The organism is Gordonia sp. SL306, from assembly GCF_026625785.1.
Classification (GTDB): Bacteria; Actinomycetota; Actinomycetes; order Mycobacteriales; family Mycobacteriaceae; genus Gordonia.
Genome location: NZ_CP113063.1, coordinates 1,088,937 through 1,145,880 on the forward strand (window position 1 = coordinate 1,088,937; position 56,944 = coordinate 1,145,880).

Annotated in this window: 56 protein-coding genes (2 of these 56 only partly in view); 13 read left to right on the forward strand and 43 right to left on the reverse strand. The window is 66.2% G+C overall.

What is annotated here, in order from left to right:
- Nucleotides 1-239: the 5' end (the start) of a mycofactocin-coupled SDR family oxidoreductase gene (locus OVA31_RS04825; protein ID WP_267629965.1), read on the reverse strand. It extends 586 nt beyond the left edge of the window; only the first 239 of its 825 coding nucleotides appear in the window; it begins with the start codon at nt 237-239; its stop codon lies beyond the left edge, outside the window.
- 8 nt (nt 240-247) lie between these two features.
- Nucleotides 248-1,288: an LLM class flavin-dependent oxidoreductase gene (locus OVA31_RS04830; protein WP_267629966.1), complete on the reverse strand. Its 1,041-nt coding sequence runs from the start codon at nt 1,286-1,288 to the stop codon at nt 248-250.
- A 242-nt stretch (nt 1,289-1,530) separates the two neighbouring features.
- On the opposite strand from OVA31_RS04830, the gene OVA31_RS04835 reads away from it, so the two are divergent.
- On the forward strand, nt 1,531-3,144 hold the full coding sequence (locus OVA31_RS04835; protein ID WP_267629967.1) for a flavin-containing monooxygenase: 1,614 nt from the start codon (nt 1,531-1,533) through the stop codon (nt 3,142-3,144).
- A 104-nt stretch (nt 3,145-3,248) separates the two neighbouring features.
- Here OVA31_RS04835 and OVA31_RS04840 read toward each other — a convergent pair whose 3' ends face one another.
- The 13 genes from OVA31_RS04840 to OVA31_RS04900 form a co-directional block, all read right to left on the reverse strand.
- A complete protein-coding gene (locus OVA31_RS04840; protein WP_267629968.1) occupies nt 3,249-4,019 on the reverse strand; it encodes a FadR/GntR family transcriptional regulator in 771 nt (256 codons plus the stop codon).
- Between the two features lie 125 nt (nt 4,020-4,144).
- Nucleotides 4,145-4,897, reverse strand: a complete 753-nt coding sequence (locus OVA31_RS04845) for an enoyl-CoA hydratase/isomerase family protein (RefSeq protein ID WP_267629969.1) — start codon at nt 4,895-4,897, stop codon at nt 4,145-4,147.
- A complete protein-coding gene (locus tag OVA31_RS04850; RefSeq protein ID WP_267629970.1) occupies nt 4,894-6,462 on the reverse strand; it encodes an AMP-binding protein in 1,569 nt (522 codons plus the stop codon). Before OVA31_RS04850 ends, OVA31_RS04845 begins: the two co-directional genes overlap by 4 nt.
- Nucleotides 6,459-6,998, reverse strand: a complete 540-nt coding sequence (locus tag OVA31_RS04855) for a pyridoxamine 5'-phosphate oxidase family protein (RefSeq protein WP_267629971.1) — start codon at nt 6,996-6,998, stop codon at nt 6,459-6,461. The genes OVA31_RS04850 and OVA31_RS04855 overlap by 4 nt, the downstream gene beginning before the upstream one ends.
- The gene (locus tag OVA31_RS04860) at nt 6,988-7,713 is read right to left on the reverse strand and encodes an ABC transporter ATP-binding protein (protein ID WP_267629972.1); all 726 of its coding nucleotides are present in this window, start codon (nt 7,711-7,713) and stop codon (nt 6,988-6,990) included. The genes OVA31_RS04855 and OVA31_RS04860 overlap by 11 nt, the downstream gene beginning before the upstream one ends.
- Entirely contained in the window at nt 7,706-8,458 is a 753-nt protein-coding gene (locus OVA31_RS04865; protein ID WP_267629973.1) for an ABC transporter ATP-binding protein, read from the reverse strand. Before OVA31_RS04865 ends, OVA31_RS04860 begins: the two co-directional genes overlap by 8 nt.
- Entirely contained in the window at nt 8,455-9,354 is a 900-nt protein-coding gene (locus OVA31_RS04870) for a branched-chain amino acid ABC transporter permease (RefSeq protein WP_267629974.1), read from the reverse strand. Before OVA31_RS04870 ends, OVA31_RS04865 begins: the two co-directional genes overlap by 4 nt.
- Nucleotides 9,351-10,235, reverse strand: a complete 885-nt coding sequence (locus OVA31_RS04875) for a branched-chain amino acid ABC transporter permease (RefSeq protein WP_267629975.1) — start codon at nt 10,233-10,235, stop codon at nt 9,351-9,353. Before OVA31_RS04875 ends, OVA31_RS04870 begins: the two co-directional genes overlap by 4 nt.
- Nucleotides 10,236-10,299: 64 nt before the next feature.
- The gene (locus OVA31_RS04880) at nt 10,300-11,457 is read right to left on the reverse strand and encodes an ABC transporter substrate-binding protein (RefSeq protein WP_267629976.1); all 1,158 of its coding nucleotides are present in this window, start codon (nt 11,455-11,457) and stop codon (nt 10,300-10,302) included.
- A 211-nt stretch (nt 11,458-11,668) separates the two neighbouring features.
- Entirely contained in the window at nt 11,669-12,826 is a 1,158-nt protein-coding gene (locus tag OVA31_RS04885) for an ABC transporter substrate-binding protein (RefSeq protein WP_267629977.1), read from the reverse strand.
- A 101-nt stretch (nt 12,827-12,927) separates the two neighbouring features.
- Nucleotides 12,928-13,764, reverse strand: a complete 837-nt coding sequence (locus OVA31_RS04890; RefSeq protein ID WP_267629978.1) for a mycofactocin-coupled SDR family oxidoreductase — start codon at nt 13,762-13,764, stop codon at nt 12,928-12,930.
- A 166-nt stretch (nt 13,765-13,930) separates the two neighbouring features.
- Nucleotides 13,931-14,353, reverse strand: a complete 423-nt coding sequence (locus OVA31_RS04895) for a nuclear transport factor 2 family protein (RefSeq protein WP_267629979.1) — start codon at nt 14,351-14,353, stop codon at nt 13,931-13,933.
- Nucleotides 14,354-14,387: 34 nt separating this feature from the next.
- Nucleotides 14,388-15,509 (reverse strand): NDMA-dependent alcohol dehydrogenase, encoded by a 1,122-nt coding sequence (locus OVA31_RS04900; RefSeq protein WP_267629980.1) that lies wholly within the window; start codon nt 15,507-15,509, stop codon nt 14,388-14,390.
- Between the two features lie 249 nt (nt 15,510-15,758).
- Between OVA31_RS04900 and OVA31_RS04905 the strand changes: the two genes are divergently transcribed.
- The gene (locus OVA31_RS04905) at nt 15,759-16,976 is read left to right on the forward strand and encodes an MFS transporter (RefSeq protein ID WP_267629981.1); all 1,218 of its coding nucleotides are present in this window, start codon (nt 15,759-15,761) and stop codon (nt 16,974-16,976) included.
- 23 nt (nt 16,977-16,999) lie between these two features.
- On the opposite strand, the gene OVA31_RS04910 is transcribed toward OVA31_RS04905, so the two are convergent.
- Nucleotides 17,000-17,896: an SMP-30/gluconolactonase/LRE family protein gene (locus OVA31_RS04910; RefSeq protein ID WP_267629982.1), complete on the reverse strand. Its 897-nt coding sequence runs from the start codon at nt 17,894-17,896 to the stop codon at nt 17,000-17,002.
- A 174-nt stretch (nt 17,897-18,070) separates the two neighbouring features.
- On the opposite strand from OVA31_RS04910, the gene OVA31_RS04915 reads away from it, so the two are divergent.
- The 3 genes from OVA31_RS04915 to OVA31_RS04925 all read left to right on the forward strand — a co-directional run bounded on the left by OVA31_RS04915 (nt 18,071) and on the right by OVA31_RS04925 (nt 20,255).
- Nucleotides 18,071-18,988 carry an alpha/beta hydrolase gene (locus OVA31_RS04915; RefSeq protein WP_267629983.1) on the forward strand — a complete coding sequence of 306 codons (918 nt, stop codon included), beginning with the start codon at nt 18,071-18,073 and terminating at the stop codon, nt 18,986-18,988.
- 10 nt (nt 18,989-18,998) lie between these two features.
- On the forward strand, nt 18,999-19,301 hold the full coding sequence (locus OVA31_RS04920) for an EthD family reductase (protein ID WP_267629984.1): 303 nt from the start codon (nt 18,999-19,001) through the stop codon (nt 19,299-19,301).
- A gap of 213 nt (nt 19,302-19,514) precedes the next feature.
- Nucleotides 19,515-20,255, forward strand: a complete 741-nt coding sequence (locus OVA31_RS04925) for a FadR/GntR family transcriptional regulator (protein WP_267629985.1) — start codon at nt 19,515-19,517, stop codon at nt 20,253-20,255.
- A gap of 91 nt (nt 20,256-20,346) precedes the next feature.
- Here the strand turns inward: OVA31_RS04925 and OVA31_RS04930 are convergent, their stop codons facing one another.
- The 8 genes from OVA31_RS04930 to OVA31_RS04965 form a co-directional block, all read right to left on the reverse strand.
- Entirely contained in the window at nt 20,347-21,174 is an 828-nt protein-coding gene (locus OVA31_RS04930; RefSeq protein ID WP_267629986.1) for an SDR family oxidoreductase, read from the reverse strand.
- A gap of 197 nt (nt 21,175-21,371) precedes the next feature.
- Nucleotides 21,372-22,562, reverse strand: coding sequence for an elongation factor Tu (gene tuf, locus OVA31_RS04935; RefSeq protein ID WP_267629987.1), 1,191 nt, complete (start codon nt 22,560-22,562; stop codon nt 21,372-21,374).
- Nucleotides 22,563-22,681: 119 nt separating this feature from the next.
- On the reverse strand, nt 22,682-24,787 hold the full coding sequence (gene fusA, locus OVA31_RS04940; protein ID WP_267629988.1) for an elongation factor G: 2,106 nt from the start codon (nt 24,785-24,787) through the stop codon (nt 22,682-22,684).
- Nucleotides 24,788-24,873: 86 nt separating this feature from the next.
- Nucleotides 24,874-25,344, reverse strand: coding sequence for a 30S ribosomal protein S7 (gene rpsG / locus OVA31_RS04945; protein WP_164308625.1), 471 nt, complete (start codon nt 25,342-25,344; stop codon nt 24,874-24,876).
- Nucleotides 25,345-25,350: 6 nt separating this feature from the next.
- Nucleotides 25,351-25,722: a 30S ribosomal protein S12 gene (gene rpsL, locus OVA31_RS04950; protein ID WP_007619326.1), complete on the reverse strand. Its 372-nt coding sequence runs from the start codon at nt 25,720-25,722 to the stop codon at nt 25,351-25,353.
- Nucleotides 25,723-26,105: 383 nt separating this feature from the next.
- Nucleotides 26,106-27,041, reverse strand: a complete 936-nt coding sequence (locus tag OVA31_RS04955) for a hypothetical protein (RefSeq protein ID WP_267629989.1) — start codon at nt 27,039-27,041, stop codon at nt 26,106-26,108.
- A 176-nt stretch (nt 27,042-27,217) separates the two neighbouring features.
- Complete coding sequence (locus tag OVA31_RS04960) at nt 27,218-27,445, reverse strand: glycine zipper domain-containing protein (RefSeq protein ID WP_267629990.1); 228 nt, start codon at nt 27,443-27,445, stop codon at nt 27,218-27,220.
- A 181-nt stretch (nt 27,446-27,626) separates the two neighbouring features.
- On the reverse strand, nt 27,627-28,523 hold the full coding sequence (locus OVA31_RS04965; protein ID WP_267629991.1) for an exodeoxyribonuclease III: 897 nt from the start codon (nt 28,521-28,523) through the stop codon (nt 27,627-27,629).
- 309 nt (nt 28,524-28,832) lie between these two features.
- Here OVA31_RS04965 and OVA31_RS04970 point away from each other — a divergent pair, with 309 nt between their 5' ends.
- Entirely contained in the window at nt 28,833-30,260 is a 1,428-nt protein-coding gene (locus OVA31_RS04970) for a helix-turn-helix domain-containing protein (RefSeq protein ID WP_267629992.1), read from the forward strand.
- 35 nt (nt 30,261-30,295) lie between these two features.
- Here OVA31_RS04970 and OVA31_RS04975 read toward each other — a convergent pair whose 3' ends face one another.
- Complete coding sequence (locus tag OVA31_RS04975; protein ID WP_267629993.1) at nt 30,296-31,432, reverse strand: HPP family protein; 1,137 nt, start codon at nt 31,430-31,432, stop codon at nt 30,296-30,298.
- A gap of 174 nt (nt 31,433-31,606) precedes the next feature.
- On the opposite strand from OVA31_RS04975, the gene OVA31_RS04980 reads away from it, so the two are divergent.
- Together OVA31_RS04980 and OVA31_RS04985 are read left to right on the forward strand one after the other, a co-directional pair.
- Complete coding sequence (locus tag OVA31_RS04980; RefSeq protein WP_267629994.1) at nt 31,607-33,103, forward strand: aldehyde dehydrogenase family protein; 1,497 nt, start codon at nt 31,607-31,609, stop codon at nt 33,101-33,103.
- Nucleotides 33,104-33,135: 32 nt separating this feature from the next.
- The gene (locus OVA31_RS04985) at nt 33,136-34,254 is read left to right on the forward strand and encodes an NDMA-dependent alcohol dehydrogenase (protein WP_267629995.1); all 1,119 of its coding nucleotides are present in this window, start codon (nt 33,136-33,138) and stop codon (nt 34,252-34,254) included.
- 80 nt (nt 34,255-34,334) lie between these two features.
- On the opposite strand, the gene OVA31_RS04990 is transcribed toward OVA31_RS04985, so the two are convergent.
- On the reverse strand, nt 34,335-35,387 hold the full coding sequence (locus OVA31_RS04990) for a YdcF family protein (protein WP_267629996.1): 1,053 nt from the start codon (nt 35,385-35,387) through the stop codon (nt 34,335-34,337).
- A gap of 138 nt (nt 35,388-35,525) precedes the next feature.
- Here OVA31_RS04990 and OVA31_RS04995 point away from each other — a divergent pair, with 138 nt between their 5' ends.
- On the forward strand, nt 35,526-35,963 hold the full coding sequence (locus OVA31_RS04995) for a hypothetical protein (RefSeq protein ID WP_267629997.1): 438 nt from the start codon (nt 35,526-35,528) through the stop codon (nt 35,961-35,963).
- Between the two features lie 34 nt (nt 35,964-35,997).
- Here OVA31_RS04995 and OVA31_RS05000 read toward each other — a convergent pair whose 3' ends face one another.
- The 10 genes from OVA31_RS05000 to OVA31_RS05045 all read right to left on the reverse strand — a co-directional run bounded on the left by OVA31_RS05000 (nt 35,998) and on the right by OVA31_RS05045 (nt 47,239).
- Complete coding sequence (locus OVA31_RS05000) at nt 35,998-36,627, reverse strand: TetR/AcrR family transcriptional regulator (protein ID WP_267629998.1); 630 nt, start codon at nt 36,625-36,627, stop codon at nt 35,998-36,000.
- A gap of 21 nt (nt 36,628-36,648) precedes the next feature.
- On the reverse strand, nt 36,649-37,446 hold the full coding sequence (locus OVA31_RS05005; RefSeq protein WP_267629999.1) for an enoyl-CoA hydratase family protein: 798 nt from the start codon (nt 37,444-37,446) through the stop codon (nt 36,649-36,651).
- Nucleotides 37,447-37,457: 11 nt separating this feature from the next.
- A complete protein-coding gene (locus OVA31_RS05010) occupies nt 37,458-38,645 on the reverse strand; it encodes an acyl-CoA dehydrogenase family protein (protein WP_267630000.1) in 1,188 nt (395 codons plus the stop codon).
- On the reverse strand, nt 38,642-40,693 hold the full coding sequence (locus OVA31_RS05015) for a biotin carboxylase N-terminal domain-containing protein (protein WP_267630001.1): 2,052 nt from the start codon (nt 40,691-40,693) through the stop codon (nt 38,642-38,644). The genes OVA31_RS05010 and OVA31_RS05015 overlap by 4 nt, the downstream gene beginning before the upstream one ends.
- A gap of 7 nt (nt 40,694-40,700) precedes the next feature.
- Nucleotides 40,701-42,299 carry an acyl-CoA carboxylase subunit beta gene (locus OVA31_RS05020; protein ID WP_267630002.1) on the reverse strand — a complete coding sequence of 533 codons (1,599 nt, stop codon included), beginning with the start codon at nt 42,297-42,299 and terminating at the stop codon, nt 40,701-40,703.
- Nucleotides 42,296-43,456, reverse strand: coding sequence for an acyl-CoA dehydrogenase family protein (locus OVA31_RS05025; RefSeq protein ID WP_267630003.1), 1,161 nt, complete (start codon nt 43,454-43,456; stop codon nt 42,296-42,298). Before OVA31_RS05025 ends, OVA31_RS05020 begins: the two co-directional genes overlap by 4 nt.
- A complete protein-coding gene (locus tag OVA31_RS05030; protein WP_267630004.1) occupies nt 43,453-45,183 on the reverse strand; it encodes an acyclic terpene utilization AtuA family protein in 1,731 nt (576 codons plus the stop codon). The genes OVA31_RS05025 and OVA31_RS05030 overlap by 4 nt, the downstream gene beginning before the upstream one ends.
- Before the next feature lie 3 nt (nt 45,184-45,186).
- Nucleotides 45,187-45,990 (reverse strand): TIGR03084 family metal-binding protein, encoded by an 804-nt coding sequence (locus tag OVA31_RS05035; protein ID WP_267630005.1) that lies wholly within the window; start codon nt 45,988-45,990, stop codon nt 45,187-45,189.
- 31 nt (nt 45,991-46,021) lie between these two features.
- Nucleotides 46,022-46,177, reverse strand: coding sequence for a hypothetical protein (locus tag OVA31_RS05040; protein WP_267630006.1), 156 nt, complete (start codon nt 46,175-46,177; stop codon nt 46,022-46,024).
- A 162-nt stretch (nt 46,178-46,339) separates the two neighbouring features.
- Nucleotides 46,340-47,239 carry a hotdog domain-containing protein gene (locus OVA31_RS05045; protein ID WP_324290187.1) on the reverse strand — a complete coding sequence of 300 codons (900 nt, stop codon included), beginning with the start codon at nt 47,237-47,239 and terminating at the stop codon, nt 46,340-46,342.
- A gap of 266 nt (nt 47,240-47,505) precedes the next feature.
- Between OVA31_RS05045 and OVA31_RS05050 the strand changes: the two genes are divergently transcribed.
- From OVA31_RS05050 to OVA31_RS05065, 4 genes are all read left to right on the forward strand, one after another.
- On the forward strand, nt 47,506-47,979 hold the full coding sequence (locus tag OVA31_RS05050; protein ID WP_267630008.1) for a hypothetical protein: 474 nt from the start codon (nt 47,506-47,508) through the stop codon (nt 47,977-47,979).
- Nucleotides 47,980-48,058: 79 nt separating this feature from the next.
- The gene (gene fadD1 / locus OVA31_RS05055) at nt 48,059-49,654 is read left to right on the forward strand and encodes a fatty-acid--CoA ligase FadD1 (protein ID WP_267630009.1); all 1,596 of its coding nucleotides are present in this window, start codon (nt 48,059-48,061) and stop codon (nt 49,652-49,654) included.
- Between the two features lie 6 nt (nt 49,655-49,660).
- Nucleotides 49,661-50,737, forward strand: coding sequence for an oxidoreductase family protein (locus tag OVA31_RS05060; protein ID WP_267630010.1), 1,077 nt, complete (start codon nt 49,661-49,663; stop codon nt 50,735-50,737).
- Complete coding sequence (locus OVA31_RS05065; protein WP_267630012.1) at nt 50,734-51,756, forward strand: NAD-dependent epimerase/dehydratase family protein; 1,023 nt, start codon at nt 50,734-50,736, stop codon at nt 51,754-51,756. Before OVA31_RS05060 ends, OVA31_RS05065 begins: the two co-directional genes overlap by 4 nt.
- A gap of 35 nt (nt 51,757-51,791) precedes the next feature.
- Here OVA31_RS05065 and OVA31_RS05070 read toward each other — a convergent pair whose 3' ends face one another.
- The 7 genes in view from OVA31_RS05070 to OVA31_RS05100 are tightly spaced (at most 11 nt apart) and all read right to left on the reverse strand, a layout consistent with a single transcriptional unit that may run on beyond the window.
- Complete coding sequence (locus tag OVA31_RS05070; RefSeq protein WP_267630014.1) at nt 51,792-52,694, reverse strand: SDR family NAD(P)-dependent oxidoreductase; 903 nt, start codon at nt 52,692-52,694, stop codon at nt 51,792-51,794.
- Nucleotides 52,694-53,962 (reverse strand): hypothetical protein, encoded by a 1,269-nt coding sequence (locus OVA31_RS05075; RefSeq protein WP_267630015.1) that lies wholly within the window; start codon nt 53,960-53,962, stop codon nt 52,694-52,696. The genes OVA31_RS05070 and OVA31_RS05075 overlap by 1 nt, the downstream gene beginning before the upstream one ends.
- A gap of 7 nt (nt 53,963-53,969) precedes the next feature.
- Nucleotides 53,970-54,515, reverse strand: a complete 546-nt coding sequence (locus OVA31_RS05080) for a nuclear transport factor 2 family protein (RefSeq protein WP_164308602.1) — start codon at nt 54,513-54,515, stop codon at nt 53,970-53,972.
- An 11-nt stretch (nt 54,516-54,526) separates the two neighbouring features.
- Nucleotides 54,527-54,724, reverse strand: a complete 198-nt coding sequence (locus OVA31_RS05085) for a ferredoxin (RefSeq protein WP_267630016.1) — start codon at nt 54,722-54,724, stop codon at nt 54,527-54,529.
- 6 nt (nt 54,725-54,730) lie between these two features.
- Nucleotides 54,731-56,074, reverse strand: coding sequence for a cytochrome P450 (locus tag OVA31_RS05090; protein WP_267630017.1), 1,344 nt, complete (start codon nt 56,072-56,074; stop codon nt 54,731-54,733).
- Nucleotides 56,071-56,871: an SDR family oxidoreductase gene (locus OVA31_RS05095; RefSeq protein ID WP_267630018.1), complete on the reverse strand. Its 801-nt coding sequence runs from the start codon at nt 56,869-56,871 to the stop codon at nt 56,071-56,073. Before OVA31_RS05095 ends, OVA31_RS05090 begins: the two co-directional genes overlap by 4 nt.
- On the reverse strand, nt 56,871-56,944 hold the final stretch of the coding sequence (locus OVA31_RS05100; protein ID WP_267630019.1) for a cytochrome P450. The gene runs 1,168 nt beyond the window's last position; only the last 74 of its 1,242 coding nucleotides appear in the window; its start codon lies beyond the right edge, outside the window — the gene reads right to left on this strand; its stop codon occupies nt 56,871-56,873. The genes OVA31_RS05095 and OVA31_RS05100 overlap by 1 nt, the downstream gene beginning before the upstream one ends.

Consider the following 56,944-nt stretch of genomic DNA (forward strand, 5'->3'; position numbering starts at 1 on the left):
ACCGCCGCGGAGTCGCGCACGTCGGCCTGTCGAACGTGGATCCTGCGTCCCTCCGCCTCGACGAGGCGCACCGTCTCGTCGAGATCGTCGGGCCGCGCCATGGGGTAGGGCGCACCGTCGACCGGCGCACACAGGTCGAGCGCGATGATGTCGGCACCTTCCCGAGCCAGCCGAATCGCATGATTGCGTCCCTGGCCTCGCGCCGCGCCCGTGATGAAGGCAACCTGATCCGACACCATGCCAGCCACTATCGCCCCGTCCCGGCATGTGCCTTGAAGTCCACGCTCTGCAGGTCTGCCAACGGCTCGACGACCTCGCGGCCGACCCGCTCCAGGTAGGCCGCGGTCGCCTCGGCGTCCATCCCGGGCCAGTGCGGGCGGACCAGGATCGGACCGACCGGCAGGCGTCCGGCGATGTCGCGGATCTGTTGGCGCACCTGCTCACCCGAGCCGAGCAGGACGTGATCCTTCACGTTCTCCAGGAACTCGCGCTCCACGCGGTCCTTGTCCAGCAGACCCATGCCCTGCCCCGCGTACGAGACGTACTTGACGCGGGCGACGCGGGCGAAGTCGTCGAGCGCCTGATCGAAGGTGTCGGCGACCTGCAGTTCCCGACGCAGCGGGAACTTGGTCAGCGGCAGGCCGAGCGCGCGGCGCTCGTCGACGTACAGGTCGATGAGGTCTTCGACCTGCTCGACGGTCTGCTGGGGAGTGATGGTCCACACGTCGCCGTGCCGAGCCGCCCGCCGAACGCCCTGCTCCTTCATCGCGCCGAGCCAGATCGGCGGACGCGGCTTCTGGATCGGGTGCAGATGCGTCGGCCGGTCTTCGACCTGCCAGAACTTTCCGTGAAACGTCACCCGGTCCTGCGTCCACAACTGCGTCATCAGCTCGATCTGCTCTTCGAGAAGGCTGTAGCGCTTCTTGTAGGGACGGTCGAAGACTTCGTACTCGTGGTCCAGATAGCCGGTGCCGATCCCGACGACGAGCTTGCCCTTCGTGATGACGTCAAGGGTCGCGAGGTCCTCCGCGAGTTGCACCGGGTGGCTCAGCGGACCGATCAGGACCGTGGTGCCGATCCGGACGTCGTCGTTCAATTCGGCGGCGAGACGAGCCAGCAGCGGGATCGGCTGGAACCAGCGGAAATCCTGATACAGGAAGTGCTGGCCGATCGTCAGATATTTGAACCCCGCCAGCTGCGCCGCCTCCACCTTGCGGAGCATCAGATCGAGATGCTCTTGCGGAGGTGTCGAGACCGGCTGGTCTCCCATCAGAATGCCGAAATCCACGTCGTTCCTTTCGCAGCACTACCAATGACCGGGCGGACACATACGGTGACTCGCCACATAAACGGCATCGACATATGACTGTCGTCTCATCATCCACCGTAGTCGACCATGATCATGAATATCAATATTTTGACACCCTCAACCACCCTGGCCCGCGCGGTTCAATCATGATAATAGTTATGGTGGTATAACTCACTCACCACATCGTCCCTGAAGCACGTCGCCGAAAAGGAAGTTCACCGATGGCCACGACCACCACCCCGACTGAGACCGTCGACGCCGTCGTGATCGGCGCAGGCTTCGCCGGCATCTACATGGTCCACAAGCTCAACGAACTCGGCCTCATGGTCCGCGGTTTCGAGGCGGGCGACGGCGTCGGCGGCACCTGGTTCTGGAACCGCTACCCTGGCGCCCGCTGCGACGTGATCAGTATGGAGTACGCCTACACGTTCTCCCCCGAGCTCATCGAGGAGTGGACCTGGACCGAGCGGTACCCCGCCCAGCCCGAGATCCTGCGCTACCTGAACTTCGCCGCCGATCGCCTCGGCGTGAAACCGCATTTCCAGTTCTCCACGCGGGTCGTCTCGGCCTGGTTCGACGACGACGCGAACCAATGGGAGATCATCCTCGACGATGGCTCGGTCACTCGCGCCAAGTACTTCATCACCGCGGTCGGCTGCCTGTCGACGTCGATGACCCCCGACTTCCCCGGTCTGTCCGACTACGCCGGCGAGGTGTACCACACCGCGGACTGGCCGGCCGACGGCGTCGACTTCGCCGGCAAGCGAGTTGGCGTCATCGGCACTGGCTCGTCGGGCGTGCAGGTGATCCCCCTCGTCGCGCAGCAGGCCGCACACCTCACTGTCTTCCAGCGGACCCCGGCCTTCAGCCTGGCCTGCGGTAATCGGCCACTCACCGAGCAGGAATTGCAGGACTTCAAGGACAACATCGACGACCACAAGATCCGCTCCCGGGCCAGCGGCACCGGCCAGTACACCGACACGCTCGAGTGCAATGCCCTCGACCACACCCCCGAGCGTCGCCACGCGGTCTACGAGGAACGGTGGGACCGGCACCGCGCGATCGACCTCATCGCGTGCTACCCAGACCTGTTCGCCAGCCGGGAGGCCAACGAGACGATCGCCGAGTTCTTCCGCGGCAAGATCCGCGCCACGGTCACCGACCCCGGCCTCGCCGAAAAGCTCTCGCCGCGCACCTACCCGCTCGGAGCCAAGCGAATCACGCTGGACACCAACTATTTCGAGACCTACAACCGCGACGACGTCGACCTCGTAAGTCTTCGCGAGCAGCCACTGCACACGTTCACCACCACCGGGATCCGGGCCGGCGACGCCGACTACGACCTCGACGCGGTTGTCCTGGCAACCGGATTCGACGCCATCACCGGTCCTCTGCTGAAGATCGACATCCGCGGCGTCGGCGGGCGCACCCTGCAGGACAAGTGGGCCGACGGCCCGACGACCTACCTCGGCGTGGCCGTCGACGAGTTCCCGAACATGTTCATGCTCACCGGACCGGGCAGCCCCAACGTCCTCACCAACGTCGTGTGCGCGATCGAGCAGCACGTCGAGTGGACCGGCGACTTCATCAGAGACCTGGAGAAGCGGGGTGCCGCCCGCGTCGCCCCCGTGGCCGCAGACGCACAGAAGTGGACCGCCGACGCCGTCGAGTTGGCAGACGGCACCCTCTACCCCGAGGGCGAGTCCTGGTACACCGGCGTCAACATCCCCGGCAAGCCGCGGGTCATCATGTCCTACGTCGGCGGACTCGACGTATACCGCCAGATCTGCGACGACGTCGCCGCCGACGACTACCGGGGATTCGCGGTCTCCTGAGGGGGACGCATTCGGCCTCCTGATTGACGACTGCACGCGGCGGACGTCGAGGGAACAATCCCGCCTGTCACGATCATCACGCAGACGACGAGCGCCGCGCGAAACTAGCCGAGCAGCTGCCCATTTCGCCACCCGATGTCCCAGGTGATGGGCCGGGCCAGCGCCTCGGGGAACTTTCGCGCCATGTACTTGGAATACTCGTCGATGTGGTCGGCCATCGAGGCCTCCGACGCGTCACCGTCGCGCAGCTTCAATGCGTCGACGATCCGGCGGTGCGCCTTGAGGACCGCTTGGCGACGACGCTCGTTGTAGTCGACGCCGACGACGGTGCCGTCAAAGATGTCGAGCATTGCGTCGACGAGGAATCCGAACAGTGAGTTCTGGGTGGCCCACGCGACGGAGTTGTGGAACACCTTGTTGGTCTCCAGGAAGATCCCCAGATCGTCGAGGTGCACCGCCATACGGTCGACCGAGCGTTCCAGCTCGCCGAGTTCGGCGTCGCTCATCCGCGACGCCGCCAACCGCGCCAGCAACGGTTCGATGCCGCCGCGGGTCTCGGCGACGTTGGCGAACGGCGCATTCTCGAACTGCAGGAGCAGCAGCATCGCGTTCGCGAGCGCCGACGAGTCGGGCTTCTCGATCGTCGGTCCGCCGCCCGGCCCCGGCTTGAGCGACAGCACGTTCTGCAACTCGAGGAATCGTAGGGCCTCCCGGAGGGTTCCGCGGCCGACGCTGTAAGTCTCCAGCATGGCGCGTTCGGCGGGCAGTCGATCGCCTGCAATAAGCCCTCGGCGATCGATGTCGGCCACGATCGAGCGCGCCACGATCAGCGCGGCCTTCTCCGGGCGCGCACCTCCTCGGTGGTGCGTCGTCATCAGCGTTGTCCTTTCCTGGCGATGACACACATTTCGCGTCATCGGACCCTCGGTGCCCGTTGCGGTCAGACCTGGGTAATTATGGTATTGATTCCATAGATGATAATAGATATGACACTGCAGAGTCAGCGACGCGATCGAAACGCGGCGACCGCGGCCCGATGTTCGTCGGTGCCGAACAGCAGCGCGGTCGCCTCCACGGACTCGGCGAATCCAGACCCTGTGTCGCGGTTGAGGAATGCCTTCGAGACGCGGACACCGAGCGGCGAGTGTGCGGCCATCTCTCGCGCCATCTCGAGAGCCTGCGCGACGAGTTCGTCGTCGGAAAAGGTCTCGATCACCAGACCGGCGCGCTCCATCACGTCCGGCCCAACGGTGCGGCCGGTGAGCGAGAGGTACCGAGTCCAGTGCCGCCCGATCACCTGCGGGGCCCGAATGACTCCGTAGCCGGGCATCAAGCCGACCGTCGCCTCCTTGAAGGAGAAGGTGGCCGATTCGCCGGCCACGACGACGTCGCAGGCGAGCGCCAGTTCGGTACCGCCGCCGAACGCGATGCCGTTCACCGCGCCGATCACCGGAACCACGCAGGTCTCCACGCTGTGGAACGCCTCGTAGACGCGCCGAAGGTGCGGGCGCACGCGGGAGACGTCGCCGTTCAACCCGGCGAACATGTCGATGTCGCCGCCCGCCGAAAACGCGCGGCCCTCGCCGGTCAGGACGACGGCGCGCACGTCGGACGAGTCGCCGAGCTCGGCGGTGAGTGCCGTGAGCTCGGCGAACCACTGTTGGTCCATCGCGTTGAGCTTGTGTGGGCGGCACATTGTGATCAGTGCGACGCCGTCGCCGACGTGGGAGATCCGGAACCGTTCGTAGCTCATCCGCGTACCTTCTCTCGATCCCACGTGTCGGCGGTGATGCCCTGCGCCCGCAACCGGTACTTCTCGACTCGTTGACTATGGGTCAACGGCAACGCGTCCACGATCCGCACGTACCGCGGCCGAGCGAACGACGTCAGCTGTCCGTCGATCCGCGCGACGAGGGCAGCGGGGTCCACGCGCACACCGGGCGCGGGCACCACGGCGATCACCACGTCCTCCTCGGACAACTCCGACGCAACGCCGTACGCCGCCACCTGAAGCACGTCCGCATCGTCGGCGACGACCCGCTCGATCTCCCACGACGAGATGTTCTCGCCCCGCCGCCGGATCGTGTCCTTGACCCGATCGACGAAGGTGAGAAAGCCGTCGGCGTCGATGATGCCGCGGTCACCGGTGTGGAACCACAAGTTCTGCCAGGCATCCACGGTGGCCTCGGGTCGCGCGTCGTAGCCGTCGAACATGAAGCCCGGCCTCTTCGGCCGCACGACGATCTCACCGACCTCACCCGGACCGGCGGGTTCGTCGTCGGCGTCGACGATCCGGACGTGATAGTTGACCGATTCGGTGCCCGCGGTCCCGATCCGACGCCGGGCCGGCGGCATGTCGCAGACGATCGATGTCTCGGTGCTGCCGTAGATCTCGGTCAGTTCGATGCCGAACCGCTCTTGCACATCGGCGAAGATCTCCGTCGGGCACGGCGCGCCGAACCCGGCGCGGACGGTGTGGTCGCGGTCGTCGGGGCGCGGCGGTTGTTTGAACAGGATGCTCATCATGGCGCCCTGGTAGTTGAACGCCGTGATCTTCTCGTCGCGGCAGATGTCCCAGAATCGAGTCGCCGAGAACGTGCGGTGCAGCACGACGTCGGCGCCCGCGTCGATCGCGGCCATCACCGAGCAGTACCGCGCGTTGGAATGGTAGAGCGGGAAGACGCTGTAGAGCCGGTCAGCGCTTGTGTAGGACATCAGCCCGACTGTGTGGCGGGCGAGGTTGACGTTCGCGCGATGGCTCAGCAGCACACCCTTCGGCGGACCGGTGGTGCCCGACGTGTAGAGGATGACCGCGGACGAACGCGGATCAACCGGCTTGAGCTCGATCGGTTCGGTCGCCATGAGCGTGGCGAAATCGTCGGGATCGCCGGCTGATCCGGCTGCGACGATCACCGTCTCGATGGAGTCGACGCGGCCGGCGATCTCGCGGATCAGGCAGGCGAACTCGGCGTCGCACACGACCACGCGCACAGCGGCGTGCTCGAGGCAGTACTCGAGGAGCGCCGGCCCGGTCCCCGGATTCAGCGGCACCTCGACCAGCCCGGCCCGCGCGATCGAGAACCACGCCTGCAGGGCTGAAACAGACGCCTTCATGACGACGCCGACACGATCGCCGCGCGTCAGTCCGAGCGCGGTGAATCCGGCCGCGCCGCGCGACGCGGCAGCGTCGAGGTCGGCGACGGTCGTCGCGACACCGTCCACGGTCAGGGTCGACGGGCGATCAGCGCAGAGCGCCAGCCAGTCACCGATGCTGGGCACCACTTCACTCGTCTGGATCGCGTGAGTCGTCTGGGTCATCGGTCGTCCTCGGGCGTGGCCGCCGGCCCGCCCCGCCCATCGCCGGCGAGACGCCGCGAATCATGGCTGGCCACCACGGCTGTCGGCGTCACCTCGATGAGCCGCCGCCCCGGACTCGACAGCAGCGCGACGAACTCGTCGGGATGCTCGGGCGCGAGCCGGGCCGCGAGGAGGTCGAGCTTGTCGGCGAGTCCGGCGATGTCCCGGTGCACGATGGCCGTCCCCTTGACCGCGAGCATCTGCCTGCCCTGCGCCGTCGTCCCCGTGCCCGACACGACGAGTGACACCCGCGGGTCGCGCTCGACGCCGCGCACCTGCACCCGGCCCGCCACGCTGGTGATCCAGAACGTACCGTCCTCGACGGCGAAGCTCAGCACCACTGCGGCCGGCCCGCCGTCGGCGTCGAGGAAGCAGAACGTGCACTCGGTCTGCGCGGCGAGCAGCTCGGCCTTGGCCGCCGCGGTCAGCCTGGCGCCCGCCAGCTTCTCGATGTCGGTGGCACCCGGCCGCTGATCGCCGCCGTCCTCAGTGGCCATCGACATCTCCCTCGAGTGCGGATTCGCCGAGGACCGCGTGCACAGCTGCCCGGTCGGCGTCGGCCGCGGCGCCGGTCCACACGGTCGTGCCGCGCGTGATGACCGATACCTGGTCGGCGATCTGCAATCCGGCGTCGGCATTCTGTTCGACGATGAGGACGGCGATGCCGCGGTCGGCGATCTCCCGAACCTTCGTCATCACCGAGTCGACCATGGTGGGCGCGAGTCCCATCGACGGCTCGTCCATCAGGATCACCTTGGGCTGCGACATCACCGCACGACCGAACGCGAGCATCTGCTGCTCGCCGCCACTGAGCAGACCGGCCTGCTTGTCCTTGCGGTCGGACAGGATCGGGAACTGCTCATAGACCTCGGAGATCGTCGCCTCGACCTCCGATCGGGAGGCGCGGTAGCCGCCGATCCGCAGGTTCTCCTCCACGGTCAGCGTCCCGAAGACACGACGCCCCTCGGGGACGAGCACCAGCCTGTTGCGCACCATCTTGTGGGCGCGGCTGCCCGCGAGGTCGACGCCCTCGACCAGGACTGCGCCGGACTTGGGCTTGTGATAGCCGGCGATGGCGCGCAGGCTCGTCGTCTTGCCCGCACCGTTGGCGCCGAGAACCAACGTCACCTTGCCGACGTCGGCGCGCAGGGTGACCCCCTGCACGGCGTTGACCGCGCCGTAGCTGACGTTCAGATCGTTGACCTCAAGCATCTCCTGCCTGCTTTCCGAGATAGGACTCGCGGACAGCCTTGTCGGCGACGACCGCCGCCGGTTTTCCCTGCGCGATGAGTTCGCCCTGGTTCATACCGAAGAGGTAGTCACAGACGTCGACCATCATCGCGACGTCGTGCTCGACGAGAAGTTGCGTGAGACCCTCCGACTGCAACGCGCGCATCAGGTCGCTGACCTCGTCGCGCTCTGCGGTGTTCATGCCCGCGGTCGGCTCGTCGAGCAGCAGCAGCCGTGGTTTGCCGACGATCGCTCGCGCGATCTCGACGCGACGCTGCATTCCGTAAGACAGTTCGCTTGGCCGCACTCGCTGTATCGCGGTGATGCCGACCCGCTCCATCACCTCGTCGACGGCCGAGTCGGGCAGTTCCCGACGCCGGCTCCGCGACACCGTGTCCAGACCGAGGCGCACATTGTCCCGCACGGTGCGATCGTCGATGAGGCGGACGGTCTGGAAGGTGCGCGCCACTCCGAGGTGCGCCACCCGGTGCGGCCGCACCTTCGTGAACTGGGTGCCGTCGAACTTCATCTCGCCGCGCGTCAACGGGTTGAGTCGGGTCACCGCGCCGAGCAGCGTCGATTTACCGGAACCGTTGGAGCCCATGATCCCGTAGATCAGCCCTTCGTCGAGACTGATCGTGACACCGTCGACTGCTTTGACGCCCCCGAAGTGCACGGCGATGTCGGTCAATTCGAGGAGCGGCTGGCGGGTATCGCTGCTGGTCATGACTCCGCCTTCGCGAGTTCGGGTCGGGTCGGTTCGATGCCGCCGCGGATGTCTCGCGTGCTCATGCGGTGCCACCCGTCGCGGATGACGCCGAGGACGCCGTTGGGCAGGTACAGCGCCGCGAGCACCACGATCACGCCGTAGATGAACTCTTCCCATTCGCTGACGAACGACACGACGGTCGGCAGCCACACGAACACGATCGAGCCGATCACGACACCGATCCACGAGCGGGTTCCGCCGACGACGATGACGGTCAGGGCCAGGACCACGAGGTGAAAGTTCACCTCGGCGGGGGTGATCGTGCTGCGCAGCAGCGTCGTGATGCCGCCTGCGAGACCGCCGACGAGTCCCGACGCGAGGAAGCTGAGCTGGCGATAGCGGGTGACGTCGATGCCCATCGCACTCGCCAGTTCCGGATCCTCCCGGACGGCGTCGATGCGACGTCCCAGGCCGCGCGACTCGGTGAGCTGCGTGAGGAGGATGACGATGAGGGTCACCACGAGGATCGACCCGAAGGTCAGGTCGCCGAGCGCCCCGAACAGGCCGGACGCGCCGCCGGTGAGCTCGCCGCCGTTGACCGCGACCACCGCGACGATCAGGGTGAACGCGATGGTCGCCATACCCAGATACAGCCCGTTCAGCTTCGCCACGATCAGGCCGAGGAGATAGACGATGACGCCGGGGAGCAGCATGCCGAGCAGAATCGCCGGGAACGTCGCCCAGCCGAGGTGGATCATCGCGGCGGCCGCGGTGTAACCGCCGATGCCGAACGCGCCGACGCCCGCGAAGGAGAACACGCCCATGCGCATCGGAATCTGAATGCTCAACGCCATCAGGATGGTCGTGAGCGTCTGCTGGAGCAGAACCGCGTTGGCGTTGTACCAGTCGGTCATGTTCGTCTCACTTCCTTGGTTCCGAAGATGCCCTGGGGCCGGAACAGGAGCACCAGGAAGATCAGTCCGAACGACACGGCGTCCACCCAGGTACCGAGTTCGAAGTGGATCATCAGCGTTTCCGCGATGGCCAGGATGTATGCGCCGAGCACGGCGCCACCCATCGAACCGAGCCCGCCGAGGACGACGATGGCGAACGCCTTGATCAGCAGCGGATCACCGGACTCGGGGGCGATCGCACCGAGCTGCAGGGTGAGGAGTGCACCGGCGAGACCTGCGAGACCGCCCGCGACGGCCATCGTGCCCAGGGCGAGCGCGGACCGGTTGACACCCATGCCCTCGCTGATCTCCTGGTCGACGCCGATGGCGCGCAGCGCCAAACCCTGCCGGGACTTCTTCAGCCAGGCGGTCAGACCGACGCCGATGCCGATCGCCGCGACGAGGATGATGATCGTGGTCGTGGTGAACCGCAGCCCGGCGATCTCGTAGACCGAGGCCTCGTATCCGGTGTTGAAGCCGAACGGGCTGGCACCGCTCTCGCGTTGCGCGATCGCGATGGGGATCGCCGAGACGCCGATTCCTGCGATGATGATCCGAAGTTCGAGCGCGCGGTGGTTGCCGCCGTCGTTGACGATCTTCTGGAACACCAGCAACTGGGTGAGCAGCGACAGCACCGCACCGACCGTGATGCAGATCAGCAAGATGATCGGGAGCCCGAGCTCGACCTCCTTGGTGGCGATGTTCGCGACGAGCACCGAGAAGACGAACGTCGCACCGTGCGCGAAGTTCAGGATCCCGATTGTTCCCCACGCCAGCGCCATGCCGAGCGCGAACAACAGATAAATCGAACCCAGCGTCGCCGCATTCAGAATCTCCTGCATGTCGGACTTCCTGTCTGTGACCGGGTGAGGTCGCGGCCTGCAGCCGACCTCCGTACGAGGTGCTTCATTCGAGGAGGTCCTCTTCCCCGTCCTGCCACCGGACGATCACGCCGGGTACGCGCATGTCGTTGCCGTCGAAGGTGATGTCGCCCATCGCGCCGGCGAAGCCCGTGCCGGCAACCTTCGTCAGTCCGTCACGAACGCCTTCCCGGGACGAGTCGTTGGAAGCCTTGATGCCGCGAGCGATCCACCAGATGGCGTCGAAGCCCTCGGCCGCGTACGGGTCCGGCGACTTGCCGTACTTCTGCGTGTAGGCCGCGGTGAAGGCATGCGATGCGGGTGCGTCCATCGCCGCCGAGAAGTCCACCGGGTAGACGAGACTGTTGGCAGCGGCGCCCGCGGGGGCGATCATCCCGGCACTCTGGTTGGTGGATCCGAGAACCTGACCGGTGTAGCCCGCCTGGCGCAGCTGCTTCATGAAGGTGACCGATTGGGGTGCGGTCAGCAGCATGACGACGGCCTGCGGCCTGGCCGCGGCGATCTGCTGGGACTGGCTGGTGAAGTCCTGGGTGGTCGACTGCACTTCAACGGTCTGGTCGATCGACAGACCGTACTTCTGCTGGTCGGGCTTGATGACGTCGCTGACCAGGCTCGCGTAGGTCGGGAGGGTGCCGTTGTAGATGAGCGAGAGCTGCTTGAATCCGTTGTCGGCCAGCCACTTGTCACCCTTGGTGTAATACGTTTCCATCGGTGCGGTCGCCCGGAACGTGTAGGCGCCGGTCACCACACCGGGCGAGCCGGACTGGGTGAAGACGGTCGGCACCTTGCTCTTGTTGACGATCGGTGCGACGGCGGCGGACTGTTGGCCGAGCGTCGGCCCGAGGATCGCCGAGACGTCGTTGTCGGCCATCGCCTTGGTCATGTCGCTGACCGCTCGTTCGATCTCGCCGGCCGGATCGGATTGCGGCATCGTGATGGTGACGCCTTCGCCGAGGAAACGCTGTCCGTTGATCTGTTCGACGGCCAGTCGAGCACCACGGCTAGCACTGATACCCGCGTAGCCGACCGGCCCACTCTGGTCGTTGACAGCTGCGATGGTGATCGTTTTCGCGATCCCTTGGCCGGATTGCTGTGCCGAGCCGCCACCTGAGCTGCAGGCGGCCATGGCGAGAACACCAGACATCGTCAATGCGGCAAAGGCGGCATTTCTTCGGGCTTTCACCGTGTTGATACCTCTCGTGATTGCGGGCGGGCATCCCCGCCGGCAGCGACTCGGATCAGTTGAAGTCACGATCTCCCGGCACCCTAATCTCTGATAATAGTAGATATGATCCGCCATATAGTGTCAAGGCTCACAGCCATGCGTCCCCACGACGAGGCGACCGCGGACTTCGACAAGGAAGACCGCGGTCACCCCGGTAGAACGGGATCCCCTAGTCGACGAGCGACTCCTTGCTGCCGTCCCACTTGACCATCGCACCGGTGACGCGCATGTCATTGCCGTCGAATGTCAGGTCACCCATGGCGCCGGCGAAGCCCTGCCCGGCAACCTGCGCGAGGCCCTTCTGAATACCGCTGCGTGACGAGTCGTTCGATGCCTTGATCCCACGCGCTACCCACCAGAGGGCGTCGAAGCCCTCGGCCGCGTACGCGTCGGGCGCCTTGCCGAACTTCGCGGTGAACGCCTTGGTGAATGCCTGCGAGGTTTCACCGTCCATCGCGGACGAGAAGTCGACCGGGTAGACGAGGCCCTTGGCAGCAGCGCCTGCGGCGGCCGCGTTGCCCGAGCCCTGCACCGAGGTGCCGACGATCTGCCCCTGGTAGCCCGCCTGACGCAATTGCTTCATGAAGGTGACCGCCTGCGAGGCGATCAGCATCATGGACACGGCCGACGGGTTCGCCTGCGCGATCTGCTGGGCCTGTCCGGTGAAGTCCTGCGTAGTCGACTGCACCTCGATCGACTGGCCGACCTTGACTCCGTTGGCCGCGGCGTCCTTCGGGAACACCGTCTTACCAAGGTTGGCGAACGTCGGGTACGTCGCGTTGTAGATGACCGAGACGTTCTTGAGTCCGTTGTCGCCCAGCCACTTCGCCGCGATGTCGTAGTAGCTCTCCATCGGCGCCGTGGCGCGGAAGGTGTAGTCGTTGACCACGACCCCCTCCGAGCCGGACTGGGTGAAGACCGTCGGCACCTTGCGCTGACCGACTGCCGGCGCGACGGCCGCGGCCTGCTGCGCCATCGTCGGGCCGAGGATCACCGAAACGTCGTTGTCGGCCATCGTCTTGGTCATCTCACTGACGGCACGGTCGATCTCGCCCGCGGTGTCGGTCTGCTGAAGTTTCAGCGTGACGCCGTCGCCGAGGAAGCCCTGCTCGTTGACCTGGTCGATGGCGAGCTGAGCGCCCTTGCTGGCGCCGACGCCTGCGTAGGCCACCGGACCGGTCTGGTCGTTGACCGCCGCGATGGTGATCTGCTTCGCGACGCCCTGGCCACTCTGCTGGGTGCCGCTACCACCCCCACACGCGCTCAGGGCGAGCACGGCGACGGCCGCCACCGCCGCCACCGCAGTCTTCGTGGTCCCGATTTTCATGATGCGAGAGTTCCTTTGCGTTGCCCCGGATCGAGGATCGTATTTCTGATAATAAATATGATTATGGCTAAGCCATCAATGGTCGCTGCGCGCCTTCCGCATCACCGGATGTTGGCACCCGCATCCACTGGGAACGTCACGCCGGTGACGTATCGCGCCTCGTCGCTGGACAAGAACAGCACGGCGTTGCTGATGTCGATCGACTCGACCCACGGAACCTGCAGCGCATTGAGGGACACGAAGCCGTCACGGGCGTCGTCGACCGTCGGCTCGGCGACGTCCGGCGCGAACATGCCGTAGGTCCCCGGGTTCTGGATCATCGTCGTGTCGACGTTCGTCGGGTGAATCGTGTTGACGCGAATGTTATACGGCGCCAACTCATTTGCCATCGTACGCATCAGGCCGACGATCCCGTGTTTGGTCGACACGTAGTGGGCGACGTGCTCGATGCCCTTGAGACCGCCGATCGACGACGTGAACACCATGGAACCGCCATTGCCTGCCTCGATCATTGAGGGAATGGCGACCTTGGCGGTGTGGAAGACGCCGGTGAGGTTGACGTCGATCATGTCGCGCCACTCCTGCGACGTCAGCTCCCACGACTTGGCGAACGACGCGATGCCCGCGTTCGCCACCACCGTGTCGACGTGGCCGAACTCGGCCAGTCCAGCGTCGAAGGCCGCCTGCAGCTGATCGAGGTCCCGGACGTCGGCGACGCTGGTCACCATCTTCCGCCCGGTCTTGCTCACGAGCGCCCTGGTCTCCTCGAGCTCCGCCACAGTCGCCAGCGGGTAGGTCGATACCGACGCGATGTCGGCGCAGATGTCGACGCCGATGATGTCGGCGCCCTCTTCGGCCAACCGAAGCGCATGACTGCGCCCCTGTCCGCGCGCCGCGCCGGTGATGAACGCGACCTTGCCTGCCATCCGTTGTGTCATAAGAAGTTCTCCGATCTCGATAGCAATGAGGTGTCATCAGTGATCTGGCGGGACAAGTCAGGCGATCCGACTGCCCGCCAGCTCGTGACCGATCAATATGCAAGCGTCAGACCGCGACCGAGTATGATCCCTTCGCTCACAGTCGATTTGGTGCGCCGGTACCGGGTCACACCTCGAACGCGTCCATCTGCGGCGTCAGCATCGGACTGATGACCCGCGCGGAAATCTTCCATCCGTCAGCGCCACGCTCGTAGGAGTCCCGGTTCAACGCGATCGCCTTGATCGCGCCGCCGTTGCGCATCTCGCATTCGGCGTACACATAGTTCGTCCCGTGTGCGTGATCGTCGTCGTCGAAGTCGATGAGATGGTTGGACAGGATGTGCGCACCACGTTCGACCGCCGCGGCATCCGCGACAAAGAAGGCGAGGATGGCGGCGTGGCCCTCGTATCGTTCGAGTCCGACGGCGGTGGCGTCCCACACCGCATCCGCGGTGAACGCCGATGCTGCTTCTTCCGGGTCGCCGAGATCGAGCCCGCGGGCGTAGAGATTCGTGGCCCGGATGATGTCGTTGATGTCGTCTGCTCGCATGTCTTTCCCTTTCCGAGAGTGAACGATCGGCCGCTCAGAGGTCGTACATGATGACGCCGCGGATGTTCTTTCCCTCGCGCATGTCGGTGACCGCCTGGTTGATCTGCTCCAACTCATAGGTCTTGGTCACCAGTTCGTCGAGCTTGAACTCACCGCGTCGGTACATGTCGGCGATCATCGGGATATCGCGACGCGCGTTGGTCGAGCCGTAAAGGGTGCCCTGCAGTCGTTTGCCGCTCATCGCGAAGGTGAACAGGTCGAACGGCACGTCGCGCTGCGTGACCGGGGCAGCGGAGGTGAGGACCAGCATGCCGCCGCGGCACACCATCTCCTGCGCGGGGTTGAGCAGGTGGCCGTAGGCGATGTCGACGGTGATCAGAACCTTGTCGGCACCCTGCCCACCGGTCAGATCAGCGACCAGGCTCGCCGCCTCGTCGAGGTTGTTCACCGTGTGGGTGGCTCCGAACTTCTTGGCCTGGTCACGCTTGAACTCGACCGGGTCGACGGCGACGATGTTCTTCGCGCGCTTGTGGACCGCACCCTGCACGGCGTTCATTCCGACGCCGCCGGTGCCGATGACGACGACGGTCTCACCGAGCTGGACATCGGCGGCATACACCGACGATCCCCATCCGGTCGGCACGCCGCAGCCGATGAGCGCAGCCTTGTCGAGGGGGATGTCCTTGCCGATCTTGACGCACGAGTCGATGTTCACGACGACGTACGGCGAGAAGGTTCCGAGGTAGGAGAACGGTCCGACGCCCTGGCCGCGAGCATGTACGCGGTGGGTGCCGTCCGGCGCGAAGCCGCCGAGGACGCCGGCACCCATGGTGCACAGGTTGGTCAGGCCGATGTTGCACTTCTCGCAGCGGCCGCAGGCCGGCATGAACGAGAGAACGACGTGGTCGCCGACTTCGAAGTCAGTGACGTGCGGGCCGACCTCTTCGACGACGCCCGCGCCCTCGTGGCCGCCGATGATCGGGGCCCAGTCGAGCGGGATGTCGCCGGTGTCGACGTGGTCGTCACTGTGGCAGATGCCGGAGGCGGCCAGTTTCACCTTGACCTCCCGACTCTTCGGCGGGTCGATCTCGATCTCTTCGACGCTCCAGCCCGATCGAGTTCCGGGCTCCCAGATCAGTGCACCCATTGTCTTCATGAAGATCTCCTCCGAGTCGCTCACCCGATTGGGGCGAGATTCGTACCACCGACAGCGGTCACGGTGAGGTTCATCTCGTGACCGCAATCACAATAACTATTATCATAAACACTGTCCAGAATAACGGGCAGGAAGTTTCACAATCCTCGATTTGATGCCCTAATCACGCTAACCATTATCATGATATGAGTATGGGAGTGAACTCTGAGGAAGCACGCGAGCGTGGGTAACGGCGCAGAATCAACGCAGGTGAACCCGCCAGTCGACGCGCCAACCGAGGGCCCGCCGCGGTCCGTCACACGGTACGGGCTGACCGCAACCGTTGCGTTCTGCCTTCTCGTGGTCGGCTCCAACATCCCCGGCCCCCTGCTGCCGGTGTACCGCGACCAGTTGCAGCTCAGCACCTTCACGGTGACCGCACTGTTCGCCGCCTACCTCGCCGGACTCGTCGCCACGCTCACCTTGCTCTCCCGCACCGAGCTGGCGCGGTACTCGACACGCGTGCTCCCCGTCGCCCTCGTCTTCTCACTCACCGGCGACATCGCACTGCTCGCAGGCAATCACAACGTCGGATGGCTGTTCGTCGGCCGCGTTCTGGTCGGCATTTCGGTCGCCCTGGGCACCGGATCTGCCGCCACGCTCGTCCTGGCCACCCGCGGCGAACGCGGCCGCGCCATCGCCGCGACCGGAACGCTGGCCGGCTCCTTCGGCGGCATCGCGGTGTCCGCCGTCGTCGCGGATCTGCTCCCCGGCCCGACGACGACGATCTACTACATCCACATCGCGCTGCTCGTGGCCGCCGGGTCCGCCTTGCTCGCGCTGCAACAACGAGTCGGGAGCGAGGTGCAACGTCTGATCGGCAACCGCGGCGAACCCGCAGCGCAGCTGCCCGACGAACCAGGGACGAACCGTTATCCGCAACGGCTGCGTCTCGCGGGATTCGCCCTGGGCACCGCAGGCTGGGCGATCGGCGGCATCGTGGTGGCGCTGTTGCCGACCGTCTTCCGGGACATGACCGGCTCACCGTCGATCATCCTGACCGCACTCGGTCCGATGGTGCTGATCGGCGCGGCCTGCCTCGCACCGATGGTCATCGGTTCGATCCGTCCACCGGTGACCGCCACCGCGATCGCCGTGGGGGCATTCCTCTGCGTGCTCGGCGTCTGGGCCGACAGCCTGCCGATTGCCCTCCTGTGCTGCCTCGTCTGGGGCATCGGCCAGGGTTTCGCTTACAACAACGGGCTCAAGATCGTGACCGCGGGCCTCGACCCGGTCGAGCAGGGGCGAACCGCCTCGCAGTACGCCTCGGTCGCCTACGGATTCACCGGCGTCCTATCGGTGACCACCGGCGTGATCGCGACGTCGACCGACATCGTGAGCGGGCTGCTGTTCACCGCGGCCGTTTTCGTCACCCTGTGCGGCGTGACGATCGTGCTCGGTTTCGGCCGGTGGCCGCGCCGACTGTGAGACCTCGTCGGCGCGGCACCCGGTCAGATGGAAACGGCGAGCAGACTGGCGTCTCGGGTGTCCCGACGCTGATGCTCCGACGACGACGGTGCCGCACACCCGTACAGGACATCGCCGTTCGCTCCTCCGATGGCGCACGCGAACACGCCGGTCCCGAACCGTTTCTCGTCGAGGATCTCGCCGCCCTCGGCCACCCGGATGACGCGCTGATGGAGTGCGTCGGCCACCCAGATGGTGCCGTCGTCGCCGAGGCAGATGCCGTCCGGCGCGACCTGCGACGCCGCCATCGCATCCCGGACCGAGGACCGCGGCACCTCGGGTCCGAACGCCGCCCACACCCGACGGCCGGTGAGCTTTCCGGCCTGATCGAGGTCGAAGGCGGTGAGCCGGTTGCCCATGCTCTCGGCGACGACGAACGTCCGCACCTCGTCGTCGGGCATACCGAGAATCACCGACCCGTTCGGGAAGAGCAGATCGTTCGCCGCGACCTCCGCCGTCCCATCGGGGGCCACATGAATGAGGACGGCGGATTCGACGTACGACCGCGATCGGAACTCGAAACCGAACGTCGAGATGAACGCATGCCCCTGCTCATCGACTGTCATGTCGTTGAGTTTGCCGGTCGCGAGTGCGGAAACGTCGGCGTGCACCGCGGCCGACGCGGGGTCGTCGGCGTTCTCCCGGACCAGGATCTTGCCGTCGACCATGGACACGATCAGCATCCGTCCATCGGGCAGCCACCCGAGCCCCGACGGCTGGTCGTCGATCGACAGCTCGACGCGCGCATCGTCACCGGAGCCGATCGACAGCACCTCGTGAGCGTAAAGGTCCGACACCCACAGTCGGCCGTCCCGCCATCGCGGGCACTCCAGGAAGGCACGTCCGTCGACCACCGTGGTGACCGCCGACTCGTTCGTCATCAGTTCTCCTAGATTGAGAGTTCACCGGCCCCGTTCGGGCCAACTTCACCCTAATCATGCACATAGTTTTCAACCCAACACAACCACGAGTGTGACCGTTGACACTCTGATGAGTTCATCATTATGATGAGCATCAATAACCCAATTAGCGCACCCGACGACAAGGCAGATCAGATGAGTTTGGACGAAGCCACCGCAGGATTCCTGGCGCAAGCGGCCGAGGGCGGCGGCAAGCCGTTGTACGAGATGACTCCCGACGAGGTCCGCTCGATGAACGACGGCTTCATCGAGCTGTACGGTCCCGGGCCCGAGATGGAAGCCGTGGAGAACGTCACCGTCGACGCGGCCGACGGCCATCAGATCCCGGTCCGCGTCCTGACCCCCTCGAAGAATCCGCGCGGCGTCCTCGTCTACTACCACGGCGGTGGCTGGGTCGTCGGCACGCCCGACCAGTTCGACACCCTTGCCCGACAGCTCGCGGCGGGGACCGACTGCATCGTCGTACTCCCTGACTACCGACTCGCGCCGGAGAACGTCTACCCGGCCGCCGCGAACGACGCGTGGGACGTCGCGAAGTGGACCGCCGCACGGTTCAGCGACCTGCCGCTCCTCGTGGGCGGCGACAGTTCAGGCGGCAATCTCGCCGCCGTCGTCGCGCAGCAGGCGGTGGCCGAGGCCGGCCCGCACATCTCCTTCCAGATCCTGGTGTACCCGGTCACCGACAGCAACACCGAAAATGCCACCTACCTCGATCCGGCAAATCAGCTGATGCTCGACAAGAAGTCGATGGACTGGTTCTGGGATCTCTACATCCCGGACAAGAGCATGCGCTCCGAATCGAACGTGTCCCCCCTACAGGGCGACGTGACCGGAACGGCTCCGGCCATCGTGCTGATCGCCGAATACGATGTGCTACGCGGCGAGGGCGAGGCGTACGCCGCGAAGCTGCAGGCTGCAGGCGTGCCGGTGCAGCTGCGGATCTTCGAGGGCCAGATGCACGGCTTCTTTCAGTTCGTCAACATCCTTCCAGGTTCCGCGGCCGGCGTCGAATACGTCAACGCCGCCGTGACCGCCCACCTCGACGCCCAGTAGGAGAGACGCCATGTTCCGTATCACCGTCAGCTACAACCACCCGACCGATCCCGAGCAGTTCCTCGAGCACTACCGCGCCGTGCACGCTCCGCTGACCGCGACGATGCCGGGCGCCAGCTTCGAATGGGGTGTCTGCGAGACGCTCGACGGCACCGCGCCCGAACACTTCGTCGTCGGCGTCCTGTCCTTCGAGTCAAAAGAAGCCGCCATCGCCGGCCTGAGCTCCCCCGAGGGGCAGGCCGGAACCGCCGACATGCCGAACTTCGCCGGCGCGGGGGCCGTCGTCGACATGCACGAAGTGAATATCGCCTGAACCCGATCGGCATACCGGACAACTGCCCCACAGCGGCCGGCGCTCGTCGCGTCGGCTGCTCACATCGGCGCGGTGCACCCAATTCTGAAGTCGATGACAGTACCCTAATGGCGTAATCATGCACATCGTTCCACAGGAGTGTCCTGCGGAAACTGTCCGTCAGGGGAATCGAATGCACACCGGAGGCTGCACTGGTTCAGAAGAGGCCGTCCGATGACCGGCCCAGCGAGGTCCCCCAAAGCCGCGGTCGTCTTCAGTCAGCGGATTGTTCAGGAGGCCCTCGACGCGGGCTTGGGCCCCGGCGACCTCCTGCCGTCGGAGAAGATCATGGTCGAGAAGTACCAGATCGGTCGGGGCACACTCCGCGAAGCGTTGCGGCTGCTCGAATTCCAGGGCGTCGTCGTGATGAAGCCCGGCCCGCGTGGCGGCCCGGTGCTGCAGGAGCCCACGGGCGCGTTCCTGTCCGGCGCATTCGTACTCCTCATGCAGCTGCGAAACGCGCCACTTCGATCGATCTTCGAGGCACGCCTCTCCATCGAGCCGGTGATCACCCAGTTGGCCGCCGCCAACATCTCCGATGAGCGCCTCGCCGAAGTGGGCGCCACCGTCGAACAGATGAAGTCGGCACTGCGCAGCGACCGGCGGGCATTCCTCGAAGCCAACAAGGAGTTCCACGACATCATCGCCTGGTCTACGGACAACCCACTGCTCGGCTACCTGGCCGATTCGTTGCTCGAAGTCACCAACGGCACCATCGTCGGCATGGACTTTCCGCAGGCCCGTCGTAAGGCCACGCTGGCCGCACACGAATCGATCTACACCGCGATGAGCGAACGCGACGCCGGGGCGTCGATGGCGGCGATGCGCGAGCACATCGACGACTACCTCTCGTATGCGGAGAAGAAATTCCCGGACATCATCAGATCCGTGGTCCGGTGGGATCGAGACCTGTAGCCCCCGCCGACAGCCGCAGCACCTCGCAGAAAGGCCCCGTCCCGGTGAACCCGGAGCGGGGCCTTTCGCAGCAATGCCGACGGACTGACGATCAGAGCAGCAGCGTGCCCATGTCGACCGCGAGCGACTGCCCGGTGACGAACCGCGCCTCATCCGAACACAGCCAGGTCACCGCGTTGGTGATCTCCTCCGGCTCCACCGGGCCGCGGTTCATGACATTCGCCATCCAGCCGCCGGGAGCGTCGTCGGCGAGATCCGCCTCGAAGAACTCGTTCTTGATCATCTTGGTGGCGACACCGGCCGGGATCACGGTGTTGACCCGCACGCCGTACTTGCCGAGCGCCATCGCGAAGTTTCGCATCAGCGACAGGACACCGCTCTTCGCGGCGCCGTAGCCCATCTGGCCGGGGTTGAGGAGTTCCTCCTTGTACGCGACGCCGATGTAACTCGACGTCGAGCCCGTGATGACGATCGCGCCGCCGTTGTTGCGTTCGGCGAATCCCGGGGTCACCGCACGCAGCAGGTAGTAGACGCCGTTGAGCATGATCGCGACTGAGTCGTCCCAGGCGGCCATGTCGTGCTTCTTCTTGCCGTAGCTGGCCATGACACCCGCATTGGCGAGGACGATGTCCAGGCCGCCGAACTCGGTCTCGACCTGCTTGACCGCAGTCTCGACCTGAGTCTGGTCGCGCACGTCGCACTGAATCGCCAGCACCTTGCCGCCGAACTCCTTGAGTTCGGCTTCAGTGGCTGCGAGGTCTTCGAGCGTGGACGTCGGGTAGACGACGGATTCGACCTGGGCAGCAATGTCCAGGATCGCGACGTCGGCGCCCTCACGGGCCAGCCGCAACGCATGCGAACGACCTTGTCCGCGAGCGCCGCCCGTGATCAGTGCCGTCTTACCGTCGAATCGTCCCATGTCGTCCTCCACTAGAAATCGCTCGAACCGAGGTGGATCACACCTCGACGCATTGGTGACTCAGATAATACCAATCATACGCATAGATTGAAATCTCGATGGGCCGGCGCACGAAGCGCAATACCACGACGAGGGCCCCGCTCCGAGTTTCGGAGCGGGGCCCTCGTGCAGACCTAAACGGTCAGTGCATTACCAGATCACTTGTTGATCTTGGTGACGCGGCCGGCACCGACGGTGCGGCCACCCTCGCGGATCGCGAAGCGCAGGCCCTCATCCATGGCGACCGGCTGGATGAGCTTGACGCTCATCTCGGTGTTGTCGCCCGGCATGACCATCTCGGTGCCCTCGGGGAGGGTCACGACGCCGGTCACGTCCGTGGTGCGGAAGTAGAACTGCGGACGGTAGTTGTTGAAGAACGGGGTGTGACGACCACCCTCGTCCTTGCTCAGGATGTAAGCCTGGCCCTCGAACTCCGTGTGCGGAGTCGTGGTGCCCGGCTTCACGATGACCTGACCGCGCTCGACGTCCTCACGCTTGAGGCCGCGCAGCAGCAGACCGGCGTTGTCGCCCGCCTGTGCCGAGTCGAGCAGCTTGTGGAACATCTCGATACCGGTGACGGTGGTCTTGGTGGACTTGTCGCGGATGCCGACGATCTCGACTTCCTCGTTCACGTTGACCTCGCCGCGCTCCACACGACCGGTGACCACGGTGCCGCGGCCGGTGATGGTGAAGACGTCCTCGACGGGCATCAGGAACGGCTTGTCGGTCTCGCGGACCGGGTCCGGGATCGACTCGTCGACGGCAGCCATGAGCTCCTCGACCGACTTGGTCCACTCGGCGTCGCCCTCGAGCGCCTTCAGCGCCGAGACCTTGACCACCGGGGCCTCCTCGTCGAACTCCTGGGCGGCCAGCAGTTCGCGGACCTCCATCTCGACGAGCTCGATGATCTCATCGTCGTCGACCATGTCGGCCTTGTTCAGGGCGACCAGGATGTAGGGCACACCGACCTGGCGGGCCAGCAGCACGTGCTCGCGGGTCTGCGGCATCGGACCGTCGGTGGCGGCGACCACGAGGATCGCGCCGTCCATCTGAGCCGCACCGGTGATCATGTTCTTGATGTAGTCCGCGTGACCGGGAGCGTCGACGTGCGCATAGTGACGCTTCTCGGTCTCGTACTCCACGTGCGAGATGTTGATCGTGATACCACGAGCCTTCTCTTCCGGAGCCTTGTCGATCTGATCGAACGCGAAGCTCTGGTTGAGTTCCGGGTACTTGTCGTGCAGCACCTTGGTGATGGCCGCGGTCAGCGTGGTCTTGCCGTGGTCGACGTGACCGATGGTGCCGATGTTCACGTGCGGCTTGGTCCGCTCGAACTTCGCCTTCGCCACTTGATTGTCCTCCTGGACTGTTGTTGCTCTGTTGGGTGGATCCCAACAGCTCTGTTCGGTTACTTACGTTGTTGCGCCCGCTTGTGATGTGGCCGGCGCATGTCGCGGGGGCGACCGACTTACTCGCCGGTGGCCTTCGCGATGATCTCCTTCGACACGTTCGCGGGAACTTCCGCGTAGGAGTCGAACACCATGGAGTAGTTTGCCCGGCCCTGGGTCTTCGACCGAAGGTCTCCGATGTAGCCGAACATCTCCGACAGCGGCACCTGCGCCTTCACGACACGGGCACCACTGCGCTCCTCCATGGCCTGGATCTGGCCACGGCGGGAGTTCAGGTCGCCGATCACGTCACCCATGTAGTCCTCCGGAGTCGTGACCTCGACGGCCATGATCGGCTCCAGGATGACCGGGCTCGCCATCCGCGCGGCCTCCTTGAGGGCCTGCGAACCGGCGATCTTGAAGGCCATCTCCGAGGAGTCGACGTCGTGGTACTGACCGTCGAGCAGGGTGACCTTCAAGTTGACCAGCGGGTAACCGGCGAGCACGCCGTACTGCATCGCGTCTTGCGCGCCGGCATCCACAGACGGGATGTACTCACGCGGAACGCGACCACCGGTCACCGCATTGTCGAACTCGTAGGTGGCGCCGTCCTCGGCGTCCACCAGCGGCTCGAGCTTGATGATGACCTTGGCGAACTGCCCCGATCCACCGGTCTGCTTCTTGTGGGTGAACTCGTGCTTGTCGACGCTCTTCTTGATGGTCTCGCGGTACGCGACCTGCGGCTTGCCCACGTTGGCCTCGACCTTGAATTCCCGCTTCATGCGGTCGACCAGCACGTCGAGGTGCAGCTCGCCCATACCGCCGATGACGGTCTGGCCGGTCTCGTCGTTGAGCGACACCGTGAAGGTCGGGTCCTCTTCGGCGAGCTTCTGGATCGCGGTGCCGAGCTTCTCCTGGTCGGACTTGGTCTTCGGCTCGATCGAGACGTTGATGACCGGGTCCGGGAAGCTCATCGACTCGAGCACGATCGGCGCATTCGAATCGCACAGGGTATCGCCGGTGGTGGTGTCCTTCAGGCCGATCATCGCGTAGATGTGACCGGCCCAGGCCTCGTCGACCGGGTTCTCCTTGTTGGCATGCATCTGGAACAGCTTGCCGATGCGCTCCTTCTTGCCCTTGGTGGCGTTGAGCACCTGGGTGCCCGGCGTCACGTGGCCGGAGTACACGCGGACGAAGGTCAGCTTGCCGAAGAACGGATGAGCCGCGATCTTGAACGCCAGAGCCGAGAACGGCTCTTCCGACGACGGTTTGCGCGACAGGATCTCTTCCTCGTTGCCCACGGCGTGACCCTCGACCGAGGGAACGTCGAGCGGCGACGGCAGGTAATCGATCACCGCGTCCAGCATCGGCTGGACACCCTTGTTCTTGAACGCGGAGCCACAGATCACGGGGTAGTACTCGCGGCCGATGGTCAGCTTGCGGATCGCGCCCTTGATCTCCTCGGTGGTCAGTTCCTCCCCACCGAAGTACTTCTCCAGCAACGCCTCATCGCTCTCGGCGACGGTCTCCATGAGCTTCTCGCGGTACTCGGCGACCTGGTCGACCAGATCCGCGGGGATCTCCTCGAAGGTCGGCTCAGCGCCGATCTCGACGGTGCCGCGCCAGGTGATCGCCTTCTGCTCGATCAGGTCGACGATGCCGTCGAAGTTGTCCTCGGCACCGATCGGCAACTGCAGAACGAGCGGCTTCGCGCCCAGGCGCTCCTCGATGGTGCGCACGGTGAAGAAGAAATCCGCACCGAGCTTGTCCATCTTGTTGACGAAGCAGATGCGCGGGACCTCATACTTCTCCGCCTGCCGCCAGACCTGCTCGGACTGCGGCTCGACGCCTTCCTTGCCGTCGAACACGGCGACCGCACCGTCGAGAACACGTAGGCTGCGCTCCACCTCGACGGTGAAGTCGACGTGCCCGGGGGTGTCGATGATGTTGATCTGGTTGTTGTTCCAGAAGCACGTCACCGCTGCGGAGGTGATGGTGATCCCCCGCTCCTTCTCCTGCTCCATCCAGTCGGTGGTCGACGCACCGTCGTGGGTCTCACCGATCTTGTAGTTGACACCGGTGTAGAAGAGGATTCGCTCGGTTGCGGTGGTCTTGCCGGCATCGATGTGGGCCATGATGCCGATGTTGCGAACCTTGTTCAGGTCGCTGAGCACTTCCTGTGCCACTTAATTGCCTCGCAATTTCGCTAGAGCTGAATTGGTTGTGGTGAGCGTCGGGCCGATGATGATCCATCGCCGGCCCGACGTCGAGATCACCAGCGGTAGTGCGCGAACGCCCGGTTGGCCTCGGCCATCTTGTGGGTGTCCTCGCGACGCTTGACCGAAGCGCCGAGACCGTTGGAGGCGTCGAGCAGTTCGTTGGCGAGACGCTCGACCATGGTCTTCTCGCGACGCTGGCGACTGAAGGTCACCAGCCAACGCAGTGCGAGGGTGTTGGCGCGGTTCGGCTTGACCTCGATCGGCACCTGGTACGTGGCGCCACCGACGCGGCGGCTCTTGACCTCGAGGGTCGGCTTGACGTTGTCGAGCGCGCGCTTGAGGGTGACGACGGGGTCGGTACCGGTCTTGTCGCGGGCCTGTTCGAGCGCCTGGTAGACGATGCGCTCGGCGGTCGACTTCTTGCCGTCCAGCAGGATCTTGTTGACCAGCTGGGTGACCAGCGGCGAACCGTAGACCGGGTCGTTGATCAGGGGGCGCTTGGGTGCGGGTCCTTTACGTGGCATGACTTATCAGTTCCCCTTCTTCGCGCCGTAACGGCTGCGGGCCTGCTTACGGTCCTTGACACCCTGGGTGTCGAGCGAGCCGCGGATGACCTTGTAGCGAACACCCGGGAGGTCCTTCACACGACCACCGCGGACGAGCACCATCGAGTGCTCCTGAAGGTTGTGACCCTCACCCGGGATGTAAGCGGTGACCTCGACGGAGCTGGTCAGGCGCACACGGGCGACCTTTCGCAGCGCGGAGTTCGGCTTCTTCGGGGTGGTGGTGTAGACGCGGGTGCACACGCCGCGACGCTGCGGGCTCCCCTTGAGGGCCGCGGTCTTGGTCTTCGCGGCCTTGTCGTGACGGCCCTTGCGGACCAGCTGATTGATCGTTGGCACTAGGTGTTCTTCCTTTGTCGGCAGTCCCCGCCTGCGTCTCGTCAACGCTGTCGGCGGGCTTGTAGTTGTCATGTCGCGGTTTGTGCTCCGGGCAAGCGCCGAGGATCAGAATTCGATCCCGTTGCTTCCACAACTCGCCCCACCAGCCCGTATGTGCTGGTCAGTACATTATCGCTACCCCGAGGTCGGGCGTGTCAGACACTCGATCGCGGTTTCGCTTGTCAGGCCGCGATCGCCCGGTTGCCGGGCATGCGGACTGGCCCAGCATGTGCCGGGCACCGGCGATCCACTCTACCGATCGAGTTTGCACAGGTCAAAAAACGGATTCACCCATCTCGACGACGACCAACGGATGGTGAACCCGGGGTGACCCATCGGGTTGGTCAACGGACGCCTGCGGAACTTTGTTCCGCATGCTGCCGCTCGACGCGGGCCGCCGACTCCTCGTCGTCCCAGAGCTCGAGGGTCTGCACAACCCAGAAGGCCGCGAACTCGGCGAGCAGCACCACCTCGACCCAGAACAACCACGACGCGCCGACCGGGCCGATCCAGACGATGCCGATGAGTGTCAGAGCCATCACAAAGGCGATGGCCGCATACGCCCACGGATACCACGAGCGCGCTCCCCCACCCTCGCGGTCGGCCAGTGCCGCAAGGCCATTGAAGACCACCACCAGGATGAGGCCGACGAACATCGACACCGCGGCGACGTCGTGGGTCGAACCGGGGATCCAGGTCCAGTGCCCGAACAGCCGCACGACGACGAGGATCACCGCCGTCACGCCGAGGCACCGTGCGACGATGCCGATCCACGTCCGATGCGGCGAGGAGGCGTAACCCCGGAGCCTGCCGAAAACGAACCACAGCACGAGCCCGGCGGCGGTGGCGGCGAAGGCCGCCCACACGTTCCACCGGACCCAGTCCGGGCTCGTGAGCGCCCGCTGGTCGCCCGTGAAGGGTGTCGGGACGAACGCGACCAGAAACGCGAGAAACCCCGCGTAGTTGAGCAGGACGTCCTCGACCTCCGAACGACCCTTGTACGCCATGAGCATCGCGCCCATCGCGCACAGTGCGCCGATGAAGACCGCATGGACCGAGGTGTAGTAGTACCGGCTGATCGACGACTCGACCCGGCCCTCCTCGATGCTGTCGATGGCGATGGCCACCCCGAGCATCAGGATCAGGGAGATCATCCCGACCCGGATGTTGCGGTACGTGTCGATGGTGTCGCCGCGACGTCGCGGGTCCACGTGGTCGTCGGCGAATTCCCTGAGCTTCTTGACGCCGGATTCGACCATGCTCATGCCGACGTTGTTCATACCGAGGCCCCTTCGCCGTCCGCCGGATCAACAAGACCGATGCCATCCATTGGATACGCACCTCCGGTGACCCGACAGGCTTTTCGCGGATTCTCCGTCCGTCGACACGCACAAGGCTCGGGCCGGCCCCGAGTGCACCGGGCCGGCCCGAACCGGAGCAGATCTCGATACCGCCGTTACGGCGTGTTCCACCACGTGACGATGGACGGCCAGGCCTTGGGATTGGACGTCTGGTAGCCGAGGTAGGCGCCGATGGCCGCACCGATCGCGGCTCCGGGTACGGTCCAGATCAGGAAACCGATCAGGCCACCGATCAGCGTGTACAGGGGCGTGTTCCCCTTCCAGCCCGCGTTCAGTTCTCTCCACATCATGTCGTAGCGCTGCTGCTTGCTGATGCGCTTCACACGCGGCTTGGCCTTCTGCTTCTCGGCCGCGTGGGTGGCCGTCCATCGTGCCGACGAGCGGCATCGACCCCACGACCTGCCCCTTGATGTTGCGGACCTGCAACCCGGTGCCCGCCGCGGTCGGCGAGAAGATGCCGTCGACCGATGAGACGACAGCGGCGAACTCCGCTCGGAGCCACGGCTATTCGGTCGATTGGGGCAGCTTCACCTTCGCGGCGCCACGCTTCGCGGGGTTCGACGGCGGCGGCACGACCGGGCCGATGTCGCCGTCGGGCGCATTGTCGAGATCGACGACGACCGGTGCATGGTCACTGGGTTTGCTGCCCTTGCGCGCCTGCCGGTCGATCCACGCCGATGCGACACGATCGGCGACGGGCCCACCGGCGAGAACGAGATCGATCCGCATCCCCAGGTCCTTGTGGAACATCCCGGCCCGGTAATCCCAGTAGCTGAAGACCCGGTCGTCGGGCCACCGGTCGCGGACCACATCGCGCAGACCCAACTCGTCGAAACCGGCGAGCGCCCGGCGCTCCGGCACCGTCACGTGCGTATGGCCTTCGTAGGCAGCCGGATCGAACACATCGGCATCGGTCGGCGCGATGTTCATGTCGCCGCAGAGCATCGTGTTGTCGGCGGTGGCGTCACCCGATGCAGCGGCGACACCGTCACGCAGACGCGCCAGCCATTCCAGTTTGTAGCGGTAGTGGTCCGAGTCGGGCTCCCGGCCGTTGGGTACGTAGAGGGAGTACACCCGAACCCCACCGCAGGTGGCCGACACCGCACGCGCCTCGGTCGGCGAGTCCGGCTCGGGATAACCCGGTACCCCGTCGAAGCCCGACCGGACGTCGTCGAGGCCGACCCGCGACAGTATGGCGACGCCGTTCCACTGTCCTTGTCCCACATGGGCGATCTCATAGCCGCGCTCCGCGAGGTCTGCGCCCAGCACGTCATGGAATGCGTCGTCGGAGAGCTTGGTCTCCTGCAGGCACACCACGTCGGGCGCTCGTTGATCGAGCCAGGGCAACAATCGCGGGATCCGTTGCTTGACCGAATTCACGTTCCAGGTCGCGACGCGCATGGTGTCAACCGTAGTCGCGGGCACCCCACCCGCCGACGGCCTGCCGGTCATCGCGAGCAGAGGGCCCAAGGGGCTGGCGCGGCGGGGTGATGTGTGTCACGTTAGGGCATCGACCCACTCGCCCACCCCTCCGAATCGTCACCCCCGCGCCCGGTCATCGAGCACTCGTGGCGTCGATCGGCCCTGTCCGGGGTTCGCCCCGACGACGCGACCCCGACCACCCTGGTCGACATCGCGTCGGCCGATCCCCTGCTCGATGCCGCCCGACCGGTCCTCGACGACGCCGCCACGCGGCTCGGTGACACGGACATGAGCCTGTTGCTGGTGGACCACGAATGCCGGATGGTGTCCCGGGTGGCGTCCGGCAGTGCGCTGGAACGCAGGCTCGACGATGTGGGAGCGGCACCCGGTGTGCCGTTCGGCGAGGACACGGTCGGTACGACGGCCCTCGGTACGCCCGCCGAGATCCGCGGCGGGATCGCGATCAACGGGCGCGAGCACTACCTGGAGCAGTTCAAGTCGCTGAGCTGTTTCGGTCAGCCGATCATCCATCCGACGACCAGGCGACTGGCCGGCATCATCTGCATGACGGAGATCTCCGACCAGATCAACCCGCTGGCGGTGCCCTTCGTCAACGGGATCGTGGCCGACATCGCCGACCGCCTGCTGGATCGTTCCCGGGCGCATCAGCGACGAGTGCTCGACGCGTTCCAGCGCGCGGCGCCGCGACGAGACGTCGCGGTCGCCGCCATCGGCGACGATCTCCAACTGACGAACGCGCTGGCGGCCGAGTTGCTGTCGCCCACCGATATCGGCGCCCTTCGCATGGTCGCAGCCGATCCCCGTCTGCGCGAGACCGCCATGCCGCTCACTCTGGTGTCCGGCATCGACGTGGAAGTCCAGGTGGAGCCGGTCACCGGCGCACGCGGAGCGGCGCTGTTCCGCTTCCGCCCGATCGTCGCCACCCCGACCCCACCGTCCGTGATCGCCACGGCGCCTGCGTGCAGCGTGGCCGTCACCGGCGAACCGGGCACCGGCCGGAGCACCCACGCGCGATCGGTCGCGCAGGACGCAACGGTCCCGCCGATGGTCCTCGACGTCGCCGACGAGTTGATCGCCGGACGTCACCCCGACGTCCTCGCCGCGCTCGCACTCGCCCGCGAGGAGTGCTCGCCGCTGATCGTCGACGGCGCCGATCTGCTCGACGACCGGTCGGTCGCGATCCTCGGCAAGGCGGCGGCGCAGGCCACCCGGGAGGCTCCACTGGTGGTCGTGAGCGGACCGCGCGAACACGTCGGCTCCGGTGTCGCGGCCCTGCTGTCCCGCTGTGTCACGCGCATCGACCTCGCACCGCTGCGACATCGCACCTCCGAGCTCGCGGCGCTCGCCTCCGCGATGCTGACGGAGATCGATCCAGGACTCTCACTGTCCGGGCAGGCCACCGACGCCTTGTTGTGCCAGGACTGGCCCGGAAACTTCGCCGAGCTGAATGCTGTTCTCCGGCAGTCGGCCTCGGCATGTGCGGACCGGGCGGCACGGGTCGTCGAGCCGGGCGACCTGCCCACCGCTTATCGCACCACGAGTCGCGCCGCCCACCTCTCGGGCCGCGAGCAGGCGGAACGGACAGCGATCGTCGACGCTCTCGACCGTGCCGCCGGCAACAAGGTGCATGCCGCCCGCGACCTCGGGATCAGCCGCACCACCCTGTACGCACGGATGCGTGCCCTGGGCATCTGACCAGCCGTCGTCGCCGGTTCCCGCGTCGGATCGGCTCAGACGCTCAGGGACTGCCGCGCCAGTGCTGCGATCAGGTCCGTCTGCGTGACGATCCCGACGATCCGCGCGCCGTCGAGAACGGGGACGGCAGCGCTGTGACCGTCCGAGAGCATCGGCAGCATCGCCGCCACCGGCGTGCCCACCGCCGCGAACGGCAGGTCCGTCGCCATGACGTCCGCGGCGCACAATGCCATCCGACGATTGGTCCAGCGGCCGAGGAACCTCTCTCCTCGTCGGTCCGATGCCGGGTCGCGCAGACGTACGGCGAGATGGAGTTGGAAGACCACACCAGCGAATTCCCCTGATGGCCGCACGACCGGTAGCGAGGTGAATCCGTGGACGCGGAAGAGTTCGGCGACGTCGGCGAGCGACGTCTCGGGCCCGACCGTCACCAGGTCCCGGGACATGACGTCACCGGCGTCGGCCGGGGCAACGCGATGGGCTGTCGCCTGCAGTTCCGCGGCCCCGATCAACCTGGCCAGATCGGCGACGCCGAGATTGAGTGACTGCCGGTAGCGCGCAAGGATTCCGGTGAGCTCGTCCTCGCTGAGGCCGAGCCTCTCGACGGGCGGTGGTTCGGGATCGAAACGGCGCAACGGATAGTGCCTGCCAGTTGCCCGTGCGTAGACGATCGCCACCACCACGAGCAGCGCCGTGCCGAGCGCGACCGGTGTCACCGCGAACCGGAAACCGAGGGCATGTATCGCATCCGGTGACAGCGCCGCCGTCATCGCGACTGCACCCGCAGGCGGATGAACGGCACGAACGAGGATCATCGCCGCCACCGCGAGCCCGACCGCCAGTGCGACCCTCGCGAATGCGATCGGGACAAGCAGGGTCACCCCCACACCGATCACCGCCGAGAGCGTGTTGCCGACCACCGCGGGCCACGGCTGCGCGAGTGGGCTGCTCGGCGCGGCGAAGATCAGGACCGCGGTCGCGCCGAAGGGTGCGATCAGGTAGAGGCCCGACTGCAGGTCCACGTTCGAACTCACCAGAATCGCGCCGATGACCGCGAGGCCGAGCGCCGAACCGACGCCGGCGCGCAATGCCTCGCGCGGCGGACCGGAGACACCGGCGGGTCCCATGCTGCGGACGGCAAGGCGGACCCTTCCGGATGCGCTGTCTCTCATCGGTCTCCTCTGGGCGCGATTGTCGAGTGACCACGCTAACGGGCACCTCATTGGTCTGTTCAGCCCGGTGTTCAGATTCTGGACAGGGCGGCCGGTCCCATCGGTGGCAGAAATGAAGCAGGTCACATCTATGACCCAGATCACTCAGATCTCGCCACCTGACCAGGAGGTTTCATGACCGCCGTTGCCACCGAACTGCTCCACGGGGTACGCGACTTCATATCCCGCGACCGACCGATGCTGATCGGCGGTGAGTGGGTGTTCGCCGAATCGGGACGGACCTTCGAGACCATCGACCCGGCCACCGCCCGACCGATCACATCGGTTGCGCACGGCGACGCAGCCGACATCGACCGGGCGGTCCGTGCGGCGCGGCAGGCCTTCGACACCGGCCCGTGGTCACGCATGAAGCCCAACGAGCGCGAGCGTCTGATCTGGAAGGTCGGCGACCTCCTCAGCGAGCGGGCGACGGAGTTCGGGCAACTCGAGGCCCTCGACAACGGCAAGGCGGCGACCGTCGCGACGGCAGTCGACATGGCGTGGTCGGCCGACATCTTCCGGTACAACGCCGGACTCGCCACCAAGATCACCGGCAGCACCGTCGACGTGTCGATGCCGTTCGTCCCCGGCGGCGAGTTCCACGCCTACACGTTGCGCGAACCCGTCGGCGTGTGCGGCCTGATCGTGCCGTGGAATTTCCCGCTGCTGATGGCCGCGTTCAAGCTCGCGCCTGCGCTCGCCGCGGGCAACACCGTCATCCTCAAGCCCGCCGAGCAGACCCCGCTCACCGCGCTGCTCCTCGGAGAGATCTTCCAGGAGGCGGGATTCCCGCCCGGCGTGGTCAACATCGTCACCGGCTACGGGGAGGCGGGTGCCGCGCTGGCCGCCCACGACGACGTGGACAAGATCGCCTTCACCGGTTCCACCGAGGTCGGCAAGAAGATCGTCGAGGCCGCGAAGGGCAACTTGAAGAAGGTCTCCCTCGAACTCGGCGGGAAGAGCCCCAACATCGTGTTCGCCGACGCGGACTTCGAGAAGGCCGTGGCCGGATCGGTTGCGGCGTGGATGTTCAACCACGGCCAGTGCTGCGTCGCCGGCACCCGACTCTTCGTCGAACGACCCATCTTCGACGACTTCACGGCCGCGGTCGCCGAGGCGGCATCGCAGGCCAAGATCGGCCCCGGCCTCGATCCGGCCACCGAACTCGGACCGTTGATCAGCCAGGAACAGTTCGATCGTGTGTCGGGCTACCTGTCCGCCGGACTGGCCGACGGCGCCCGCGCACTCACCGGTGGGAAGCGTTGGGGCGACGAGGGGTTCTTCATCGAACCGACCGTCTTCGTCGATGTCGAGCCGAGCTTCTCGATCGTGTCGGAGGAGATCTTCGGTCCCGTGGTGGCGGCTCTCCCGTTCGATGCCGACAGCGGGGTGGCCGCCGCCGCCAACGACTCGATCTACGGACTGGCCGCAGGCATCTGGACCACCGATCTGTCCAAGGCCCACAAGACCGCCCGGCAGATCAAGGCCGGCTCGGTGTGGGTGAACCAATACAACGGCTTCGACACCGCGATGCCGTTCGGCGGGTACAAGCAGTCGGGCTGGGGTCGCGAACTCGGCAGCTCCGCCATCGATCTGTACACCCAGACCAAGGCCGTCAACGTCGCGCTCTGAGCCGACACCCATCCGCAAAGGAGCAACCACACATGTCCATCACCACCAAGGCGGCCGTACTCACCGGCCCAGGCAAGCCGTTCGAACTCGTCGAACTCGATCTCGAGGAGCCCAGGGACGGCGAGGTGCTGATCAAGTACACCGCTGCCGGACTCTGCCACTCCGACCTCCACCTGACCGACGGCGACCTGCCGCCCCGTTATCCGATCGTCGGCGGCCACGAGGGCTCCGGCATCATCGAAGCGGTCGGCCCGGGCGTCACCAAGGTCAAGCCAGGCGATCACGTCGTCTGCAGCTTCATCCCCAACTGCGGGACCTGCCGCTATTGCTCGACCGGTCGACAGAACCTGTGCGACATGGGCGCCACCATCCTCGAGGGGTCGATGCCCGACGGATCGTTCCGCTTCCACTCCGGCGCAGACGATTTCGGAGCGATGTGCATGCTCGGGACATTCGCCGAGCGGGCCACGATCTCGCAGCACTCGGTGGTCAAGGTCGACGAGTGGCTGCCATTGGACAAGGCGGTCCTCGTCGGGTGTGGCGTGCCGTCGGGCTGGGGAACCTCGGTCTACGCGGGCGGCGTGCGCGCGGGCGACACCTGCGTCATCTACGGCATCGGCGGCCTCGGCATCAATGCCGTGCAAGGCGCGGTGTCGGCGGGTGCCAAGCATGTCGTCGTGGTGGATCCGGTGGCCCTGAAACGGGACACGGCGATCAAATTCGGTGCGACACATGCCTTTGCCGATGCGGCCGAGGCTGCGGCCAAGGTCAACGAACTGACCTGGGGACAGGGCGCCGATCAGGCACTCATCCTGGTCGGCACCGTCAACGAGGAGGTCGTGCAGAACGCGACAGCCGTGATCGGCAAGGGCGGCACGGTGGTCATCACCGGGTTGGCCGATCCGACCAAGCTGACCGTGCATGTGTCCGGAACGGACCTGACCCTGAACCAGAAGACGATCAAGGGCAGCCTGTTCGGCTCGGCCAACCCGCAGTACGACATCGTCAAACTGCTCCGCCTCTACGACGCGGGCCAGCTCAAGCTCGACGAGCTGATCACCCAGACCTACACCCTCGACCAGGTCAACGAGGGCTATCAGGATCTGCGCGACGGCAAGAACATTCGCGGTGTGATCATCCACGACGCCTGATCGACCGCGACCGACCCCGGCCCGGACACGACGAATCTCGCAATCCGTGTCCGGGCCGGTCCACGTCGGTTCGATCGCATTCAGCTCACCGACACGTTCCACACGGCCAGGAGCCAGGGAACCGAGAGCGCGACGACCAATGCGAGGTTGAGCCACCGGTGCTTCCACATGATGGCGGCGAACTCGCGAACCTCGGCGTTCGGGACGAAATACGACGGGGTGCGCGCCCCGGTGGCGAAGCCGTCGATCTCATTGCTGCGCATCAGCATTGCGGCACGCAGTGCGTGATAGTCGCTGGTGACGACGGCAACCGGCCCCGCGACCCCTCGATCGGCGAGGAGCTCGGCCGAGAAGGCGATGTTCTCGGCGGTGTCGGTCGAATCACCCTCGGCCAGCACGGCATCGCCACGCATCCCGCGGGCCAGCAGGTAGTCCGACATCGCTGCCGCCTCCGACATCTCCTCGTCCACGCCGCGACCACCCGAACAGATCATGATCGGCCGGCGGCCCGACGCCTCGGCCAGGTCGAACACCTCATGAGCGAGATCGAGCCGGCCTGCCAGCAGTCTCCCCACCCGGCGTCCATCGATGAGGCCGGCACCCAGCACGATCACGGCGCCGACCGGATCGCGCCGGATCCGTCGTCGAGCCCACGTGTCATAAACGGCCGACCAGAGAACCAGCGCCAGGAGGGCGAAGCCGAGATAGGCGGCAGGCACGCCGATCCCCGCGAGGACGAACAGCAGTCGCTGGTCCGAGGTCGGGATCAGCCAACCGACCACCAGGCCCGCGGCGACGCTGACGACGTAGACCAGGACGAGTATCCCCAGTGCGGTCGACAGCATCATCGACGGGCGAAGGCCCTCCCTGCGCACCAGCTCGACTCCGGTGCGAACCAGGTACACACCGAGCGCAGCCGCGGCGACCAGCCCGGCCACCGCCACCACGGCGAGCACCATGGCACCCGACAACTCGCGTCCGCGGGCACCCACCACCGCAGCGACCACCACCATCGCCACGACCACGACCACGACCGTTCCGAAGATGCCCGGCAGCAACCGGCGCGGCTCACGCCAGGCACTGATGCCGGCACCGAGCGCGAAGAGAACGAGCGCGATCAGCAGTGCACCCATGTCGGCAATCATGGCAGCCGCGCAGGCGCAGATGAGGTCATTGAGGCGTACGAATCGAGGTCCGGAGCCCACCCGGTCGGCGGCGGCCGGTCGGTGCCCGGTAGGAAGGAGAAGAGATCCGGCGACGGAGGTGAAGCTGTGAACAGGACTGTGACGAGATTCTGGACGTCATCGATCGTCGTCGGTGCGTGCCTGCTCGGTGGCACCGCATGCGGTGGGGAGCCCGCGTCGACACCGACCTCGGAGTCTGGCGTCGCGACCCAATCGGTGGTGGACAACCCGATCGATCCCGGCTCGGTCACGCAGATCGCCGATGCCGTCCGCGGTCAGAACCTCGAGTTGACCGGCGAGAAGGACGTGACCGCCCAGGTCTGCCCGACGGCCGGCTGTACCGCCGCCACGGCGTTCGATCAGGCGACGTTCCTGAAGTTCCCGACCACCGGCCGCGCCACGACCTACGCGGGTGGCCAGGACTCCGCCTACCAGGTGCTCGACGTGGTGGTGACGTTCCCGGAATCGACACCACCCGACCTGCGTGTGAAATACGAGAACGCGGTGCGCGTCACCGTGCGCTGAATCGGAGTTCCCTGGGCCGCGCGCCCAAGCGGGCTCAGCCGTGTTCGGTCGACCGCAGAGCAGCGGCCACCAACTCTGTCCACGTCGCGACGACCTGCGCGCGGCGTTTCGAGTCGTCGGAGAGCGTGTCGGCCAGCCCGAGTCCACGGGCGAGGTCGAGGGTCACCTGCGCGACGTTGCGCGCCTGCGGATTGGCGCCGTCGGGGTCCAGCGCCTCCACCGTCATCTGATGGGCGGCATGGGCGAACCTGTCCTCCATCGGCAGGATCAGTTCACGCAGCGCGGGATCGGAGGCTGCGGCGGCCCAGACCTGCAGTGCCGCTTTGAATTCCGTACCAGTGTAGATTCTGACCGCCCGATCGACGGCCGCGGCGACACGGTCGGGCCCCGCGGGCATCGCAGTGATCGCGGTCGATGCGGTCGAGGTCATGTCCTCGAAGACCTGCTCCAGAGCCGCCGTGATCAGGGCCTCCCTGGTGGGGAAATGATGCTGTGCCGCGCCCCGCGACACACCGGCCCGTTCGGCGACCGCCGCGACCGTTGCCGCCGACCAGCCATCATGGGCGAGCGCCTCGATGGTCGATCGCAACAGTCGCTCCCGGGTGATGCGGGAACGCTCCTGACGCGGCTCGCGCGGCGGCGGCGTGCGGGTGCCCGCGGTCATCTCGTCATCGATTCCACTGCATCATTCCTTCTGCGCTCCCAGGTCCCAACGTGGCGAACGCTTCGACAGGAACGCGGTCATGCCCTCGCGGGCCTCGTCGGAACCGAACAGGGCGGCCGACTCGTCGGCGCGCTGCCGGGCCAGGCCGCGGAAGCTCGACAACACGGTTGCCGTGGTGAGCATCTTCGACGCGCCAAGCCCCTGCGGGGAGGCACGCCGGATTCCCGCCAGCACCGATGTCAGACCGGCATCGAGGTCGTCGGCCGACGCGAATGCCTCGGTGACGAGCCCGATCTCGACCGCGGTCGACGGGTCGAAGGTCTCGCCGGTGAGGAAATACCGGCCAGAGGCCCGCGCGGTCATCTTCGGCAGCAGCACCAAGGAGATCACCGACGGTGCCAGTCCGAGCCTGGCCTCGGTGAGCGCGAACGTGCACCGAGGTCCCACCAGCGCAATGTCGGCTGCACCGAGAAGCCCGAAGCCACCGGCCCGGACGTGTCCGTCGACCTTGGCGATGACCGGCTTCGGCATCTCCAGGATGACCCGCATCAGGTCGAGCATCGCCGACGTACCCATCGCGGACGCCTCTTCGACGTCGGCGCCCCGCGCGAGTGCCTCACTCAGATCCGCACCGGCACAGAATGTCCCACCGGTGTGCGTAAGCACGACGGCACGGATGCCGGCGTCGCGTTCGGCGGCACGCAAACCGTCGAGAAGCTGGGCGACCAGCGCCTCGCCCAGTGCGTTGCGATTCGCCGGAGAGTCCAGTGTGAGCGTCAGGATCTCGTCGGCGATATCGGTGTGAACGACTTCGGTCATCGGCGAGCTCCTCAGTACGACTTGGGCAGACCAAGACTGGTCTGCGCGACGAAGTTCAGGATCATCTCCCGGCTCACCGGCGCGATCCGCGCGATACGGGCCAGGCTGAGCATCGGTGCCAGGCCGTACTCACTCGTCAATCCGTTGCCGCCCATCGAATGTACGGCGTGGTCGACGATCTTGACGCACGCCTCGGCCGCCGCGTACTTGGCCATGTTCGCCGGTTCGGCCGCGCCCCAGTCATCACCTGCGTCGTACAGCGTGGCGGCCTTCTGCATCATCAGCTTGGCCATCTCGATCTGGACCTTGCCTTCTGCCAGCGGATGCGCGATCGCCTGATGCGCACCGATCGGCGTCTTCCATACCGTTCGGTCGTTCACGTAGGCGACGGCCTTGTCCAGGGCGAAGCGGCCCATACCGACCGCGGACGCCGCGGCCATGATGCGTTCGGGATTGAGCCCGGCGAACAACTGACTCAACGCCGCGTCCTCGGAACCGACCAGCGCGTCGGCAGGCAGCCGGACATCGTCGAGAAAGATCTGGAACTGCTTCTCCGGGTTCTGTAGTTCCATGTCGATCATCGTCGCTTCGAAACCCGTTGCGTCGGTGGGCACGATGAACAGCGCGGGCTTGAGCTTGCCGGTCTTGGCGTCCTCGGTGCGCGCGACGATGAGCACGGCCTCGGCCTGGTCGACACCGGAGATGAAGACCTTACGGCCGGTCAGCAGCCACTCGTCGCCGTCGCGGCGCGCGGTGGTGGTGATCTGGTGCGAGTTCGATCCGGCATCGGGCTCGGTGATGCCGAACGCCATGGTGATCGTGCCGTCTGCCAGGCCCGGAATCCACTGCTGCTTCTGCTCATCGGTGCCGAAACGGGCGATGATGTTGCCACAGATGGCCGGTGAGACGACGAGCATCAACAGCCCGGTCCCGGCCGCGGCGATCTCCTCCATCACGATCGAGAGCTCGTACATGCCGGCACCACCGCCGCCGTACTCCTCCGGCAGGTTGACCCCGATGAATCCGAGTTTCCCTGCTTCGGACCACATCTCGTCGGTCTTGCGTCCCTCACGCGCGCACTCGCGGAAGTACTCCTGACCGTACTTCGCGGCGAAGGCCGCCACCGAGGCCCGCAGGTCCGCCCGTTCCGAGCTCTCCACGAATGGGTTGGCGGCGATGTCATCCAGGTGTGCGGTCATCCGACTCTCTCCTCTTGCTTCGGGTTGTCCGAGTGGTCCTCTGCGGCGGCGGTGCCGGCGTCATCACCGTCGTCTGCGCTGATCACCGCCAGTACGTCACCGACGGAAAGCTGTTGTCCGGGTTCGACCGACAGCGTGGCGACCACGCCGTCGGTGGGTGCGGTCACGGTGTGTTCCATCTTCATCGCCTCGAGCCAGAGCATCGGTTGCCCGGCGACCACACGCTCCCCCTCGATGACCGCGACCCGGATGACGGCACCCGGCATCGGCGCGAGCAGTGAGCCCGGGCGCGCCACCGCGGACGGATCGACGAACCGCGGCACCCGCCGCAGTGACACAGCGACACCGGGTCCGTCGACGAAGGCGTGATCGCCATGGCGCGCGACGGTCAGGGTGCGGCGGACTCCGTTGACAGAGACGACGACGCGACCCGGGGACGTCCGGACGACCGAGACGTCGGGCAGGTCCGGCAGATCGATGCCGCCCCGCCCGTGCCGGTAGCGGACCTCGATCTCCGGATCGTCCGCGCGTGTGTCGAGGTACCGCTTGACCTGATACCCCGACGCGAGATTGCGCCACCCCGCAGGCAATCCGGCCTGGACCCTCGCCCGGCCGCGTGTCTCCGCCGCATCCGCAAGCGCTGCCGCGGCGGCGGCGACGCGCACATCGTCACCACCGGCGAGGGATCTGCCCAGCACGTCGAGACCGATGCTGTCGATGAACCCCGTGTCGGTGCGGCCGGACCGGAACGCCTCGCTGCGCAGCGTGTTGACGAGCATGTCCCGGTTGGTGACCGGACCGTGGATACGTGCGTCGGCCAGGACACGCGCCAGCATCGCCGCCGCCTGCCGCCGGTCCGGCGCCCAACTGATCACCTTCGCCAGCATCGGGTCGTAGAAGGTCGAGATCTCGCTGCCCGCCTCGATGCCGGAGTCGACTCGGATGCCCGGACGGTCGAGGAGGCCGAACGCAACGTCGTCGGCGATCTCGATTCCGTGCACGGTCCCCGACTGCGGTTGCCAGTCGGCAGCGGGGTCCTCGGCGTAGAGACGGACCTCGATGGCGTGCCCGGATGCGGCGGGTGGTCGGACATCGAGATGCTCACCCATCGCGACTCGCAACTGCCACGACACCAGGTCGGTGCCGGTGGTCAGCTCGGTCACGGGGTGCTCGACCTGCAGTCGGGTGTTGGTCTCCAGGAAGAAGAATCGGCCGTTCTCGTCGGCGAGGAACTCCACCGTGCCGGCTCCGGTGTATCCGATCGCCGCCACCGCGGTCCGCGCCGCCGCGTAAAGACGGTCGCGCAGGTCACCTCCGAGACGCTCGACCAACGGGGCAGGCGCCTCTTCGACCACCTTCTGGTGCCGGCGCTGGATGGAGCATTCGCGTTCGCCGACGGCCCAGACGGCCCCGTGTCGGTCGGCCATCACCTGGACCTCGATGTGATGGCCACGCTCGACGTAGGTTTCACAGAAGACGGTGGGATCGCCGAAGGCGGACTCCGCCTCTCGTGCGGCACCGGCAACCGCGTCACCCAGCTCGTCGAGCGAACGAACCACCCGCATCCCGCGACCACCACCGCCTGCGGATGCCTTGATCAGCAACGGCAGGTCGTCGACGGTCACCGCGGCAGGATCGACGTTGCCCAGTACGGGTACCCCCGCGTCGGCCATCAGCTTTTTCGCGTTGACCTTCGAACCCATCGCCGCGATCGCGGCCGGTGGCGGACCGATCCAGACGAGTCCGGCGTCCATCACCGCCTGCGCGAATTCGGCGTTCTCTGAGAGGAACCCGTAGCCGGGATGGATGGCGTCCGCGTCGGCCGCCTGTGCCGCCGCGATGATGAGGTCGCCGCGCAGATACGTCTGCGCCGACGTCGAGCCGGGCAGCGCGACGGCGGTGTCGGCCATCCGCACATGCGGCGCATCCTCGTCGGGATCGGAGAACACGGCGACGGTGCGCAGGCCCATCGCGCGGGCGGTGGTGAACACGCGGCAGGCGATCTCGCCGCGGTTGGCGACGAGTACAGAGGTGATCGTGGTTGTCATGTTCGCCTCACATCCGGAAGACGCCGAAGTTGGACGTGCCCTCGACCGGCCCACTGTCGATGGCCGAAAGGCACAGCCCCAGAATGGTCCTGGTGTCGCGCGGGTCGATCACACCGTCGTCGTAGAGCATGCCGGACAGGAACGCCGGGACCGATTCGGCCTCGATCTGCGCCTCGATCATCTGCTTCATCGCCGCATCCGCTGACTCGTCGACGGTTCCTCCACGCGCCTCGGTGGCGGCCCGGGACACGATGGAGATGACGCCCGCGAGTTGGGCCGCACCCATCACCGCCGACTTCGCGCTGGGCCAGGCGAACAGGAATCGTGGGTCGTAGGCGCGTCCGCACATGCCGTAGTGCCCGGCACCGTAGCTCGCTCCCATCAGCACCGAGATGTGCGGCACGGTGGAATTGGACACGGCGTTGATCATCATCGAGCCGTGCTTGATGATGCCGTTCTGCTCGTATTCCTTGCCGACCATGTAACCGGTGGTGTTGTGCAGGAACAACAGTGGCGTGTTGCTGCGGTTGGCGAGCTGGATGAACTGGGTCGCCTTCTGCGACTCCTGGCTGAACAGCACTCCCTGGGCGTTGGCCAGGATCCCGACCGGATACCCGTGGATGCGGGCCCACCCGGTGCACAGTGAACTGCCGTAATCAGGTTTGAACTCATCGAAGTCGCTGTCGTCGACCACGCGGGCGATCACATCGCGGGGGTTGAACGGGATCTTCAGATCCGACGGGACGATGCCGAGCAGTTCCTCGGCGTCGTAGCGTGGTTCGAGCACCTCGGCCACCGGGCCGGGTCCCTGCTTGCGCCAGTTCAAGCGGGACACGATGCGCCGGCCGAGCCGGACGGCGTCCTGCTCGTCGGCGGCGAAGTAGTCGGCCAGACCCGACTGACGGGCGTGCATCTGGGCGCCGCCCAGAGACTCGTCGTCGCTGTCCTCGCCGGTCGCCATCTTCACCAACGGCGGTCCGCCGAGGAAGACCTTCGACGCGTTCTCGATCATCACCACGTGATCGCTCATGCCGGGGACGTAGGCGCCGCCCGCGGTGGAGTTGCCGAAAACCAGGGCGATGGTCGGTATGCCCGCGGCAGACAGCCTGGTGAGGTCGCGGAACATCCGGCCGCCGGGGACGAACACCTCCTTCTGGGTGGGCAGGTCGGCGCCGCCGGACTCGACCAGCGAGATCATCGGCAGGCGATTCTGCAGCGCGATGTCGTTGCAGCGGAGAATCTTCCGCAGGGTCCACGGATTGGAGGTACCGCCTTTGACGGTCGGGTCGTTGGCCACGATCATGCACTCGACGCCTTCGACCACGCCGATGCCGGTGACCGCGGACGCCCCCACCTGGAAGTCCGAGCCGTATGCCGCCAGCGGGCACAACTCGAGGAAGGCCGAGTCCTCGTCGATCAGCATCTCGATGCGCTCGCGGGCGGTCATCTTGCCACGCTTGCGGTGGCGGGCGACGTACTTCTCGCCCCCACCGGCGAGGGCCTTGTCGAACTCGGTCCGGATCTCGACGAGCTTGTCGTTCATCGACGTACTCGCCGCCCGAAAGTCCTCACCCGCCGGGTCGAGGGTGGATCGGATGGCCGTCATCGCTGATACCCCAATCGTTTTGCCGCGAGTCCGGACAGGATCTCGGTGGTGCCGCCACCGATACCGATGATGCGCATGTCGCGGTACTGGCGCTCCACCTCGGTACCGGTCATGTAGCCCATCCCGCCGAACAGCTGAACCGCTTTGTTCGCCACCCACTCACCCGCCTCGACGGCGGTGTTCTTCGCGAAGCAGACCTCCGCGATCAGATCGTCGTCGGAGGTCACCTTCCGTTCCACGACGGCGCGGGTGTAGGTGCGTGCGATGTCGATGCGGCGGGCCATCTCGGTGACGGCCTCCTGCACCGATTGGCGTGCGATCAACGGCTTTCCGAATGTCTCCCGATCACGGACCCAGTCCAGGGTGAGGTCGAGGCACCGTTGCGCGCTCGCGTACGCCTGAACGGCGAGGCCGGATCGCTCGGTGACGAAGGCCGTCGCGATCTGGGCGAAACCGGAGTTCTCCGCCCCCACCAGGTTGGCGACCGGCACGCGGGCATCGACAAACGACAGTTCGGCGGTGTCCGAACTGCGCCAACCCATCTTGTCGAGCTTGCGGGTGACGGTGAAGCCGGGTGTGTCCTTCTCGACGACGAGCAGCGAGACACCGGAAGCGCCCGGGCCACCTGTGCGGACCGCGGTCACGACGAAGTCGGCGCGCACGGCGGAGGTGATGTAGGTCTTGGCGCCGTTGACCACGTAGTGATCTCCGTCGCGGACCGCGGACGTGCGCAGGTGCCCGACGTCGCTGCCCCCGCCCGGCTCGGTGATCGCGAGGCTGCCGATCTTCTCACCGGCGAGGGTGGGCCGGACCCACCGGTCGATCTGATCGGGATCACCGGCCCCGATGAGGTGCGGCAGCGCGATGCCGTGGGTGAACAGTGATGCGAACACACCGCCGGCGGCTCCCGCGTAGTGGAACTCCTCGCCCAGGATGGAGCCGTCGATGAGATCTCCACCGGACCCACCGACCTCCTCGGGGATTCCCAGACCGAACAGCCCGAGCTTCGCCGCCTCGCGGTGCAGGTCGCGCGGGATCAACCCGTCGCGCTCCCACTCGTCCTGGTACGGCAGCACGTGGCGCTCCACGAATGCCCTGACAGTGGAACGCAGTTCGAGGCGCTCAGGGGTGTCCCACACCGGACTGGTGATCGTCACTTGCTCTCCTTGCTGTTCGTGAAGGCGATCGGGATGGGCACCGGACGCGAGCGCAGCCACTCGCCCATGCCCTTGGCCTGTGGATCGAATCGAACGTTCTCCGCGACACCGCGTCCGAGCACACCGTCGATCACGAAGTTGACCGCGTTGAGGTTCGGGAGCCGGTGACGCCGCACCGGGAGGTCGGCGATCTCGGGCAGCAGCTTTCGGAGCAGATCGACGTCGAGGGTGCTGTCGAGCCAGGGGAAGTGCTCGGGGTCGCGCACCCACACCCCGATGTTCGCGCTTCCGCCCTTGTCGCCACTGCGCGCGCCTGCGACGGTACCCAGCGGCAGCGACGCCGTCGGGCCCCAGTCCGCGGAGGTCTCTGCCGGCGCGTCGCCGGCGTCGGCGGGCACCTCGGTGCGCAAGGGGCTCGGCGGGATACGTTCGACCACACCGGTTTGCAGGGCCACGCGGTGGTCCACGGCCGCGGCATCCACGTACCCCGGCTCGAACACGCCGTACGGGTTGCCGTGTCCGGGAGGTGCGGTCGCCGCGAACCCGGGATAACTCGCCAGCGCGAGTTCGATGGCGGTCGATGAGAACGCCCGGCCGACCTTCTTCGCGTCGGGATCGCGGACCACGCAGCGGAGCAGTGCGCTCGCCTGTTCCTCCGTCTCGGCATCCGGACGATCGAGTCGCGAGAGTTCCCAGTCGATCTCGGCAGGCGCGGTGGGCAGAGCCGCCGTGAACTGATCCTTGAACAGCTCGGCCTTGGCCTCGATGTCGAGCCCGGTGAGGATGAGGGTGATCTCGTTACGCACGCCGGCAAGGCTGTTCAGCGACACCTTGGTGGTCGACGGTGGCGCCTCGCCACGTACGCCGCTGATGGTCACCCGATCGTCGCCTGCCTGCGCGAGCTCGATGGTGTCGAGCCGCGTGGTGACGTCGGGACCCAGATACCTCGGTCCGCCGACCTCGTAGAGCAGCTGCGCGGTGACCGTCCCGACTGTGACCGCGCCGCCGGTACCGGGGTGCTTGGTGATCACCGACGACCCGTCGGCGGCGACCTCCGCGATCGGGAAGCCGAGGTGACCCATCCGGGGCAACTCACGGAAGAACGAGTAATTGCCGCCGGTCGCCTGGGCGCCGCATTCGATGACGTGCCCCGCCACCACCGCACCGGCGAGTGCGTCCAGATCGTGGTACTCCCAGCCGAATTCACTGGCTGCCGGGCCGACGGTGAGCGACGCGTCGGTGACCCGGCCGGTCACCACGATCTCGGCGCCCGCGTCGAGTGCGGTCTTGATCCCGAACGCCCCGAGGTAGGCGTTGGCGGTGAGGGGGTCCCCGAGTTCGAGCTCGGCGGCGCGGTCGAGGAGGTCGTCGCCGTCGACAAAAGCGATGTCGGCGTTGATGCCCAACCTCTCGGCGAGTTCACGCAGCGCCACCGCGAGCCCGTGCGGATTGAGACCACCGGCGTTGGTGACGATTCGAACACCCTTGTCGATGGCGAGACCGAGACATTCCTCCATCTGACGCAGGAATGTCTTGGCATAGCCCGATCTCGGGTCCTTCATCCGATCCCGACCGAGAATCAGCATGGTCAGCTCGGCCAGGTAGTCACCGGTCACATAGTCCAGCTCGCCACCCTCGAGCATCTCCCGCATCGCGGAGAACCGGTCGCCGTAGAAGCCGGAGGCGTTGCCGATCCGGACGATCCTGCCTGCATTCGTGTCGACCATGACTCAGTGGACCTCTCGTTCGGAAGTGGTCGACGGCCTCCCCGGTCCGGGTGGTCCGGCGAAGGCCTGGGCGATGCCTGCCCATCGCGTCGCGTCGGAGCCGATGATCTCCAGATCGAGATCCGTCAACGCACGTCGCTGGGTCACCAATTGGCAGAAGTCGATTGCCGGCCCGCGCACGACGTCGGTGGCCTCGTCGGGCCCCCAGATCCACACGTCGCCCGACGGCGCGGTGATCTCGTATCGGAACGGCGTCGCCGGCGGCGTCAGTCCGTTGACCGCGTAGGCGAAATCTCTGGTGCGGACCCCGATGTGGACGACACCCCGAATCCGGTCGGTTGGCACCATCGTCACGCCCAGTGCATCCGCGACGTCGAGGCCGTGTGCCCAGGTCTCCATCAGTCTGGCCGTCGCCATCGACGCCGCAGACATCGGCGGGCCGAACCACGGGATCTTCACACCGTCGGTGACTGCACACAATGCGTCGGCGAGGTTCGCACGAGCAGTCCGCCAGCCCTCGAGAATCTGCGCGGGTGACGCTACCGCCCCCTCCTCGGCCGCCTCGTCGACAAAACCCGTCGGGTTGTCGGCGGCCTTCTCGAGGGCCGCGCCGAAGGCATCCGGGTCCGTTGCCGCCATGGTCGCCATCCGGTCGGTCCACGACAGGTGGGCGATCTGATGCGCCACCGTCCACCCGGCGGCAGGCGTCGACAGCGCCCACCCGGAATCGTCCAGAGCGGCCACCAGGGTGTCGAGCTCCGCCGATTGCGCCGTCAGATCCGCTACGAGCCCCTCCACGATCGACATGCGATCAGGGTCACACAACCCGCGAGAAAAATCAATCACGCATGATTGTTTTCGCGCCGACAGCACCCCGAATCTCGCCGACAGCAACATCAATCCCGGCGACAGCAACGCACGACTCGCCGACAGCAACCTGCAACTCGCCGACAGCACCCCGCACGTCGACAAAGCCCCAGGATTCGTCGCGCATATGGGCGCACACGGACGCAAGCGGCCGGCGGCGCGACGATCGTGGGTTGCTGTCGGCGGAATCTCGGTTGCTGTCGGCGAAATCTCGGTTGCCGTCGGCGGGATCGGTTGCCGTCGGCGGGATCGGTTGCCGTCGGCGGGATCTCGGTTGCTGTCGGGGCGGTCAGCGGTAGTGGACGTCCGCGGCGCAGCGACTGAGCAGCATCCCGTCGTGCGCATGCATCGTGGCGTCGAACGACGCGACCCGACGACCGATCTTCACCGGCGTCACCTCGACGACGACATCGGCGCCCTGCACCGCAGGCGACCGGAGAAAGCTGATCGCCAGATCGGCGACCTGATAGTCGCGTCCGGCCTGCGCGTTCGCCTGGCCGGCAAACGAGCACCCCTGCGCGACCGCAGCGGCGATGACGCCGCCGTGCATCGTGCCGAACACGTTGCCCATCCACGGTTCGGTGCCCACGGTGAAACGCACGCCGGTGCCGAGCGGGTGGTCGACGGTGTCGACCCGACCGTTGAGCAGTTCGGTCAGGTGACCCGCGGCACGCGTGCCTGCTGCGATCTGCTCGACGATCACGCGGCCGTCGAGACCCGGCTCGATGGCCGGTGGCGTCGGCAGCCCATGTACGTCGGCGACGGCGGGTGGAGCCTCGGCGCCCCGATCGCTGGTGGGATTGTGGTCGAAGGTCCGACCCACTGCGACGTTGCGAGCGGTGCCAGAAGCGCAGATCCGGCCCGTCGACGTCACGATGTCGACTCGGGTGGTCCCGAACGCCTCGTCGTGCATGAGGAGTTCGGCATTCGCCGTCAGCCGGTCGCCCACGTCGACACCACCCTGCATGGAGATGGCGAGACGGGCCTGCACGCATGGCGACCCGTCCGGGTCGGAGGCGAAGTACGGCAGGCCGCCGAGGTGATCGAACAACACCGCGAGCGCCGGTAGATCGATTCGGCCGCGGTGGTCCACGAGGTCCGCACTCACCTGCTGCTCGGCGCGCACCGTCGTCGGTCCGGTGGTCGCGACATTTCCGATGCCGAACGCCGTGACGGGATCGCGCGGCACGATGCGAGTGGATGAGGCCCTGTCGACAACCATGTCTACGGTCCTATCAGCACAAGCAACCGGCCGACGAACCGAGCGGACGCTCGGACGAGCATTTGAGACACCATTCACAATCGGCGTCCTCACCAGCACCTCCCGCCTCTCAGGCAACCGCTTGCAGCCGTCTCGGATCCATAACAGAACCCGCGCACACCTGTACGCCCAGACCCCGCTCCGACACCCTGGCAGACACAGAACGTGCTCGATCGGACTGGAGGGAAGCTCTGATGACGGGACATCGGACAACGATTCGGGCCACCGCCTGCGCAGCCGCGGCCGCCGGCATGGCGATCAGCGTGATCGCAAGCGGTGGAGCCGCGAATGCGGCACCACCGAAGATGCTGCGGGTCGACCAGGTGCCGAATGTGGGCGTCACCGTCGACCGGAACGGGCTCTCGGGCGGCTTCGCCGCCACCCTCGCCGCCACCGCCACGAGTGCCGACGCCACCCGACTGCGGGTCTTGCCAGTGGGCGACGCGTGCTCGCGCAATCTCGGCCAGACCCGGGTCGCCATCACGTGGCGGAACGAACGCACGAACCACACCGACGACGTCGTGTTCGCCACGTGCACCGCGGGCAAACCGTCGTCGGGGGCCGAGATCCGGGCCGGTCACGGCCGCATCTCCTTCACCACCACCATCATCGGCAAGGCCGATCGTGCGTTCACCGTGACCCCCGGCGTCGGGTGGTTCATCCGCTGACCGCCGCGCTCGACGGGCACGAGTAGACATTATTCAGAATCTGTTCACAAGAAACGAGAACACGTTCTAGAGTGGCGGCATGGCCGAGACCGTGACCCAGCTCCTGCAGGAGCGCGCAGACGACGACAACCTGGCGATCACCTACGAGGGCAGTCAGTGGTCCTGGCGCGAGTACATCGCCGACGCGCAGCGCGCTGCCGCAGCCGTGCTCGGCCTCGCCGATCCATCGCGCCCCATGCATGTGGGTGCCCTGCTCGGCAACACGCCGGACATGCTCATCGCACTTGCCGCGGGGGCCCTCGGCGGATATGTGACGGTCGGCGTGAACAACACCCGGCGGGGCGACGGGCTCGCCGCCGACATCCTCCGGGCCGACTGCCAGATCCTGATCACCGACGCCGAGCACCGTCCGCTGCTCGACGGCCTGGACCTACCGGGCGTGCAGATCCTCGACACCTCGACACCCGCCTGGGACACGGCGACCTCGACAGCAGGCGAACTCGTCCCACACTCGGTACCCACGGCGGCCGACACCTTCATGCTGATCTTCACCTCCGGCACCAGCGGCAACCCGAAGCCGGTCCGGTTCGCGCACATGATGATCCCGTTTGCCGGCCCGGTTCTCGCGGACAAGTACAGCATCGGGCCCGGAGACGTCTGCTACTTGTCGATGCCCCTGTTCCACTCGGCCGCACTGATGGGCGGCTACTGCGTGGCGCTGTGTGGCGGTGCCGCCATCGCACCGGCGAAGTTCTCGGCGTCGACGTTCCTGCATGACATCCGGCGCTACCACGCCACCTACATGAACTACGTCGGCAAACCGCTGGCCTACATCCTCGCGACCGAGGAACGACCCGACGACGCCGACAACCCGCTGCGCGTCGCCTTCGGCAACGAGGCAACCGACCGTGACATCAACGACTTCTCCCGACGATTCGGCTGCACGGTCTGGGACGGTTTCGGCTCGACCGAACTCGCCATCATCATCACCCGCGAACCCGGCACCCCGGAGGGATCGATCGGCCGGGGATTTCCCAATGTCGCGGTGTACAACTCGGAGACGCTCACCGAATGTCCTCGAGTCGAGTTCGACGACAACGGAGCCCTGGCCAACGCCGACGACGCGATCGGCGAGTTGGTGAACGTCGACGGCGCCGGCATGTTCATGGGTTACTACAACGACGAGCAATCAACGAGCGAGCGCCTGCGACATGGCATGTACTGGTCGGGCGATCTCGCGTACAAGGACGCAGAGGGCTGGATCTATCTGGCGGGACGCACCGGCGACTGGATGCGCGTGGACGGTGAGAACCTGGCCGCCGGGCCGATCGAACGCATCCTGCTCCGCCTTCCGGAGATCAACCGCGTCGCGGTGTATGCGGTCCCCGACGAGCATGTCGGCGACGCGGTGATGGCCGCCGTCGTCCTCCAGGACGACGAGGAGATCACCCCCGAACGATTCGCCGAACAGCTTGCTGCACAGGCAGACCTCTCCCCCAAGGCGTGGCCGCGCTATGTGCGGATCGCCGATGATCTGCCCACCACGGCGACCAACAAGATCCTGAAGCGGGAACTGAAGAAGGAAGGCCCGAGCGCCGGTGACGGCACGCTCTGGGTGCGCGAGGGGCGATCGAGGGACTACGTCGTCGTCGGCGCCTCGACGGCCGCGGTCTGAGGGCCGATGACGATCTCACACGCCGGGGACACCGGCCGATCGACCATCCCCACCGATGTCGATGGTCTGACCGCACCGTGGTTGTCAGCCCTGCTGCGCTCGGCAGGCAACGACGTCGAGATCCTGTCTGTCGAATCCGAGCCGGTCGGGTCCGGCCAGATGGCCGGTTCATATCGACTCACCCCGACCTGGGCGACCCCCGGCGACCTGCCGAGGACGATGGTCGCCAAACTCGCGGTCGGTGAACGTGCGCAACGCGAATTCGCGGCAGGTGTCTTCCACAACGAGGTGCTCTTCTATCAGCGACTGGCGCCGACCCTGACGGCTCCGATCCCGCTGTGTCACGCAGCGGTGATCTCCGACGACCACACCGAGTTCGTGCTGCTGCTCGAGGACATGGCGCCGTCTGTGCAAGGCGACCAGATCCTCGGATGCACGCCGGAGCAGGCTCACGCCGTGGCCCTGGCCGCGGCAGGGCTGCACGCACCACGGTGGTGCGATGTGACCCTCACCGACCTGCCCGGCCTCGCCCTGCCGACGCACGACGACCGGCTCCTGATGGATTCCGTCATCGGTCCGATGGCCGATGTGTTCCGTTCGCGATTCGACCTGTCCGGTCGCGAGGCCGCCACCATCGACTGGCTGGTCGCCACTGCCGGAGACTGGCTGGAACGCGATCCTCGACGGTTCGCTCTGATCCACGGAGATCTCCGCATCGACAACATCCTGTTCGGGCCCGATGGTTCGGTCACGATTGTCGACTGGCAGACCATCACGGTCGGCAATCCCATGCGGGACATAGCGTTCTTGCTCGCCACCAGTCTGCGCACCGATGATCGTCGCGCTCACGAACGGGAGATCGTGGCGGCCTATCATGCTGCGCTGCTCGCGCATGGGGTGACCGACTACTCCCTCGACGACTGTTGGTCCGATTACGTCGACTCGCTGATCCAAGCACCCATGATCATCGTCTTCGGGTGTGGTGCGGCGATGCCGACCGAGCGCGGCGACCGTATGTTCACGACCATGCTCGAGCGTGCGGCCGCCGCCATCGACGACGTGAATCCCGGTGCACTCGCGTGAAACTGGTGATCGGCGCGAGCGGATTCCTCGGCTCTCACGTGGTACGACGTCTCGTCGAATCCGGGGAGCAGGTCCGCGTGTTGGTCCGCGACACCAGCGACACTCGCGGCATCGACGATCTCGCCGTCGAGCGCGTCGTCGGCGACCTGTTCGATGCGACGACCGTGTCCACCGCCCTCGATGGCTGCGATGACGTCTACTACTGCGTGGTCGACACGCGGGCCTGGCTGATCGATCCGGAACCACTCTTCCGCACGAATGTCGAGGCGCTGCGCGCTGTGCTCGATGTGGCGGTGCACACCGACCTGCACTCGTTTGTGTTCACCAGTACCCTCGCGACCATCGGCCGCGTCACGGGCCGCGCGGCCACCGAGGCCGACGAATTCAACTGGGCCGACAAAGCATCGGATTATGTCCGGTCGCGTGTGGCGGCCGAGAATTTGGTCATGGACTACGCGCGGACGCGGGGATTTCCCGCAGTCGCCATGTGTGTGTCCAACACCTATGGGTCAGGCGACTGGCAGCCGACACCGCACGGAGCCTTTGTCGCGGGCGCCGCCCTGGGCAAGATGCCGTTCACGGTGCGGGGCATCCGCGCGGAGTCGGTCGGCATCGACGACGCCGCCGACGCATTGGTACTGGCGGCCGCACGCGGCAGGCGAGGCGAACGATACATCGTGTCAGAGAGCTTCATCGACCTCGGCGAGATCATCGCCGTCGCCGCACGCACCGCCGACCGCAGACCGCCCCGCCTCGTCCTCCACCGGTTGTCGCTGTATGCGTGCGGTGCAGTCGGTTCGGTGCTCGCCAAGGTCACCGGCCGGCCGCGACAACTGACCATCACCTCGGTGCGGTTGATGCACTACATGTCCCCGATGGACCACAGCAAGGCCGAACGCGAACTCGGCTGGCGCCCGAGCCCGGTCACCAACGCAGTCGCCGAGGGTGCCCGGTTCTGGATCGACCGGTCGGCACGACGCCGCGCGGACCGTGCCCGCGCCGGAGACCAACGCGGGTAGGTGACGGTTCCCGCCGATCGGCAGCTTCGACGACCTCACGCCAGCAGGTCGGCCAACTCCGCCAGGCTGTAGGGCGCACTGTCTTGATGATCACGGTATGCGATGAACGTCGCCTGCTGCGGTTCGTACCGTCCGATGAAACCACCTGCAGCCGTGAATATCTGCCCGTTGATGTCCTTGGCGGCGTCACTGGCCAGGAAGACGTACAGGGCGGCCACGTATTCGGGCGGCGCGGGGTCCAGTGCGGCGTCCCGGGTGAGATCGTCGAGAATGCCGCGACGGTGCAGACTCTCGATGTGTGCGACGTAGTCGTCTCCGCTCGACAGCCGCGATTTGGCCCCCGGCATCACGACATTCACCCGAACGCCGTGATCGGCGAGATCCGCACCGCCGGCCAGCGCGAGCGCATTGACACCTCCCTTTGCGGCGGGATAGCCACTTCCACCGAAGATCCCGAGCGACGCGGCCGATCCGGTCAGCACGATCGATCCGGTCTGCTGTCGGGCGAAGATCCGTCCGGCGGCCTGCATCAGATGGAAGGCACTCATCAGGTGCGCATCGACCTGTTCGCGGAACTCGGCATCGGTGATGGTGAGGATGGTCGAGCCGGCAGGTTCGGCGATACCCGCGCAGTTGACGGCGATGTCGAGCGCGCCGTACTCGGCCAGTGCGGTGTCCACCATCTGCTGGGCCACACCGTCATCGCCCGCCGAGCCGACCACGCCGACCGCTTGTCCGCCACCACCGCGGATCTCGGCGACGGTCTCGTCGACCGCCACCGGATCCCGGCCGTTCACCACCATCGAAACACCACGACCGGACAACGCGTAGGACACCGCGAGACCGATCCCGCGGGTGGCGCCCGCGACCACGGCCACCCGCCCGGACAGACCGAGATCCGGCAGATGATCCGCGGACGATGTCCGGCCGTCATCCATCAGACGCCGCTACCCACCGGTGTGATCGGGAGCGAGCGTCCCCGGTCCGTGAACTCGAAGGAGGCACCCGAACTGAATCGTGCGATCGCGACCTCGCCCGCTTCCTTGTGCGTTTCGCTGCCGCGGATCATCACGAACTCGATCGCCTCGTCCGTCTCGTTGCTCGATCCGACCGTCCAGTGCGCATCCACCGCAGTTCCGATGGCCTGCAACGGCTCGTGGTGTTCCCTCTCCAGCAGGGTGACCCACCCTCCGTCGGTCACGGCGTCGGAGCTCTTGGGTACCCGGACCACCACATCGTCGCCGCGGACCTCGGCGGTCACCCCCGTGTACTGCCCGGGTCCGAGCACCGGGTGCAAGTTGATCACCGCTGCCAAACCCTCGGCATCCGACGAGAGCCCCAGTGCCGCCCGCAGACGATCCGCGGACAGACCAGCGATCCCGGTCAACTGCTTGCGGAAGATCTCGCGCGCCTGCTCCTCGCTCTCGGCGTGTCGGCGTACCGACAACAGAAACCCGAGTGAGAGCAATTGGTGTTGCAACGCAATCTCTTCGGCGATGCGTGCCAGCGCCGAACGAGACCATTCCCGGAACTGGAGGTCGGCGACGAGAGGCCCACGATAGTCGGTCAGTCCGTCGTCGGATGACGAGTCGATCGGCGTGAGGACCGACTGCCCGGCTCGGGTGGTGAACATCTCTGCGGCATCGGCCGGCAGCGGTAGTTCCTCCCGGTCCGGTTCGATCGTCACCGTCCACTCACAGTGCGGCATACGGTCGACTGGCCGCCGCGGTGGACGGTGGATCGGCCGGATCCGCGCACGGCGATTGGTCGCGATGGCGGTCGCATCGAACGTCGGGTCTTCGATGTCGTGGCACATCGTCGTCACGTAGTCGTCGCCCATCGGCTCGACGTCCATCAAGGCGCCACAATGTTGCAGGAAGAAGGACCCGTGATACTTGTCGGTCACCTCATAGCGGAAGTCCATGAACTGCGGCGGAGCTCCGATGTCGAGTTGGAGGCATTTGAACATGTCCTCCACTCCGTCACCGTCGATCCCGAGCGCGGTCCGCATGCGGTGGGTGTAGACCGGACTGGCCGCCATCCACTCCTCGATGGCGACCTCTCCCATCACCTCTCGCCCGAAGGCGCTGATGAGGTGAGCCATCCCACTGCGGTCGATCAACTGTCCGGAGAGCAGTAACTCGGGCACCAGGATGGCCAGCTGATCCTGACTCAGGCCTTGGTAGGCCGGGGCTGAGTGAGTCATGGTCAGATCACCAGAACGGGACGGGCGCTTTGCCGAACGGATACCAGCCGGGCAGGTCGCCCGGCGCCGACTTCTCGATCCGCTTGAGCATGCCGTCGCTCATCGCATTGGCCTTGAGTAGTTCGACGAACAGCGCCGACACATTGCCGAAGTCGAAGAAGTCGCGCTGCCAGGAGAACTGGAAATTGCCGGCGTACTTGAACCAGCTGCCCTGGATGCCCTCCAACGCATAGTTGGTGCCGTCCTCGCGCTTACGGTCGTAGACCTGCTTCCACAGTCCGATCATGTCACCGGTCTTCTCGTCGATGACCCACGCCTGATACGGGTACTCCCACCCCTCGAGGCCCTCCATCTCCTGGCCGAGGGCGAGATCACGGATCTCGTCGCGACCGACGGCCATGAAATCTTTCTCGGGACCGTAATTCCATCCGTACGTCGCGTCTTCGGTGTAGAACTCGGCCAGCGGCTTCCAGTCACCCGCCTTCTCCGCGACGACGTTCGCGTCCAGCCACCGCTGTTTCATCTCTTCCAGTTCGGCACGATCAAAAGACATGTCACTCCACTTCACTCGTCGTCTTCGACAATTTTCAGAGCTTGGGTCGGGCAGTACATCACCGCGGCCTCGACCTCGGCGCGGCGACTCTCGTCGGGTTCCTTGTCGAGGATCTCGACATGATCGCGGTGCGCCTCGAAGACGTCGGGCGCCTCCATCTCACACATCCCGTGCCCCTGGCACAGATCCAGATCAACCTCCACACGCACTGACGATCACCGCTTCCGGTACTTCACACGGCATGGTTGCTGGAGCTGAACGACCATCTTGGAGTGGTCGTTACGATAGGACTCCGACGGCTGCAGCATTTCGAACTCGTAGTTCTGGAACAGCACCGAGAAGATCGCCTTGAGCTGCATGATGGCGAATTGCGCTCCCACACAACGGTGCCGACCTGCGCCAAAGGGGATCCAGGTCCACCGATTGGCGATGTCTTCCTGTCGCGGCTTGTCGTAGCGGTCGGGATCGAAGGTGTCCGGTTCCGGGAAGTCCTCCGGCAGACGGTTCGAGATCGCGGGCGACACGGCGATCGACTGTCCGGCCTTGACCTCGAAGTCCTCGACATGGAAGTCCTTCTGCACCACGCGCATCAGGATGATGAGCGGCGGATGCAGACGCAGCGCCTCCTTGAGTGCATTCTCCAGCTGAGGCATCTGCCTGGTGTGCGCGAACGTGTACTCGGGACGCTCGCCTGCCGGGGTCTCGCCGTAGATCTCGTCGAGCTCGCCGTACACCCGGGCCATGTACTCGGGATTGCGCAGCAACTCGATCAGCGTCCAAGCCGCCGTACCTGACGTGGTGTGGTGTCCCGCGAACATCATCGAGATGAACATGCCGGTGATGGTGTTCGCATCGAAGCCGACCTGGACCAACACGTCCATCAGATCGCGATCTTCTTTGTTCTCGGTCGGATTCGCGATGCGGTCGTTCATCACGCCCTGGATGAACTCGACCAACTCTGCCCGGGCCTCGTCGCGCTTGCGGAAGCTCTCGATGTCGGCCTTGTAGTCGACGTACGCGATCGGGTCCGTGCCCTTTTCCAGATCGTGGAACAGATGCGCGATGTGTCCGTTCAGGCTCTCCCGGAACTTCCGGCCGATCAGGCATGCCGACGAGGTGTACAGGGTCAGCTCGGCAAAGAACTCGAGCAGGTCGATCTCGCCCTCGTCACCCCAGTCCGCGATGATGCGCTCGACCTCGTTGGGGATGGTCACCGCATGCTGTTTCATGTGCGGGCCCTTGAGGGCCGCATTGTGGATGGCCTTGGAGCGCTCCTCCGGGTCGGTGTCGAAGACGACGCCCTCACCGAAGACCGGGGTCATGAACGGATACGCGGCCGCCTGGTCGAGATCCTCTTCCGGCGCCCGGAAGAACTCCTCGTTGGCGGCGGCACCGGAGACCAGGACCACCTCACGATCCGCGAGCTGGAACATCCCGACGTCGCCGCACTCCTCGCGGATCCGCCAGAACAACGAGATCGGGTCGCTGGCCAGCTCGTCGAGATGTCCGTGTTCGCCTTCTCCCCGGGAGACGCGCTTGGGTTGGGTCAGAGCAGTCATCGCTGTTCTCCTTCAGGCTTCTTGTCACGTGTGAGGGCGCCCTCGGCCTCCACCTCGACCACGCGCATGTGCGCTCCCCGCGGCATGGTGACGATCGCGGTGACGGCCTGGGCGATGTGCCCGGGCTCGAGGAAGTTGCCGTGTCGGGCGAGTCCGTGCCGAATCCAGTCGTTCAGCATCAGTTCGGTCGTCTTCTGATCGAGGTCCATGCCCATGCCGGTCAGCACCTGCCCGGGCCGGATCACGCTGGCGCGCACGCCCGTTCCTTCGAGCTCCAGCTGCGCGGTGGCGACCAGCCCGTCGATGCCTGCCTTCGCGGCCACATACGCCGACGACCAGGGTCGCGGATGAAGGACGACGTCGGAACCGATGAACACGTAGTCGCCGCGGCGCCGCTCGATCATGCCCGGCACGACGGCCCGATACAGACGGTGGGCACCCACGAGGTGGATGTCGATCTGCGAGGCGAAGTCCTCAGGGCTCACCTCGTAGGACAACCCAACCGCGAGGTCACCGGCCCCACTCACGACGATCTCCAGATCACCCAGCGCAGCTTGTGCTTTCGCAACGCACTCGGCGACAGATCCCTCGTCGGTGATGTCGAGCGGGACCGCAACCGCTTCCCCGCCGGCGGCCGTGATCTTGTCGGTGAGTTCCTGCAGCTTCTCCACCCGCCGCGCGGCAAGCGCCACCGGATAGCCTGCGGCGGCGAGGACCTCGGCGGTCGCGGCACCGATGCCGGACGATGCGCCGGCCACCAGCACGGGGCGACGATCGGGATGAGGGATGAACGCCATCAGCGCACCTTCACTTTCACGGGGAGTTCTGCGAACCCGCGCACGTTCACCGAGTGGACGCGGACCGCGTTGT

Excerpts from the sequence above, each read along its gene's own strand:
- OVA31_RS04835 (WP_267629967.1), top strand. The coding sequence starts at position 1,531 with ATGGCCACGACCACCACCCCGACTGAGACCGTCGACGCCGTCGTGATC.
- OVA31_RS04840 (WP_267629968.1), bottom strand. The coding sequence starts at position 4,019 with ATGACGACGCACCACCGAGGAGGTGCGCGCCCGGAGAAGGCCGCGCTG.
- OVA31_RS04845 (WP_267629969.1), bottom strand. The coding sequence starts at position 4,897 with ATGAGCTACGAACGGTTCCGGATCTCCCACGTCGGCGACGGCGTCGCA.
- OVA31_RS04850 (WP_267629970.1), bottom strand. The coding sequence starts at position 6,462 with ATGACCCAGACGACTCACGCGATCCAGACGAGTGAAGTGGTGCCCAGC.
- OVA31_RS04855 (WP_267629971.1), bottom strand. The coding sequence starts at position 6,998 with ATGGCCACTGAGGACGGCGGCGATCAGCGGCCGGGTGCCACCGACATC.
- OVA31_RS04860 (WP_267629972.1), bottom strand. The coding sequence starts at position 7,713 with ATGCTTGAGGTCAACGATCTGAACGTCAGCTACGGCGCGGTCAACGCC.
- OVA31_RS04865 (WP_267629973.1), bottom strand. The coding sequence starts at position 8,458 with ATGACCAGCAGCGATACCCGCCAGCCGCTCCTCGAATTGACCGACATC.
- OVA31_RS04870 (WP_267629974.1), bottom strand. The coding sequence starts at position 9,354 with ATGACCGACTGGTACAACGCCAACGCGGTTCTGCTCCAGCAGACGCTC.
- OVA31_RS04875 (WP_267629975.1), bottom strand. The coding sequence starts at position 10,235 with ATGCAGGAGATTCTGAATGCGGCGACGCTGGGTTCGATTTATCTGTTG.
- OVA31_RS04885 (WP_267629977.1), bottom strand. The coding sequence starts at position 12,826 with ATGAAAATCGGGACCACGAAGACTGCGGTGGCGGCGGTGGCGGCCGTC.
- OVA31_RS04890 (WP_267629978.1), bottom strand. The coding sequence starts at position 13,764 with ATGACACAACGGATGGCAGGCAAGGTCGCGTTCATCACCGGCGCGGCG.
- OVA31_RS04895 (WP_267629979.1), bottom strand. The coding sequence starts at position 14,353 with ATGCGAGCAGACGACATCAACGACATCATCCGGGCCACGAATCTCTAC.
- OVA31_RS04900 (WP_267629980.1), bottom strand. The coding sequence starts at position 15,509 with ATGAAGACAATGGGTGCACTGATCTGGGAGCCCGGAACTCGATCGGGC.
- OVA31_RS04910 (WP_267629982.1), bottom strand. The coding sequence starts at position 17,896 with ATGACGAACGAGTCGGCGGTCACCACGGTGGTCGACGGACGTGCCTTC.
- OVA31_RS04915 (WP_267629983.1), top strand. The coding sequence starts at position 18,071 with ATGAGTTTGGACGAAGCCACCGCAGGATTCCTGGCGCAAGCGGCCGAG.
- OVA31_RS04920 (WP_267629984.1), top strand. The coding sequence starts at position 18,999 with ATGTTCCGTATCACCGTCAGCTACAACCACCCGACCGATCCCGAGCAG.
- OVA31_RS04925 (WP_267629985.1), top strand. The coding sequence starts at position 19,515 with ATGACCGGCCCAGCGAGGTCCCCCAAAGCCGCGGTCGTCTTCAGTCAG.
- OVA31_RS04930 (WP_267629986.1), bottom strand. The coding sequence starts at position 21,174 with ATGGGACGATTCGACGGTAAGACGGCACTGATCACGGGCGGCGCTCGC.
- rpsG (WP_164308625.1), bottom strand. The coding sequence starts at position 25,344 with ATGCCACGTAAAGGACCCGCACCCAAGCGCCCCCTGATCAACGACCCG.
- OVA31_RS04955 (WP_267629989.1), bottom strand. The coding sequence starts at position 27,041 with ATGAACAACGTCGGCATGAGCATGGTCGAATCCGGCGTCAAGAAGCTC.
- OVA31_RS04965 (WP_267629991.1), bottom strand. The coding sequence starts at position 28,523 with ATGCGCGTCGCGACCTGGAACGTGAATTCGGTCAAGCAACGGATCCCG.
- OVA31_RS04970 (WP_267629992.1), top strand. The coding sequence starts at position 28,833 with ATGAGCCTGTTGCTGGTGGACCACGAATGCCGGATGGTGTCCCGGGTG.
- OVA31_RS04975 (WP_267629993.1), bottom strand. The coding sequence starts at position 31,432 with ATGAGAGACAGCGCATCCGGAAGGGTCCGCCTTGCCGTCCGCAGCATG.
- OVA31_RS04980 (WP_267629994.1), top strand. The coding sequence starts at position 31,607 with ATGACCGCCGTTGCCACCGAACTGCTCCACGGGGTACGCGACTTCATA.
- OVA31_RS04985 (WP_267629995.1), top strand. The coding sequence starts at position 33,136 with ATGTCCATCACCACCAAGGCGGCCGTACTCACCGGCCCAGGCAAGCCG.
- OVA31_RS04990 (WP_267629996.1), bottom strand. The coding sequence starts at position 35,387 with ATGGGTGCACTGCTGATCGCGCTCGTTCTCTTCGCGCTCGGTGCCGGC.
- OVA31_RS05000 (WP_267629998.1), bottom strand. The coding sequence starts at position 36,627 with ATGACCGCGGGCACCCGCACGCCGCCGCCGCGCGAGCCGCGTCAGGAG.
- OVA31_RS05005 (WP_267629999.1), bottom strand. The coding sequence starts at position 37,446 with ATGACCGAAGTCGTTCACACCGATATCGCCGACGAGATCCTGACGCTC.
- OVA31_RS05010 (WP_267630000.1), bottom strand. The coding sequence starts at position 38,645 with ATGACCGCACACCTGGATGACATCGCCGCCAACCCATTCGTGGAGAGC.
- OVA31_RS05015 (WP_267630001.1), bottom strand. The coding sequence starts at position 40,693 with ATGACAACCACGATCACCTCTGTACTCGTCGCCAACCGCGGCGAGATC.
- OVA31_RS05020 (WP_267630002.1), bottom strand. The coding sequence starts at position 42,299 with ATGACGGCCATCCGATCCACCCTCGACCCGGCGGGTGAGGACTTTCGG.
- OVA31_RS05030 (WP_267630004.1), bottom strand. The coding sequence starts at position 45,183 with ATGGTCGACACGAATGCAGGCAGGATCGTCCGGATCGGCAACGCCTCC.
- OVA31_RS05035 (WP_267630005.1), bottom strand. The coding sequence starts at position 45,990 with ATGTCGATCGTGGAGGGGCTCGTAGCGGATCTGACGGCGCAATCGGCG.
- OVA31_RS05040 (WP_267630006.1), bottom strand. The coding sequence starts at position 46,177 with ATGCGCGACGAATCCTGGGGCTTTGTCGACGTGCGGGGTGCTGTCGGC.
- OVA31_RS05050 (WP_267630008.1), top strand. The coding sequence starts at position 47,506 with ATGACGGGACATCGGACAACGATTCGGGCCACCGCCTGCGCAGCCGCG.
- fadD1 (WP_267630009.1), top strand. The coding sequence starts at position 48,059 with ATGGCCGAGACCGTGACCCAGCTCCTGCAGGAGCGCGCAGACGACGAC.
- OVA31_RS05060 (WP_267630010.1), top strand. The coding sequence starts at position 49,661 with ATGACGATCTCACACGCCGGGGACACCGGCCGATCGACCATCCCCACC.
- OVA31_RS05070 (WP_267630014.1), bottom strand. The coding sequence starts at position 52,694 with ATGGATGACGGCCGGACATCGTCCGCGGATCATCTGCCGGATCTCGGT.
- OVA31_RS05075 (WP_267630015.1), bottom strand. The coding sequence starts at position 53,962 with ATGACTCACTCAGCCCCGGCCTACCAAGGCCTGAGTCAGGATCAGCTG.
- OVA31_RS05080 (WP_164308602.1), bottom strand. The coding sequence starts at position 54,515 with ATGTCTTTTGATCGTGCCGAACTGGAAGAGATGAAACAGCGGTGGCTG.
- OVA31_RS05090 (WP_267630017.1), bottom strand. The coding sequence starts at position 56,074 with ATGACTGCTCTGACCCAACCCAAGCGCGTCTCCCGGGGAGAAGGCGAA.
- OVA31_RS05095 (WP_267630018.1), bottom strand. The coding sequence starts at position 56,871 with ATGGCGTTCATCCCTCATCCCGATCGTCGCCCCGTGCTGGTGGCCGGC.